Source organism: Moraxella sp. RCAD0137 (assembly GCF_002894025.1).
GTDB lineage: Bacteria > Pseudomonadota > Gammaproteobacteria > Pseudomonadales > Moraxellaceae > Moraxella > Moraxella porci.
Window position 1 is genome coordinate 1 of sequence record NZ_LTCC01000001.1, and the last position, 57,671, is coordinate 57,671.

The window sequence follows — 57,671 nt, forward strand, 5'->3', positions numbered from 1 at the left end:
TTTTAGAAGGAGTTGTAATTTTTCAAAAAAGATTGAAAACCATTTTAAAGCTTTCGACTTAACCTTTTTTTACATCAATAATGGCTTCATTTAATGTCAGCATACTTTTTGAAACACCACCAGTATTTTAAGAAGCAACAATACAAAAATGCACCCCATATCAATAGGGTGCATTTTTGTTGGCTTATATCTTAGGCTGAGGCCATCAAGCTTGCGTTACCACCAGCGGCGGTGGTGTTGTAGCTTTGGCTGACTTCGTGATATAGGCGTGTGACATCAAGACCATTGGTCGCATCGATCACACGGCGAATGCTGCCGTCAAGCTCCGCTAATCGCACTTGTTCGCTTGCTGGCATGGCAGACAGCGCAACCACGATATCATTGACATCAGCGGCAGGCTGCTCAGCCACCACCAAGATACCGTCAAGCGCATCAGCATGATCAGCCAGTGCATGGGCTGGATTGACATAAGCTTTGGTGCCATTGACCGCCAATGCTGCCAGTGCCGCCAAGGTTTGTGCTTTGTCGCCACCGTAGATGGTGACAGCTTTTGGTGCGTGCCAAGATAGGGTATTGGTTTCACCAGTTGGGCCTGCCAATTCGGTGCTGGCATGGTTCAATGATGAACGAATCGCATTGTCAGCAGCTGTCTCAACTAAAGATTGCTCTTCGCTGCTCAAAGAAAGCTTGGCAGCGACAGCGCGCACTTTGGCAAGATTTGATTCATGAATCAGTGCAGCTTGATCAACCGCAGGCGTATCCCATTGCTGAAGATTGCTTAGGCGCTGTAGATAGAATGGACCACCAGCTTTCGGGCCAGTACCACTCATCGCATGACCACCAAAAGGCTGTACGCCAACGACAGCACCCACGATGTTGCGGTTAATATAGACGTTACCAGCTTCGATGCGGTCGGTGATGTGTTCGATGGTGCTATCGATACGGCTGTGAATACCGTGTGTTAACGCGTAGCCTTTTTTGTTGATATTATCGATCAAATCATCCAACTCATGAGCGGCAAAACGCACCACATGCAGTACAGGGCCAAATACTTCTTTTTTCAGTTGTGACAGATCTTTTAGTTCAAACATGATCGGCGCAACAAAAGTAGAATTTGGGGCATCTGAACGAATCGCGACTTCATGATATGGTGCGATTTGTTTCAGGTTATTGATGTGATTGAGCAAGTTTTCTTGGGCTTCAGCATCGATGACAGGACCCACATCGGTAGAGAGTGCCGCAGGGTTATTGACCACCAACTCATCCATTGCGCCTTTGATCATCTCGACCATGTGATCGGCGATGTCTTCTTGAACACATAGGATGCGTAGGGCTGAACAGCGCTGACCTGCTGAGTCAAATGCTGAGGCCAGTACATCGGTACATACCTGCTCAGGTAGTGCGGTGCTGTCCACAATCATGGCATTCATACCGCCAGTCTCAGCGATCAATACTGGATTATCGGTGCGAGCAGCCAGTAGCTTGTTGATGCGCTTAGCGACATCGGTAGAACCTGTGAAGATCACGCCATCAATGCGCTCATCAGAGGTCAGTGCTGCACCCACATCGCCTGCACCTAGCACCAACTGAAGCACATCGGTTGGGACGCCAGATTCGTGCAGCCAAGATACCGCCAAATGCGCGATTAGGCTGGTTTGTTCGGCTGGTTTTGCGACCACGGTGTTGCCAGCCGCCAAAGCTGATACCACCTCACCAACAAAGATCGCCAGTGGGAAGTTCCAAGGGCTGATCGCAACCACAGTACCCACAGGATTTGATAGGTTTAGGCGCTCTGTTTCATCAGCATAATAACGGCAAAAATCGATGGCTTCACGGACTTCGGCGATGGCGTTCAGTAGCGTTTTACCAGCTTCACGAACAGCCACCATCATCAGTAGTGACATGCGTGCAGGCTCTTCCATCAAATCGGCAAAGCGGCGCAACATCGCAGCGCGCTGTGCAGGTGACACGGTACGCCATGCATGCTGAGCATTCAGCGATACACTGATCACATCGCGGATGCTGTTGGCATCGATGAACGATACTTGACCGACGACATCGCGATGATCTGCTGGGTTTAAGACAGCGTGGGCTGGCTGATGCGCGACAGTGCCAGCTGTCAAAGAGCTTACCTCAAAGGCGATATCACAAGCTGCCTGCATATTGTCTTGTAGTTTGGCAAGGACATGTTCGTTACTCAAATCCAAGCCAAATGAGTTATCACGCTCGCCATAAATGCGACGCGGTGGTGGCGTCAATGGGTTTGGCGAGATGCCGGTGGCATTGACGATATCAATCGGTGATTCGATCAGCTCATCAATGCTGACATCTTCATCGACGATGCGGTTGACGAATGATGAGTTGGCGCCATTTTCAAGTAGGCGACGCACCAGATATGCCAACAAAGTCTTGTGAGTACCGACAGGGGCATAGATGCGTACGCGACGGCCCAGATTCTTTTCGCCGACAACTTGATCGTATAGGGTTTCACCCATGCCATGCAGGCATTGGAATTCAAAATCTTTGTCTTTGCCCATCTCATAGATGGTGGCCAGACTTTGGGCGTTATGGGTGGCAAATTGTGGGAAGATCGCATCTTGAGCGGCCAGCAGTTTTTGAGCGCAGGCCAAATATGACACATCGGTATGTACTTTACGAGTATATACAGGGTAGCCATCCAAGCCGTCGACTTGCGCCCATTTGATTTCGCTGTCCCAATAAGCGCCTTTTACCAAGCGAATCATCAAGCGCTGATTATTGCGACGCGCCAAATCGATCAGAAAATCGATGACATATGGGCAGCGTTTTTGGTAGGCTTGAACCACAAAGCCGATGCCGTTAAAACCCTGAAGGTCTGGATCGCTGACCAGTTTTTCCATCAGATCCAATGACAGCTCAAGGCGGTTAGCTTCTTCAGCATCAATGTTTAGACCGATGTCATATTCTTTGGCCAAAACGAAAAGGGCTTTTAGTCGTGGCAGAAGCTCAGTCATCACACGCTCATGCTGCGCGCGGAAATAGCGTGGGTGAATGGCTGATAGTTTGACTGAAATGCCATTGCCATCATAAACACCGCGGCCTTTGGCATCTTTGCCGATGGCGTGAATGGCGGTGACATAATCTTGATAGTAGCGGTCGGCATCTTCGGCAGTCATCGCCGCTTCACCCAGCATGTCAAAGCTGAAACGATAGCCTAATTTTTCGCGCTCTTTACCATTTGACAGAGCCTCTTCGATGGTCTGGCCTGTGACGAATTGCTTGCCTAGGATTTTCATCGCGTGATTGACACCAGCGCGGATGAATGGCGCACCACCTTTTTGTAGGACGCGTGTCAGTGCCGAACCCAGACCACCTGTGGTTGGCTGAGTCAGTTTACCTGTCAGCACCAAGCCCCACGCTGCTGCATTGACGAACATCGATGGGCTATTACCCACATGGCTTTTCCAGTCGCCATCAGACAGCTTGTCTTGGATCAGTCGGTCGCGCGTGGCGGTATCTGGGATACGCAGTAGCGACTCAGCCAAACACATCAGTGCCACACCTTCTTCGCTTGATAGTGAAAATTCTTGCATCAATGCATCGACGCCAGAAGATTTGCTGCGATCGGCGCGCACTTGAGTGATCAGACGACGCGCCAAAGCGTTAATTTGCTCTTTTTGGGCGTTATCAAAGTTTAGTGTCGCTAACAGATTAGAAACGGCGGTTACTTCATCCAAACGATAAGCACCAGTGATGGCGTCACGAAGTGGGGTTTGGGGTTGGGTAAATTGAAACATGATACAACTCACTTAGGCTAAGAACAACATAAATACAACAAATAGCAATTATATATCAGAAGACATAAGAAACCAAGCTAAATTTTGGCTGTATTTTGGATGTTTTGATGATAATTTATGATAATAAAATCAGTTTAATTGCTAAATCATTGACGCTTTTATGAAATGGATATTTTATTAGACAAATCAAGCGATTTTATCCTGCTTTGATGCGTCATCAGTTAATTTTAATTAATATTCTACCAAACTAATTTTTATCTATTGTTAAGATCACTCCACCCAATCACAGATAAGATCACCTGCGCTCGGAATTATTGCCGTATTGTAACTTCATGTTATAATAATAGCTTGGCCAAGTGAAAATAAGGCAGGCAATCGATGAAAATCATGGGTGAGAATATCCCAACTTGGGTGCTGATCGGTGCGGTGGTGCTGGCTTTTTGTGCTGGGATATTAAACACTACGGCATTAATGGGCATCACGCACATTTCTGCCTCGCATGTGACGGGCAATGTCAGTTTATTTGTCGTCTCGATGATGGCAGGCGACTGGCTGAATTTTCAGCTGCTGTTGATTACAATCGGGTCGTTTTGGCTCGGTTCGGTATTGAGCGGGGCGATCATCGGCTCAAGTGAGCTGAACATTGGCCGCCATTATGGCTATGCGATGCTCTTGGAGGTGCTGCTGCTGTCGGCAAGCCTGTGGATGTATCTGGATGAACATCATTTTATTGGGCAGATGCTGATTGCCATGGCCTGTGGCCTACAAAACTCGATGGTTGCTACTTATCATGGCACGGTCATTCGCACCACGCATTTGACAGGCATTACCTCGGACTTGGGGTCAGCGGTGGGTAACTGGCTGGTCGGTCGTCGGGTGAATATCAAAAGAATCATTTTGCACAGTGGGCTGTGGTGGGCGTTTTTTATTGGGGGCATCGTTGCGGTGCTGCTATACATGCAAGTGGGGTATTTATCGATGCTATTACCGATCATGGTGATTTTGGTAGCAGCACTGTTTTATAATCAAATGGGTAAAATTTATCAACAAATTGAGCGTTTGACCCGCCTAAAGCTGCTACAAAAGCGTCGTAAACGCCGTGATGCACGCTGAGGCCAAGCACAAAAAACGATGGCATCGTATAGATACCATCGCATCAAGCTTGATCAGTGATTCCATTATTTAAATAAGTGGCTAAGATCGGGTTTGATTTTGCCGACAGTGACGATGATGAACTGATCGGGCGTGATGGTGTTTTTTAGGGCGAGATTGACGCTGTCCAAGGTCGCGCGATCCAGTCTTTGTGGCCGAGTTTGTAGATGATCCTTTGGAAAACCTGCTACCGTCAACGCGCTGATGGTGCGATGGATGCTGGCATTACTTGAAAAGGTTTGGCCAAAGCCGTTTTGATTGCCAAATCGCACCAAAGCCAGCTCATCTTCGCTGATGCCTTGATCGAGCGTAGCGCTGATTATTTGTAGCGTCTGGGTGATCGCCTCTGCTGCCAAATGGCCATCGGTCGAAAAACGAACCGCATAGCTGCCCGCTGCTTTTAGCTGCTCAAGATTGCCATAGATGCCGTAGGTATAACCTTTTTGTTCGCGAATCGTCTTCATCAGTCTGGCATTAAAATCCCCACCAGCCAAAACCTCATTACCCAAAGCAAAATCACTGCTGTGCTGACGACTGGCGGCATCGATCTTTTGGGCGCCTGTCAGATGGCCGATGATGATTTGGGTCTGGCTGCTGTCATGATCGATGTGAATATGGCGCGGCTGATGCTTTTTATGCATCGCTGTGCTGACTGGTTTTGTGCCTTGATTGGGCAAATCTTGTGTGAGACGGTGAGCAAGCTTCTTTGCCTCATCAAGACTCAAATTTCCTGTGAGGATAAGCGTGGCATTAGGCGCGCGCAGATACAAATCGGTAAAGCGCTTAAGGTCATCGGTGGTGATGCTTTTTAGGCTTGATTCATTACCGCTGATCGCATGGGCGTAGTGATGACCCTCATAAACGGCTTGAGTGAAGGCTTGGGCGGCAACATAAGCAGGATTTTGCTGCTGCTGGCGCAGGCTTAGGCTTAGTCGATCTTGATTGCGTTTTAAGATCGCTGCATCGAAGCGGGGATGGTTCACGGCCATTGCCATCAGATCTGAGGCTTGATTGATTATGGCGGCATCGGATAAGCTGCGCATCGAGAGGCTCAGGCCATCTTTGCTGGCATTGGCAGATAGTGCAATGCCAAGCGACTCACTGGCCTCGATAAAGGCATCTTCAGACAGTGATCCACTGCCTTGAGTGAGCATGGTAGCGACCATGTTGGCGGTGCCAGCAGGCAAACCATCGGTCGCAGCATCGGTCGCAAAATGCAAACTGACATCGATGATCGGCAGCTCGGTTAATGGCGTGAACGCCACTTGCACACCATGATCAGTCTCAAAATATTGGGTGGCTGGCACCTCAATGGTCAGCTGACCTAGCCGATCGATACTGTCGATGATGCTGTCGGCGGCAAGCACAGGCGTGGGCAGTGTGCTTGCGGCATGGGCTTGGACTGTCAACAAAGTGATGGCTGCAAATAGCGCAGATAGCATAAAACGCTTTGGGGTGTGGGCAGGTGTTGTCATAAGTTTCTTTATCAATAACATGGCTGGCTGTGGTGTCTTATGGTGCTGCTTTGGGCAGTACATACATGGTGGTCAGGTTATCTTGGGTCAAATAGGCTTTGCCTGTGGTTTGAATGTCGGATTTTTTGATGGCATCCAAGTCTTTTGGCAAGCGATCCAAGGTATCTAGCGGCAAGCCCAAACTGGCCAGCGACCCCAAAGTGATGGCTTGGTTATCGACGCTATCAGCAGCAAAAGTTAATGAAGATAATAAGCCTGTTCGGGCGCGCGCCAGTTCCTGATCGCTGATCTGACCTTCATAAATCTCTGACAGCACCGTCATGATGGCGGCTTCGGCATCAGCCAAGGTCACGCCGTCTCGGGGTGTGGCGCTGATCATAAATAAGCCATCGCCTTTTGAGAGCATATCATAGCTGATGCTGACGCTATTTAATAGCTGCATCTGTCGGATCAGTCGATGTTCAAAGCGTGCCGACAGTCCGCCATCGGCAATGTCTGCCAATAAGGATAAAGCATGCGCCTGTTTGGCATCGCCACTACCAAGCGTTGGTACATTAAAGCCCATGATCAGGCTAGGCACCTGAACTGATTGATGGCTGGTCAGCTGCTGATAGCCTCGGTGGGTCGCGTGAGTGGGGCGAGTGCGCTTGGGGAGGCTGGCGGGCTTTAGGTGGCCAAAGTACTTTTCAACCCAAATCATCGCCTCATCGGCATCAATGTCACCGACCATGACCAAAGTGGCATTATTGGGCGCATACCACTTATCATACCACGCCTGCAAATCATTCAAGCTTAAACCATCGATGTCTGCCATACTGCCGATCACAGGCCGACCCAAAGGCGAATCTGGCAATGCCGCCGCCAAAAATTCTTCATAGGCCTTAGCCATCGGATTGTCATCAGTACGCAGTCGGCGCTCTTCTTTGATGACTTCTTTTTCGGTGGCGACTTCCTCAGGCGTTAAGATGAGATTGGTCATGCGATTGGCTTCAATTTGTAAGGCCAAAGGATACTGATTGGCAGGCAGACTTTCATAATAGGCCGTGTATTCGCTGCTAGTAAAGGCATTAATATCCCCACCAAAATGACTAATCAATCGCTGATAATCATGACTGCTGATCCCTTTGGCGTCCTTGAACATCATGTGTTCCAAAAAATGCGACATACCGCCTTTGCCCACAGGCTCATCACTACTGCCGACATCATACCAGATCTGCGTCATCACGATCGGCGCGCGCGTATCGGGTTTGATGATGACTGTTAGCCCATTGTCCAAGGTATGAGTGATTAGATGCTGGCTTGGTTGATGGATTGGTTTGGTGGGGCGATCATCAACTGTTGGTGCGCTGTGATTTGGCACGCTGTGGCAGGCGCTGACAGAAATCGCGGCGATAAGGCTAAGCGCCAAGGGGCTTAATTTCATAACTTTCCTTTATTTATTTAATGAAGATGCTTGATGACAAGAGAGGTTATTGAGCATTGTTGGGTATTATAAAGAATTTTGTGAAAAAACACAGCCTACATTTATCAAAGTTGCATTAGTACTACAGTTGGCAAAACTTGGTTGATGTTGCTAACTTGCAAGGCATACTGCCAAGCGATGTGATTATTTGGTCATTAAAAATGTCATCAAGCTGTCATGTATTGGTCACTTTTTTGTCATGCGTCGTTGATACAATGCCCATCAAATCACACCAAGCCAGCTTTTGCTGAGCCAGCACAAGGAAAATAACCATGATGCATCCGCATGATTATATTGAAGATTCAAACCCAAGCCAAAACCCAGTTTTTAGCGACATTTTGGATAAGGCGGTCTCTCGTCGCACCGTGCTAAAAGGCGGGGCAGGCTTGACCGCAGCGGCGATGTTCGGCTCATTGCCACTACTTGGTAATACAGCATTTGCGAACGCTACCACCAATCTTGCTCGCCCAACCAGCCTAAAATTCAAAGCCGTACCGCATTATACGGGCAATGAGATGATGGTTGCTGAAGGCTATACCGCCAAGGCATTTTTGCACCTAGGTGAGCCGCTTGTCGATGGCATTGAGGCGTTTCGTGATGACCGTCAGCATTCAGGCGAGTCATTTATGTATCGCATGGGCGATAACCACGACGGGATGCACTTTTTTGGTATGACGGGTGGCAAATATGATGCCAATCAGTCCAATCGTGGTCTGCTCGCCATCAATCATGAATACACCAATGACAACCTACATCCGATGGGGATGTACACACAGGAGGATGCCAATGCCGCACCAATTTATCGCAAAAAACGCCTTGCTATGGATGTGCGTCGCGATGCTCACGCTCATGGCGTGTCTGTGGTGGAACTAGTCCGAAAGACTAATGGTCAATTTGAGTTGGTGAAAAATTCTCGCTTTAATAAACGCCACACCAGTAATTCAGCAGTGACTTTGGCAGGCGTAGCAAGTGGCAATGAACAGCTACAAACTAAGTATGACAAAAAGGGCAAAACCATTTGGGGTATTAACAACCAATGCGGTGCAGGGATGTCGCCTTGGGGGACTTTTTTGACCACCGAAGAGAATTTTTTGAATGTCTTTGCTCGTGGTGAAGACAAAGCCATCATTGGCAATCAAGCTGATATCGCACTGGCTCGCTATGGCCTAAAAGAAAACAGCACAGGCGGTGGCTATCTGTGGCATACCGCTGATGATAAAGAGGGCGTCGTGGCGGATGAATTTAGCCGCTGGGACATCAGTGCTCGTGGCAAATCAGCGCACGATGACTATCGCAATGCCTTTAATGCCTTTGGTTATATCGTTGAGATTGACCCATTCAACCCACAAGCTAAAGCTGTCAAACGCACAAGCTTAGGTCGTTTTGCTCACGAAAACTGCGCCTTTGCACCACCTGTCGCAGGCAAGCCTGTAGTATTTTATATGGGGGATGATGCCCGTGGTGAGTATATTTATAAATTCGTCTCAAAGGCACTGTGGTCGCCAAAAGATATCGGCAAAGGTCTAAAAGCAGGCGATAAATACATGAACGAAGGCACGCTGTATGTGGCAGTGTTCAATGCTGATGGCACAGGCGAGTGGAAGCGTTTGGCGATGGATACGGTCAAGCACAAGGACTATAATTTTAAAGACCAAGCCGACATCGTCATCCATGCCCGCCTAGCCGCTGATGCGCTCGGTGCAACCAAGATGGATCGCCCTGAATGGGTATCGGTCAGCCCGATCACAGGCGAGGTGTATGTCACCTTGACCAACAACTCAAAACGCAGCGTCGATGCCACCGATGCCGCCAACCCACGAAGCTATAATGACAAGGGCAATCAGCATGGGCATATCATCCGCTGGCATGAACAAAACGGCGATCACACCGCCACTCGCTTTAATTGGGATGTGTATCTGTTTGCCGCGCCAAATGACTTGACCGAGCAGAACTTGTCAAACTTAAGTGCTGACAATGATCTGTCATCACCAGATGGTCTGTACTTCGATCCACGCGGCGTACTGTGGATTCAGACCGATGATGGTGCTTATACCAAGACCACCAACTGTATGCTACTGGCAGCACTACCAAATCGTGTCGGCGATGGCAAAATCGTCAGCACCACCACAGGCAAAAATACCCCTGTCGGCATGATGGCAAGCGATGATACGCTCAAGCGATTCTTTGTTGGGCCAAAAGGCTGTGAAGTCACAGGCATCACCATGACGCCAGACTTAAAGACTTTGTTTATCAACATTCAGCATCCTGGTGAAGATCATCCTGATGTGGCATGGGGTGCGGTCGCAGGTGGCAAAATCCCACGCTCAGCAACCGTGATGATCACCAAAAATGATGGTGGTGTGATTTTGGGTGAGTCTTTATAAATCAATCATATCGACTAAAATTTACCAATCAAAGCTCTGATGTCATCAGAGCTTTTTTTGTTGGGTGAAATCTTTGTCAAACTGTGCTACAATCACGGCAATCTATTGAAATAGTTATCCTATTTATAATTTATCAAAAAAAGGCAACTTATGAGCGAAAACGAACAAGGCGGCTGGTTTGCCCGTATGAAAGCAGGACTTGCCAAGTCTAGCAAGAATCTGTCCGAAGGTTTGGTCAATGTCTTGGTGGGCGGCAAAGAGATTGATGATGAACTGCTTGAGGAAGTCGAAGATCAGCTTTTGGTGGCTGACATCGGCGTCAATGCCACCAATCGCATCATCAAAAATCTTACCGAGCAGACCGCCCGTGGTGATTTGATTTATTCGCATTCGCTGTATAAGGCACTCAAATCTGAACTACACGACATTTTGGCACCCAAAGTCAAGCCGCTTGAGATTGATACCGCCAAAAAGCCGTATGTGATTTTGATGGTGGGGGTTAATGGCGTGGGTAAAACCACAACCATCGGTAAGCTTGCCAAGCGTTTGCAAGGTGAGGGCAAATCAGTGATGCTCGCAGCTGGCGATACATTTCGTGCTGCTGCGACCGAACAGCTACAGATTTGGGGTGAACGGAACAATATCCCAGTGGTGGCACAGGGTCATGGTTCAGACAGTGCATCGGTGATTTTTGATGCGATGCAGTCGGCTCGTGCCAAAGGCATTGATGTACTCATCGCTGATACCGCAGGTCGCCTACAGAATAAGACGCATCTGATGGCAGAACTCGAAAAAGTCGTCCGCGTGATGAAAAAGGCCGACGAAACCGCACCGCATGAGACGATGATTGTACTGGATGCTGGTACAGGTCAAAACGCCATCAATCAAGTCCAGGTATTTAGCGAAGCCGTCAATCTGACAGGCATCAGCATTACCAAGCTTGACGGTACAGCCAAAGGTGGCGTGGTGTTTAATATTGCCCAAAATACCGACATTCCAATTCGTTTTATCGGTGTGGGCGAGGGCATCGATGACCTACAACCCTTTGAGCCAAAAGAATTTGTGGATGCACTTCTTGAAAAAGATGAATAACCGATAAGGCAAGTAGGCCTTGGTTTGCTTGTCTTTTTTTGGGTGAAATATCATGATTAGTATCACGCATTATACGCCACCATTTGACCTGCCCATCATCACGCTGATCGCCAAAGATGGCAAGCTTGTGGCGCTAGACTGGTTTATCCAAAAAAGTGAAAATCTGCTTGGCATGAGTGCTGATGACTTTGATTACCAAAAGATTGATGCACTTGATAAACAGACGACCAATGGGCAGGTGCTAATGCAAGCCATCCAAGAGCTCGATGAGTATTTTGAAGGCAAACGCACAAGCTTTGGCGTACCGCTGAATTTGAGTCATGGTACGCCATTTCAACAGCAAGTATGGCAAGCACTATTAAGCATTCCTTATGGGCAGACCATCAGTTATGCAACACTTGCCAAACAAATCGGCAAGCCGACTGCATTTCGCGCCTGCGCCAATGCCAATGGCAAAAATCCAATCAGTCTGATTATCCCTTGTCATCGTGTGATCGCTTCTGATGGTGGACTTGGTGGCTATACAGGCGGTATCGATATCAAAAAAACACTGCTCAATCATGAAGATAAGGTCTGTGATAATTTGCATCATACATGTGCTAACAGCGTGATGGCTGAAATTTTGTAGATTTTTATTTTTATGCCATCAAAATGTGCTATAATTAGCTGATTTTATTTTTATTATGGTTAAGGGGTTGCTATGTCTTATGCGTTACTTCGTCCACTGTTGTTCAGCATGGATCCTGAGCAAGCGCACGAAAAGACGCTCGAGATGCTTGAAGCTGCCAATAAGGCGCACTTGTTGGGCTTTATTTATGCCAAGCAAGCACTGCCCACCGAATGCATGGGCGTGTCATTGCCAAATCCTGTTGGTCTGGCAGCTGGTCTTGACAAAAATGGCGCCTATATCGATGCCTTAGCGGAGCTTGGTTTTGGCTTTTTGGAGATCGGTACCGTCACGCCCAGACCACAGGCAGGCAACGACAAACCGCGACTGTTTCGCATCAAAGAAGCGCACGGCATCATCAACCGTATGGGCTTTAATAACGACGGTGTCGATCAGATGATCGATAACATCGAGCGTGCCAAATATAAAGGCGTACTAGGCATTAATATCGGCAAAAATGCCATCACACCTGTCGAAAATGCGCTGGATGACTATATCTATTGTCTTGAGCGCGTTTATCCTTATGCCAGCTACATCACCATCAATATCTCAAGCCCCAATACCAAAAATCTGCGCGACCTACAAAGCGCTGATGCGCTGGCTGTGCTGCTCGATGGCATCAAAAACTGCCAAATCCGCTTGGCAAACGATTATGGCTTTTATGTGCCGCTGGCCTTAAAAATCGCCCCAGATTTGGATCTAAGCCAGATCGATGAGATCGCCCAAACCGTGCTGGACTTTGAGATTGATGGCTTGATCGCGACCAATACCACTTTATCACGCACAGGCGTCGAGGGCTTTCGACATGGCGATGAAGCTGGTGGATTGTCAGGTCGTCCAGTGAATCATCAAAGTACGCTGATTTTGTCGCAGTTTGCAGATCGTATCGCACATCAGGTGGATCTGATCGGTGTTGGCGGCATTGAGACGGGTGAATTGGCTGTCAAAAAGATCCATGCTGGCGCTAAGGCAGTGCAGCTATACTCTGGCTTGATCTATAAAGGCCCGTCCTTGGTGATGGACTGTGTTCAGGCATTGACTGGCGATCGTCACGGCTGATCATGAGTTGGGTTGATATCATCATCACGGCCGTGGTATTTATCGGCATCTGGCGCGGTTTTTCAGCTGGCTTGATCAAAAGTTTTGCCTCTTTGATTTCGTGGCTGTTGGCTTTGGTTGTGGCATCTAAGACTGCTGCTGACTGGGCGCCATTATTCGCACCTGTGGTCGATGGCGTGGTCTTACAGACAGCTTTGGCATTTATCGTCATCATGCTGTGTGTGGTGGTCGTGGTTGGCATGTTAGCAGGCTTGATCGCTCGCTCATTAAAAGCACTGAAGCTTGGTTTTGTTGATCGCATTGCTGGTGCTGTGCTGGGCGCGGCGACAGGTGTTTTAAAGGTGCTGATCGTATTGAGTGTCGCCACGCCATTATTGGCCTTAGCGCCACAAGCCCAATCCTCTGTGCTGATCCCAAGCCTGCTGCCTTATGCCCCAATGGCGAAAACTTTATTACAAAAGGCCTTTGATACAACTTGGAATCAGTTGGAAAATCCCTATCAATAACAAAAGCAGCGCCCATTGACAGCGGCGCTCTATTGTTTGTTTTTCACCAATAATTTGGAGTAACTATGTGTGGTGTAATTGGCGTCATGGCGCACGAACCAGTCAATCAAATCCTGTATGATGGCTTGACCATGTTGCAGCATCGCGGTCAAGATGCGGCAGGCATCGTCACCTTAAAAGACAATCGCCTGTACCTGCGCAAAGACAATGGCATGGTGCGAGATGTATTCTTAAACAAGCACATGGTGCGACTGGTGGGCAACTGCGGCATCGGTCATGTCCGCTATCCGACGGCAGGCACTTCAAGCACTGCTGAGGCTCAGCCTTTGTATGTCAACTCACCATACGGTGTGGCGTTGGCGCATAATGGCAACTTGACCAATGCCGAAAAATTAGCGCGTGAGCTATACGAAGAAGACCGCCGCCATCTCAATACCCAATCTGATTCTGAAGTATTGCTAAATATCTTTGCGCATGAACTTCAAAAATTCACCAAGACTTCACTTGAGCCACAAGACATCTTTGATGCGCTCAAAAAAGTCTATAAACGCTGCGAGGGTGCTTATGGCGTGGTGGCGATCATCACAGGTCATGGCATGGTGGCGTTTCGCGATCCTAATGGCATTCGTCCGCTGATTTATGGTCGCCGCTTGACCGAAAAAGGCGTCGAGTACATGGTGGCATCAGAGTCGGTGGCATTACAGGCCTTGGGCTTTGAGGTGGTGCGTGACATCGCGCCAGGTGAAGCGATTTATGTGGATCTCAATCATAACCTGCACACCGAGCAGTGCGTCGAGATCCAAGAAGGTCAATACACGCCATGCATTTTTGAGTATGTGTATTTTGCCCGTCCTGACTCGATCATTGATAACATCTCAGTGCATAAAGCGCGTATGCGTATGGGCGAAAAGCTGGCTGAGCAAATCCTGCGTGAGTGGGGCGAAGATCACGGCATCGATGTTGTGATTCCAATTCCTGACACTTCTCGTAACTCGGCACTCGAGCTGGCGCATCATTTGAATGTCAAATATCGTGAAGGCTTTAATAAAAACCGCTACATTGGCCGTACCTTTATTATGCCAGGTCAGCAGCAGCGCAAAAAAAGCGTCCGCCAAAAGCTGAACGCCGTTTCGCTTGAGTTTAAAAATAAAAATGTGCTGCTAGTTGATGACTCCATCGTGCGTGGTACGACCTGCCACGAGATCATCCAGATGGCGCGTGATGCCGGCGCCAAGAATGTCTTTTTTGCCTCTGCTGCGCCACCTGTGATGTACCCAAATGTCTATGGCATCGATATGCCTGTGCGCAGCGAGCTGATCTCATCAGGCCGCAGTGTCGAAGAGGTGCGTGAGATCATCGGTGCTGATCGCTTGATTTTCCAAGATTTGGATGATTTGATTGAAGCGGTCAATGACACCAAGCACAGTCGTGTACATGGCTTTGACTGCTCGGTATTTGACGGTAAATACATCGCAGGAAAGATCGATGAGGCCTATCTGACCGAGCTACAAAATAAACGCAATGATGCTGCCAAAGACAAAGGCATCAGCCTAGTTGATACCCCTGTTGATATGACGGGTGTATCAGCAGTATAAATCAACTTAAAATAAAAGCACCGATGCTAAGTGTCGGTGCTTTTTTGTGATGATGATCAAATCATTATTGTGATCACATCGTTCGCCTGTTGGATTAATCTTCAACCCAGACAAAGTGCGAGCGGCCTTGGCGATTTGAGTCAGTATTTGCAAATCGTGCTTGTCTGGCTTGAGTATGTCGAGGTGATTGAGCATTGCTGCGCTGCGCTTTGCCATCGCTGTGTTTTTGGCCGCGGGCATCTTGCTGCTTATGACCGTGTTTTTGGGCAGTTGAGTCACGGCGTTCGATGCCTTTTTGGCCACGAGATGCACCATCGTGACGCATGCCAGCTTTATTGGCTGTTTGGGCGTGAGCTGGCGAATTTGGCTGTGCTTGATTTACCACAGGTTGCACGCTTGGGACGGTCGCCATCGCTGAAAGTGAGCAGAATGAAAGTGCGGTAGCGGTAAGTAGCGTTTTAATTTTCATAATAATGCCTTATGTTGTTGGAATAATAAATTTTATTGGTATATCACAATCCATCGCTGATTTGTGATGGGCGTATTACACCAAAGATCTGTGTAGCAACTATTGCCAAATGCAACTTTTTGTGATGTGTTATACAGGTGTTTTATTATGATTCTTGCATGCTTGGCATCAAAACGCTGGATTTATTGCTGCTTTTGCATGATGAGAAAATCAGCTGCAAAACGCCCTGATGGCTGAAACATCAAAGAAAAATTGGCTGAAATTTGGTGGGTTTGGATTATTTTGATAAAAAAGCCGATAAAAGGCAGCAAATTGACAGAAATGTTATCGACTTTTTGGCCAATTCTTGCTAAAGTGCGTACAAATTTTTTTTAAATTGGATGGTAATGATGAAAAATATTGCTTCAACCCGTTCTGTACTGTCTGTATCGGTGCTGACCTTATTGTTGGCTGCTTGCGCGTCGCAGCCGAGCGTTGAGCGCACGCCGATCAAGGTGGTACAAGCCACGCCACAGCCATCTGTGCAGACCACAGTGACCACACGACCTGTCGTTGTGCAGCCATCTGCGCCTGTTAGCAGTCAGCCTGCGCAGACAGGCCAATATGCCAACTTTGGTGCTTGGAAAGCTGACTTTGTAGCGCGCGCTCAAGCACAGGGCGTCAATAGCTTTATTTTAAATAATTTGATGGCGGGTGCTGTGCTTAATCAGCGCGTGATCGACCTGGATCGCAGCCAAGCTGAATTTACCAAAATGCCGTGGGAATATGTCGAATCAGCTGCCTCATCGACGCGCATCAGTCAAGGCAAAACCAAGTTGAATGAAAATTTCTCAACACTCAGTGCTGCTGAGTCGATGTACGGCACGCCAAAAGAAATCACCACAGCCATCTGGGGCATGGAGTCATCGTATGGTGGCGGCATGGGCAGCATGGATTTGGTGAATGCCTTATCAAGTCTAGCTTATGATGGCCGTCGCCGCGACTTCGCTGAAAGCCAGCTGATCGCGATGGTGCGCATGATCGAGCGAGGCGATGTTACCGCGTCACAGCTGGAGGGTTCGTGGGCTGGCGGTATGGGTCATACGCAGTTTATCCCAGGCACATGGATGACTGAGGGCGTCGATGGTGATGGTGATGGCCGCAAAAATCCTTGGAACCGCAGCGATGCACTGACTTCTACCGCCAGTTATTTACATAATGCAGGCTGGGTGCGCGGCTTGGCACCATTTTATGAAGTGCGTCTGCCGACAGGCTTTGATTATGCACTATTAAATGCTGGCAAGCGCAGTTTGGATGCGTGGAAAAGTGCAGGCTTAAGCGCGGTAGGTGGTGAAAGCTTTGGCGGCGCTCATGAGGCCGAACTGTGGCTGCCTGCAGGTGCCAATGGCCCAGCACTGCTATTGACCAAAAACTTCGATGTCATCCGCGTGTATAATAACTCATCCAGCTATGCACTTGGCGTATCATTATTGGCCAAGCGTATCGCTGGCGGCAGTGGGCTGGTACAGTCATGGCCGCGTCATGAACAGCCGCTATCTCGCACACAGGTGCAGACCTTGCAGCGTAAGCTAACTGAGCAGGGCTATGACACAGGCGGCGTCGATGGCGTGGCAGGGGCGAATACTCGCAGAGCCTTCGCTCGTTGGCAGGCAGCCAATGGCCAGATTCCTGATGGCTTTATCAGTCAAAATACCGCCAGTCGCTTGATTTGGTAAATCTAGCTGTACACTAAAAGAGAATGCTTGGGCGTTCTCTTTTTTTATGAACGATGAATCCGCACCTTTAAAATCAATCATCACATCCCCATACATTGATCAACGATCAATAAAAAAGTATTAATAATCATGCGACAACCAACCACTCGAGCAGACATTCAGACCAACCAACTTGCCAAACAGCTCCAAGACGAAGCCCAATTAACAGGCGTCAATGCCTCAGGCACACAAATCAGCAGCCGTGCCTTTGATATGGTGACAGAATTTGAGCCATCTGGCGATCAGCCGACTGCCATTGCAAGTCTTGTCAAGGGCGTAAACTCTGGCATGACAGGGCAGCTGCTACTTGGGGTGACAGGCTCTGGCAAGACCTACACGATGGCAAAGGTTATTGCCGAGTGTGGGCGACCTGCGATTATTATGGCGCATAATAAGACCTTGGCAGCTCAGCTGTATGGCGAGTTTAAGGCGTTTTTTCCGCACAATGCCGTGGAGTATTTTGTCAGTTATTATGACTATTATCAGCCTGAAGCCTATGTGCCAGCTTCTGACACCTTTATCGAAAAAGACAGTGCCATCAATGATCATATTGATCAGATGCGACTGTCCGCCACACGAGCACTGCTTGAGCGGCGTGATGCGATTATCATTGCGTCGGTGTCTGCCATTTATGGTCTGGGCGACCCCGAAAGCTACCTAAAAATGCTACTGCACATCGTCGTGGGTGATCGCGTGGATCGTAATGCCATCATCAAGCGACTTGTTGAGCTGCAATACGAGCGTAATGAGCTGGATTTTGGGCGGGGTACTTATCGCATTCGTGGCGAGACTTTGGACATTTATCCTGCTGAAAGTGAATCTTTGGCGGTGCGTATTGCCATGTTTGATGATGAAGTGGAAAAAATCACTTGGTTTGATCCATTGACGGGCAAAAATATCAAGTCTGTGCCACGCATCACCATTTATCCAAAATCGCACTATGTCACGCCCAAGGATAAATTGATGGAAGCATCTGAGACCATCAAAGCTGAGCTTGCTGAGCGATTGGACTATTTTCGTGCCAATGACAAGCTGATAGAAGCACAGCGTATCAAAGAGCGTACGCAGTATGACCTTGAGATGATTCAGCAGCTGGGCTATTGCAACGGCATTGAGAACTATTCTCGCCATCTGTCAGGCCGACCCGCAGGCGAAGCACCGCCGACCTTGTTTGACTATATTCCGCCAGATGCACTACTGTTTATTGACGAAAGCCATGTGACTGTACCGCAGATTGGGGCGATGTACAAGGGCGATAGAAGCCGTAAAGAGACGCTTGTGCAGTATGGTTTTCGTCTGCCCAGTGCGATGGATAACCGTCCGATGAAGTTTGAGGAATGGGAGCGGATCATTCCATCCACCATCTATGTGTCTGCTACACCTGCCCAATATGAGCTTGAAAAATCTGAGCAAGTGGTGGAGCAGGTGGTGCGTCCGACAGGGCTTGTGGACCCTGTGCTGGAGATACGACCTGTATTGACGCAGGTGGATGATGTGCTTGGTGAGATTAACCTGCGTAAGGCAGTAGATGAGCGCGTGCTGATTACCGTACTGACCAAACGCATGGCAGAGGATTTGACCAGCTACCTAAAAGAATACGGCATCAAGGTCGCCTATCTGCATTCAGACATCGACACGGTGGAGCGGATGAAAATCATCCACGAGCTACGCACAGGTGTGCATGATGTACTGGTGGGGATTAACCTGCTTCGTGAGGGCTTGGATATGCCTGAGGTGAGCCTGGTGGCGATTTTTGATGCTGATAAGGAAGGTTTTTTGCGTTCGGAGCGTTCGCTGATTCAGACCATCGGGCGTGCTGCTCGCCATGTCAATGGCAAGGCGATACTCTATGCTGACAGCATTACCCCAAGTATGCACCGTGCGATGGAAGAGACCGAACGCCGCCGTGCCAAGCAAATCGCCTATAACACCGAGCATGGCATCACCCCAAAATCCGCCACGCGTCAAATCACCGATAAGATTGACACGGGTGAAGATGAAAATACCGAAGTGGTACGGATTATTTTGTCCGAAGCACTGCAAGGTGTTGATGAGAGTATTTTGCATTCACCTAAGCTGCTTGCCAAAGAAATCGCCCGCCTAGAAAAAAAAATGCAAGCACTCTCCCGAGAGCTAAAATTTGAAGAGGCAATGAAAGTGCGTGATACGATGCTTGCGCTTAAGGAATTGATGGTTAAATAGCAGATGCGGTTATTAAATTTTCCACTAAAAGCTGTAGTGATCTTTATTATATCAGCCATACTGCTAATTGGTATTTTACTTTTGCTGATTACTAGTAGACCTACTTACTATGAATGTAATGATGGTCGGTGTATAACTTTGGTGGATTATTATCAAGGTGGTGGTAATTGGGTGCGGATTTATGACGGAATTATTTTTAGCCGATTTTTGCTTGACAAAAGAGCGTACGCCCTTCATATTTTAGAGGATGGGGAGCTTTGTATAAATAAAAAATTGGTTGATGGTAAGATTGTGCTTTATTCAGATCAATTACCATATTCACAAACCAAACCATTGCAGAATGTCACTTTTGTCAAAAGAGCGGCAGAGGGTAGGCTGCATGATCAATGCCTTGGCAATGAGATAGACTTTAAAACATTATTTAACTTGCCACTAATTTTATAAACATGACCATCGAAACCCACCCATTTGCCCCATTTACTCCGCCAAATAGCCAAGTGCTGATTTTGGGGAGTTTTCCACCACCACAAACACGCTGGAAAATGCCATTTTATTACCCCAATTTTAATAATGACTTTTGGCGGATTATGGGTTTGGTGTTTTTTGATGATAAAGATCACTTTATCAATACCGCGGACAAAAGCTTTTATCAAGACAAGATTGAGCAGTTTTTAAATAATACAGGTATTGCCATCAGCGATACAGCGTATCAAGTCAAACGCCTACAAAACAACGCCTCGGATAAATTTCTAGAAGTCATCACGCCGATGGATATTGAGCGGATTTTGGATAAATTGCCTAATTGTACCAGCATCATCACCACAGGCGAAAAAGCCACGCAAATTTTGTGCGACACTTATGCTGCCGCAGCACCAAAAGTTGGGCAATCGGTGAATTTAAAAATCGGTCAAAAGTCCATCACCTTATATCGCTTACCGTCATCATCACGGGCTTATCCGTTAAGTTTGGATAAAAAGGCGGCGGCGTATCGGCAGGTTTTTGAATGCTTAAATCTGCGCCCGATTGATGAAATTTTTCGGTAATTTGTTGTGGATTTTGCTAAAATAAAGCAGAATTTTAGAGCGCAACCTGATGACAGTTTTAGCCAATCACGATATCGACACTCAAATCAAAAGCCAAGATAATTCCCAAATCGCCGCCTTAGAATGCACGCTTGAAGGCGCGTATCTCATTGAGGCATCGGCAGGCACGGGCAAGACTTGGACGCTTACAGGCATCATTTTGCGACTGTTGATCGAAAAAAGATATCCGCCTGAGCGTATCATCGCCACCACCTTTACGCGTGCGGCAGCAGCAGAAATGCAAGAGCGCATCAGTCAGCGGCTGCACAGTTTTTATGGATTGATGCGCTGGCTGCAGGCGATGCTGTCATCACGACCAACATGGTTTGATGCCGATGCGCCCATCGATGACATCTTGCGTGAGGCCAAAGCGGCTGGCCAAGATGCAGACGATCCCATCAATGTGCATCTGTTGAAATTTGTGCTGGATCAAGGCGTGGTGTTTTTGAACGAAACGGTCTATCGAACGGGCGTGCTTTTGACCTCGCTGGATAAGCTATTTGTCGGCACGCTCGACAGCTTGGCTCAAAAATGGCTCAAAGAATTTGCCGCCCAAATCGGCCATCAAACTGGCATGCAGATACACAACGATGCCACTGACACCATTCGTGCATTGGTGCATGATGGACTAAGATCACAAGAAGTTTCCCTAAAAAATCAACATCCTGAATTTTATCTTATATTTAAACATTCTCATCCCAATTTTTTTAGTAATGTCGATGAGATGACCAAGGTCGTTAATACGGCAATTAACTTTTTTACCGCGCCGATTGACTCTTTGCCTCAGGATGTAGGACTTGATGTGGTAAGTGCGATCCATGGGCGCATTGGACAGCTGCTTTTGGTAGATTTTACAGGCTTTGAGCCGTATTTTGATGCCAATTACCGCGCCGATATTAAAATCAACGGCAGAAATGCCTTCGCCAAACAACTGTCAGATTTGCCAGAGATTATGGCATTGATGGCGCAATATGGGCTGTCTTTTGTGATGCATTTGTCACCATCACAGAGTAAGTTCATCAAAGACATTCAAAAAACCGCTGATAATGATTGGCAGATTTTTAATAAAAATCCGCAGCAAGATCATGTAGATCATTTTAACAGTTTGCCATTGGATGCGCTGGTTGAGTTGGCTGATTTGGTTGATGCCATCAATCAGGCGATGGTTGATTATCAAGCTTGGGTTTGTCAAACGCTGATCAGTAGCATCAAATCTGACATTGCAGCGCGCTTAGAGAGTCAAGGTACGACTACTTTTGTGCTACAAATGGTGCGATTAAATCAGGCGCTCTGCCAACAGCCTGCATTGGCCAAGCACATCTTGCATCATTATCCTGTGGCACTGATCGATGAATCCCAAGATGTCAACGGCCTACAAGCGCAATTGATTCGCTTGGTGTATTTGGATGATCTGCTGGATTATCGCCAGCAGCTAAAGCGCTTTGAGCAAATTGGCGGCGATAAGCCAAAAGCCAAAAAAATGTTCTTATTGCTCGTGGGTGACCCTAAGCAGGCCATTTATCGCTTCCGCGGTGGCGATGTTTCAAATTATAATTACATCAAACATTATGGCCAAGATGCGAACATTGATGGCTCATTGATTAACAAATCCTTATCACTAACCACCAATCGGCGTTCGTCTGCAGCTTTGATCGATGCGCTCAATGACTGGTTTTCATCCAAGGATGAGCAAGGCTTGTGCCACGCTGATTTGGGCGATGGCATCTTTTATCAGCACATCGAGGCAGTCAAGGGCGATGGCGCCATCGTTTGGGCGCAGGATGATTATGCACAGTATTATGGTGATACGGCACTGACGCTGCTGCATTTTAACTACCTCCCAAAAGATCAGCTAAAAGTGCTGCAAGCGAAGCAGTTAGCAGGGCATATCAATGCCATTTTGCAAGGCGATCATCAGATCAATGGCCGCAAGATCATGCCCAGTGATATTGCAGTATTGGCCAGAAACTCACAGATGCTCACTTTGGTGCAGCAATCTTTGACCGAACTTGGCATTCCCTCCATCAACCCTCGACAGACCAATGTCTTTAGTACCGATGCCGCCGCTGATCTGTTGGCGCTGATCACCGCGGTGGTACATCCAAATCACAGCGAGCATCTGGGTCGATTATTGGTATCGGGCTTGGTGGGATTGACTTTGGATGAGGCAATCATCGCTTTGGGTATGGAAGATGACACAAATCAAGCCAACAGCGATTCTGCCGAAATTTATCAAAATTATAAGACTGATATTTTAACTTATCTAAAGAAAATTTATGATAAATGGCAAAAACAAGGTCTGTCCTCTGCATTGGCTTGGGCGATGAATCATGCCATTAATCAAAATCAGCAATCACTCTGGCTGATGGCTGCCCGCCAAGGTGAGCGATATTTGGCTGATTTGGAGCGACTGATTGAACTGGTGAGCGAGCAGTCGGATTTGCACGAATTAAGGCTGATTGAGTGGTTTTATCAGCAGTCGCAAAGCCCTGCTGATGAATATAATAAGCGGCCGCAGTTGGCTGATGATATCGGTATTAATCTATTAACCATCCACAAATCCAAAGGATTGGAATTTGCGATCGTCTATGTGTTGGGGCTTGATGATGCGCCAATTTATGACTCTGGATTGTTGATATTGCCCTACAGTGATCACAACTTTGAGCGCAGACTTAGCTTAAGCGCGGATCTTGAGCTGGGCGATGGGCATTTTTTGGCGCTCAATCGCCGTGAGATCGTCGATGAAAGTCGCCGCTTGGGCTATGTGGCACTCACCAGAGCCTCTGAACGGCTGTATGTCGTGGCTCGTGATTTGGATAGGCGCGTTGGCAAAGAGCTGCCCATTTATCAGTGGTTTGAGTCCACGGATGCAGCTGAGATCAGTCTACCCAATCGTTTGGTTGATCATGTCAGTTGGGTGGAGATGACAGATGCCAAATTATTAAATAAAATTTATAAAAAACAAATCACTGAATCTGTTCCGATCAGTTATGCCGACTGGGACGATCTGATACCTAAGACTCGCTTTGTCGGTGAATACAAAACCAGCTTTACCGCGATGATCACGCGGCTGGATAAGACTGCCATCGCCTCGGTGGATGAGGCTGATGTCGATCAGTTGGCGATACTTACCGATGCTAAAAGTAGCGATGATAGCGCGCAGCAGATCGATCAGCATATCAGCATGCCAAATATCGCAACAAACTTCATCAAAGGCAGCAGTGCTGGTGAATTTTTGCATAAAGTTTTGCAATTTGTGCCGACCGATAAGATGCAGGGCGCGCCAAAAGCACAGATCGATGCGATGATCAGCGCGGTGATCTTTGACCAAGGCAGAAGACTTGGCATACCTGAAAAATATCTACCGCCCAATATTCACTCGGCAACCATGAGCCGCCAGACAGCGCTAGAAAATGAGCATTCAGCCCTAGTGGACTGGGTGTATCAGATCATTAGCACTGAATTTGCAGGTTCAAATAAAAGTTTGATGACGCTTGGCTTCGATGCCCAAGTTCGTGAATTGGGTTTTACCTTGGGTTTGGGGGTGGATTTTGGTATTGATCAGATCAATGCTGCATTTGTCGCACACAGTGATAAAAGTTTGGTGCTGCTCGATGATTATCAACAAGTCAGCTATCGCTATCTGCGAGGTGAGATCGACTTGGTCTATGAGGCTGATGGCAAGTTTTTTGTGGTGGATTATAAATCCAATTATCTTGGTGATAAGCCCGATGACTATCATCAGCAGGCAATGAGTGCGGCGATGGATAAGGCTGGGTATTGGCTACAGGCGGCTTTATATCAAGTGGCGCTGCATCGTCTACTTAAGATTCGCTTAAATGACTATCAGGGAAATGAGATGCAGTACTTGGGCGGTGTGGAATATGTGTTTTTGCGCGGATTACAGGCGGATGATCTGACCACTGGGCATTTGTTTTGGCAGCCGTCTTTGGAGCTGATTTTGGCTTTGGATGCGATTTTATAGTTTAGGTAATATATCATGACATCAGACATCATTGCCCGTTATGTGACACATCGCATCAATGACAATGCCAAATGGTATGCCAATAAAGCGGTGTTGGCGACAGATTTTTCTTTGACTGTGGCTGAGGCTGAGTGCTATCATCTGCTGCAGTCCGCGCTTTTAACTGAGCTTGAAAGCGGCCATACCGTCCTAGTTATCGATGATCGCGCAGCTTTTGATGCGCTCTTTCCAGAGTCGGTGCTGTCTGCATGGCAGCAGTGCTGTGTTCGCGCAGCGATTGATACGCTGTCCTTGTTTGATCAGACTAATGGCATCACAGCACTCACTCAAAGCATCATGCAGCTGCATGCATTATCCAAGGCCAATGATCCAGCATCGCTCAAACGCTTGGTCGATGAGCGCTTGATGCTGCATCGCAAACAATGGATCGATCATGGCATATCAGCTCGGCAGATTGAGATGTTCACCGAACTGCTCATGACTTTGCTGCGCATGTGTCATTTGTTTTTTACCAAAATCGACAGTTTGGATGCGTTCATCGATTTGTTGCAAGGCAGTGTGTTTTTTGCCAATGTATCGCCGCTTAATGCTGCACACTCAAGCCATCACCAAGCACCGATTTGTTATGTCAATCAAGGCGGCGCGCTGCATCTGTGGACGAATCGCGCCTATCATGCTGAGGCAAATCTGTTGGCACACATCAGGCGCATCAGTCAGACTAAGGTTGCAAAACTTGGGATCCGTGCTTTACCTGATGGGCTAAACCCCAAGCAGGTGGCTGCCATTGATCTGATATCAAATCAAGCCTTTGCACTGATCACAGGTGGCCCAGGCACTGGCAAAACCTATACCGTCGCGCAGATTGTCATCGCCCTAAGCCAGCTTGATAATGCAGGCAGTGTACGCTTGGGGCTGGCAGCGCCGACGGGCAAAGCAGCTCAGCGTATGAGCGAGTCGCTGTTAGCAGCTCTGCCAAAAGACCTAAACATCCAGATGCCCGAGCCCAAGACCATCCATCGTCTGCTTGGCATCGGTAGCAGCGGCATGCCAAGACATCACGCACAAAATCCTCTGGCGTTTGATGTGCTGATCATCGACGAAGCGTCCATGCTAGGAACAGAGCTTGCCAGTCAATTATTTGCTGCGGTGGCCAGTGGTTGTCGAGTGATTTTATTGGGTGATGCGCATCAGTTGGCCGCGGTGGATGCTGGGGCGGTGTTGGCGGACTTGTGCCATATCCCCAAGATGCAGTCGCTTCGAGTGCATTTGACTGAATCGCGCAGATTCTCTGATCACTCTGGCGTCGGGCGATTGGCGAAGCTCATTAATACCAATGACGCCAAAATTGATTTTTCACAAGTCAAAACAATGATTGACACCGATTTGGCATTGGAATTTATCAACACCGACGATCAGCAGATCAGTGATCTGTATGAAGACTTGGCAGCCAGTTATCAAGCTTATTTTAATGCCACACAGACCCTGCGTTTTGCCTTTGAAAAGTATGATGAAATGCGCGCCAACCAAGCGGTACAAGACTTATTTGGCATACTTAATCGGTATCGTATCTTGTGCGCCTCACATTTGGGAGCGTTGGGCGATGAGGCGATCAATGCGTATCTGACCCAAGCGCATCAAAGGTTTCAAAAAATCCCACCCAGCAGATCGCCATGGTATCATGGTCGTGTGGTGATGATCACCAAAAATTTGTATGAACTTGGTTTGTTTAATGGGGATGTCGGCATCTGTTTGTGGGCGGCGTCGGGCTTGGTGGTGTATTTTGAGGGTAAGCAGCAGGCGATCGCGGTGGATATGTTGAGCGACATGGTGGTCAGCACAGCGTATGCCATCACAGTGCATAAATCTCAAGGTTCAGAATGGCAGGCGGTGGCGATGGTGTTTGACGATCATCACGCGCGCTTATTGTCAAAAGAACTCATTTATACAGCCGTGACGCGCGCCAAATCGCAAGTGCGACTTTATGGCAGCCAAACGGCACTGATGCAAGCCATCAACACGCCAACGATGCGACAAACAGGGCTTGCGCTGATTGCAAGCTTGCAAGATGCCCCCAAATGATGTCAAAATAGCACGCCTTTATCAACCATAAAAGCCATCAAGTCAGCGCTAATGTAATATCAGATCGACGGCCAAATTTATAATTTTATTATAAGTCTATAAATAATGATGATCACACAAAAACCCCTTGAAAATCAACATCCTTTGCTACAGCCCTTGTATATCAGGGGCTTAGAGATTAAGAATCGATTGTTCGTAGCGCCGATGGCAGGTGTGACGGATAACCCATTTAGAAGACTGTGCAAGTCTTTTGGCGCAGGCCATGCTGTAAGCGAGATGATTATCGCTGATACGGCACTGTATGCGCGAAAAAAATCGCTGTATCGTGCCAATTTTGACGGGGAGATTGCACCCATCTCAGCGCAAATCGCAGGAGCTGAACCAGATAAGCTTGCCGAGGCTGCCAGATTTCAAGTGGCCAATGGCGCTCAGATTGTCGATATCAACATGGGCTGTCCTGCCAAGAAAGTCTGCAAAAAACTGGCAGGATCTGCTTTACTGCAAGATGCTGATCTGGTCAAGCGCCTGCTTGAAACTGCCGTCGATGCCGTCGATGTGCCAGTGACGCTCAAAACTCGGCTCGGCTTTGCCAATGGTCAAGAAAACATCTTACAAATCGCCAAAATCGCTGAAGAGGCTGGTGTTGCTGCCATTGCCATTCATGGGCGCACCAGAGAAGATTTTTATACTGGTCAGGCGCGCTATGAGCTGATCAAAGAAGTTAAAAATAACTTAAAAATACCCGTGATCGTCAATGGCGATATCGACAGCCCAAACAAGGCATTGGATGTCTGGCGTCAAACGGGCGCTGATGCGGTGATGATCGGACGAGCAGCACAAGGGCGACCTTGGCTGTTTCGTGACATTGCGCATTTTGCCAATACAGGCGAGATGCTATCGCCGCCAAGTGTTGAACAACTGCGCCAGATTGTGCTTAGTCATCTTGAAGAGCTATACCGGTTTTATGGTGAATATTCAGGCTGCCGTATTGCCCGTAAGCACATCGCTTGGTACACGGGTGGACTGGCCAATTCCAATGCCTTTCGTGAGGCCATGTATGCTTGTGAGACCACCGCCGAGCAGTTTAAAGCGGTCGATTTGTTCTTAAAATCAACCGCTTGATCATCATTGCAATAGCTGTTTATAGCCATCAAATTGATAGCCATCAAATAAAGCTTACGACCTCATCAAATGCCAAGCGCGCCTTTGGCAGCTGCTGATTGGCATCGGTGTGGCTGGCATATCCGATGGCTACCAGCACAGAGCTTTTTAGCCCTTGATCCGCCAAACCCAGCTCAGCATCAAGTAGCGCCTGATCATAGCCACCGATCGGAGTAGCATTGATCCCTATCATCGCACACGCCATCAGCAGATGACCCAAGGCGATAAAGGTTTGATTTTCTGACCAAGCCAAGAGCTTTTCAGGACTGGTCTGCATTTGTGAGATGTAATATTGACATAAATCAAAGCGCGCCTGCATGATCGCATCACTGCCAAAACGGCCTGCATCTTTTTCAGCCTGTAGCACTTTTGATAAATGCGCATCATCCAGATCTGTACGCGTACATAAGATCAGTATGTGGGAGGTATTGTTAACTTTTGGTACATTATGCGCATCGCCATCAACCATCGATTTGGTGATGAGATTTTTGGTACTCATCTGATCGGTAACCAAAAATTTCCAAGGCTGAATATTGATCGATGAGGGTGCCAAACGCAGCGTATCAAGCAATGTGTTTAGCGTGGATTCATCGATGTTACGCGTGGCATCATAGGCCTTGCAGGTGCGGCGCGCTTGTGCTGCTGCCAGTGCGCTATTGGTCGAAGATGTCATAGGGTTTCCTCGGTGGTAGTTTTGGGTGTATTGGCGGTGGGTGTGATTTTGTCAATCACTGCGATGGCATGACCATCTTGAAAGCTGATTTTTACCCGTTGGCCAACGCCAAGCTGTCGGGCGCGATCGATGACCTTGGCTTGATGACTTGTGTCATGAATGATGGCAAAGCCTTTTTCCAGCGTGCGTCTGGGATGCTGCACCAAGATCAGACTTTGTAGATTACGGCAGTCTTGTCTGAGCTTTTGGGTGTGCTGAAAAACAGACTGATGGCGTTTAAAGTGCTGGCGGCTGTCTTTTTTGGCCTCACTCACGGCCGTCAGACTGCTTTGCTTGATGCGATTCACCATAGCGCTCAGCTGCTGGTTAAGTTGTTGTCTTTGATATTTGCTGCTGCTTTTGAGGTGTTTGATTTGGTATAAAGTGTCTTTTTTGGCCAAAACGATGGCATGCGTGCTGCTGCGTTGGATGCGTTCAAGCTGCCGCTGGTTATTTTGGCTGGCGGCAGACAGGCGAGAGCTGGCATTTTTGATCAGCTTTGCCATCAGATCTTTGGCTTGATGCGTGATGTTCGTTAAGTGTGATTCGATGCCGAGAATGACTTTTGAGGGCGTATCAAAACTGGTATGAGCAACCTCATCGAGGATCACTGAGTCTTTTTCATGGCCAACACCGACCCATACAGGCACAGGGCATTCAGCGACCAAAGCAGCCAACTCATAATTATTTAAATAAGCCAAATCGCCAACGGCACCACCACCACGAATGATAACCACCAGATCAGGCAACCCTCTGTGCGCACCTATAAAACTCTCCATCGCCAAAGTCAATGCGCGGCGTATCTCATCAGGCGCATGATTGCCTTGAAAAGTGGCATGATGATAATGAAAATGACAGGCGCCTGAGGCTGCCAAGCGATCAGCCTCAGCACGAAAATCGCCGAGGCCAGCGGCTTTTTCTGGGGCGATGACAATGACCTCACGAATATCAAATGGCATTGGTATTTTTTTATTTATACTTAATAATCCTTCATCACTCAGACGTTTTTTCATTGCGTGATAAGCTGCCGCCAACTCGCCTAATGTATAGTTGGGATCGATGTCACTGATATTCAGGCTAAAGCCATACTGCGCATGAAAACTGGCAGAGCATTTGACCAAGACACTGGCGCCAGCGCTTAGGCTCTGGCCTGTGGTGGCGGTGAATTTGGCAAGCACGGACTTGGCACGAAACCGCCACAGTGTCGCACGACAGCTGGCGGAAATTTGTTCTTCATCATCCATTTCGGCCAGTTCAAAGTAATAATGACCGCCTTTGGTATTCATCGCACGAATCTCAGCGCGTACCCATACTTCATGATCAAAAGTCTCATCAATCACAAGCTTAACTGCGGCAAGATAGTCTGACAGCGACAGATGCGTGCCAGCCAGCGAGGCGCTCGATAACTCAAAGGCGGATTGGTCTGCCTGTTCGATCTCATCTATGATTGCTTGATGTTTTTTTAGAATATTTTCATCACTTAGACTGTTTTGGGCGGCTGTAAAGGCGCGATCGACAATGTGTTTTGACAGGGCGTTTTTTGGCATGACAATATCTTTTGATGCGGATTAAAATTTGATTATAATGATAGCCAAGCTATTGTAACAAAGCTGGTTTTGGTTGGCAATTTATTAAGGATCACACAGATCATTAATTGCTCATGGCTGCCCATCCAATTCACTGATAAAAAAATCGCCCAAGAAACCTTGAGCGATTTGATTGACTTTAGCATATCAGCTGTCAGATTTGGTGTTTTTTGATGCAGCTTTGGCAGATTTTTGTACTTCGCGCAGTACTTTGGCAGAAGAGACCGCCAAATCTGTGCGCTCGTCCATCTCGTATAATGCACCAGCGCGGCCGACGATCAGAGGATCGATGTTACCGATCTGGCCTGAGTCTTTGTTTTCGTACGCTAGCTTATTTAGCACATAACGCATCGCATTCAAACGAGCGCGTTTTTTACAGTCTGACTTGATGACGATCCAAGGCGCTTCAGCGGTATCAGTATTAAAGAACATTGCTTCTTTGGCAAGGGTGTAGTCATCCCACTTGTTCAGTGAAGCTTTATCAACTGGTGACAATTTCCACTGTTTCAATGGGTCATTTTCTCGGCTCGCAAAACGCGCACGCTGTTCTTCACGGCTGACTGAGAACCAGAATTTCACCAAATGAATACCTGATTCAACCAAATGCTTTTCAAATTCAGGCACTTGGCGCATGAAGATGCGGTATTCTTCATCGGTACAAAAGCCCATCACGCGCTCAACCACGGCACGGTTGTACCATGAGCGGTCAAACAACACAATCTCGCCAGCGGTCGGCAGGTGCTGCACATAACGCTGAAAATACCACTGACCGCGTTCTTGATCGGTCGGTTTTTCAAGTGCGACGACGCGAGCACCGCGCGGGTTAAGATGCTCCATAAAGCGCTTGATGGTGCCGCCTTTACCTGCAGCATCACGACCTTCAAAGATGATCACAAGCTTTTGGCCAGTGGCTTTGATGTGGTGTTGAAGTTTTAGCAGTTCGATTTGTAATTTGTATTTTTGGGCTTCATAATTTTTGCGGCTTAAGCGGTATTTATAAGGATAGCCGCCTTCGCGCCAATTTTCTGACAGCTGCGTGTCTTTTGATTTGTCGGTACGCACTTGGCTGGCGATTTGGGCGGCAGGCAGATATTCTTGCAGCGCTTGACCAAATTCTGCCAACTCTTCTGGCGAGGCATGCACCAGTAGGTCTTCTAACTGGCTGACGGTCTCGGCCATCACTTTGGTTTTAGGGGTGCGTGTGGCGCGTGTTCTGGTTGAAGCAGTGGTTTTTTTGGCTGGTGCTGTTGTTTTTTTGGCTGCGGCAGTCGTTGTGCTGCTGGCAGTGGTTTTGGTTTTCGGGGTGGTGGTCATAAAAACTCCTTAATCAATGTAAAACAACAAAAACCTTACTGTCTGTATGGTATCATGTTAATGCTTTGTAATCAACTGTTAAGGTGATGGAAAAAGTGACCGATGCGTGCCGATCTCTTTTACAGTTTGATTTTAGTGATTAATGATGGGTCTGGCTGATGGCTCATGGCTTAAGATTGTTAACGATGACTTATTTTGGTATCACAAGCTGCATTCTATAATTAAAAAACCGCCGAACCACAAACAATGCCGACAGCGTACAAGATAATGCACTGCCAGCACAGATAAAGAACATGGTAATAATCTGATATCGCACCGCCTGAGTCGGATCAGCACCCGCTAGAATTTGACCTGTCATCATCCCTGGTAGGCTCACCACACCCACCACCATCATCGAATTAATCGTCGGCATCATACCGCTACTGATGGCTGTGGCGATGGCACTGTGGCACGCTTCAAAAGGCGTGGCTGATAGTGATAGCAGGGTGCGTATCTGTGCCTGCTCACTATGCAGATGATCGATCAGACGCCCTGTGGTCAGTGAGATGGCGGTGAGTGAATTACCCAATATCAAGCCTAAAATCGGAATGATATACTGAGGTGCATACCATGGCGACACCTGTAGTATCAGCACCATCGCCACGAGCGTCACCACGCCTGTTGCCACGCCCAAGGAGAGCAGAGTGTCTGTCAATAATCCACGGTAGGGGCGTTTGATGCGGTTCTTGGCTGAGATGGCGGCGATGAGCGTCATGATGGACAATATCGTCAAGACTTCATACCATGCTTCACGGGCAAATACCCACGCTAGGATTAGCCCAATCAGGCTGAGCTGTGCGATCGTGCGGATACTGGCGATGACCAAGGTTTTGGCAAGTCCAAGCTTAAGATAAACTGATATACCAATCGCTATCAGCACCAGTAGCGATGCGATGAACACATCGATCAAATTCAGTATCATATACGCTCCACGCTAACAGATGGCACGCATTCAAGCCGTCCTGCCATCATCTGCCAGCGGTGATTGCCCAATGTCGCCACTTCATCCGTGCGATGACTGATCCAAATATAAGCACGATGCTCATCAAGCCACTCATGCACAAGCGACATCAACACGCCTGCGCTCACTGTATCAAGTGCAGCTGTCGGCTCATCGAGCAGTAGCAGTGTAGGCTCAAGCTGTAGCGTACGCAAAAAATGCACGATTTGGCGTTCGCCACCCGATAGCTTGGTGATGTCCTGATGAATAAAATCCGCCGATTTGCCAAACCGAGCAAGCCATGCAATGTGCCGCTGTTCATCAAATTGCTTCGCCTTATGATGCCCAAAGCCAAGCGGCAGCATCAGATTATCCCGTACCGTGCCATCGACCATCACGGGCGTCTGCGTCAGTAGGGCGATTTGCTGTCGCAAGTGCGGTGGCGGTATGCTTGCTATATCCATCATTTGATTGGCATAAGCTAGGCAAATCTGCCCTTGTGTCAGTGGTATCTGCGATGCCAAAGCGGATAATAGTAGTGATTTTCCCGAGCCCGATGCACCCATCAAAACGATGCGATCACCGCCATAGATACTGCCTGAGACATCATCCAGTAGCGTGCGACCAGCTTCATCTATGATGGATATGTTATTAAAATTTAATAATTGGTGAGTTGACATATCAGTGCAGCGTATTTATACCGATGGCAAGCCAGTCAGCGTCTGCACAAACGATGCAGGCAAACGGTGTGGACGAATTGCCTTGCCATCATTACGCACGCACGCAAGCGTGATACTGCCTGTAGTGGCAGGCTTATCACTATCAGGTCGATAGATGCTTTGGGATAGGATTAGGCTTGCAGGCTTGATAATCAGACTATCTATAGTAACGCTCAGCTCATCATCGACCAATAGTGGGGCGATATATTTTAGTTCGACGGCACTGACCACAAAATGCACCGCACCGCCTTGACCATGTGTATTCGCCGTACTGTCGCCATCATCGGATAAATCAAAAAAGTAGCCATCATAACCTAAGGACGCCAACCAATCACGGCGACAATTTTCAAAAAAAGTGAGATGATTGGCATGATAGACGATCCCGCCTGCGTCGGTGTGATTGATATAGACCTTGTAGTTTTTTTGAAAAATAGCCATCATAAATTCCTTGATAATCTGCCAAGTCTTCGCATCGATTGGCTTACTATTGTACACCTTTTAATGGCTCGGTGGTAGTACCAAGCACGGTAAGATGATGAATGCCAAAGTCATCGCATCACAAAAAATTTTCGCCATTTATCCCAAAAAATTGTTACAATAGTCAGCAATTTTATGTTGTTAGGCGTTTTATGATGACCACATTTGTCAGTTTTAATATCAATGGACTTCGAGCCAGACCGCATCAGCTACAAGCCGTCAAAGAAAGCTTGAACGCAGATATCATCGGATTACAAGAAACCAAAGTGCATGATGAAGCGTTTCCACTCGAGATGGCAAGTGAGCTTGGCTATCATGTGGAATTTTTTGGGCAAAAGTCGCATTATGGTGTGGCACTGGTATCAAAGACGGCACCGATTTTTGTGCAAAAGGGCTTTCCATTTGGTGATGCTGAGGCGCAACGTCGTCTGATTCATGCACGCTATGACTTTGATGGTCGTGTGGTGGATGTGATTAATGGATATTTTCCCCAAGGCGAAAACCGTAGCCACGAGACCAAATTCCCCATGAAGCGTGCATTTTATGCAGATTTGAACCGCTATATCGGTGAACTGATGGCTGATGGGCGTGAGCTTGTCATCATGGGTGATATGAATATCTCGCCACTGGATATCGATGTCGGTATCGGTGAAGTCAATGCCAAACGCTGGCTTGCCAAGGGGACTTGTTCATTTTTACCCGAAGAGCGAGATTGGTATCAAGCCTTGATGGCGACGGGTCTAAGCGATACTTATCGCCTATTCCGTCCAGATGCTGCTGATGAATTTAGTTGGTTTGATTACCGCTCTCGTGGCTTTGAGGATACGCCTAAGCGTGGACTTCGTATTGACCATATATTATGCACCGATGGACTAAAAGCCGACTGTATCGATGCTGGCATCAGCTATGATATTCGCGGTATGGACAAGCCATCGGATCATGCACCGATTTGGGCGAAGTTTGATTTGTAATGGGTTTTGTCATGGTGGTTTGTCAATTGACTGATGGTTAAGTGGACTATCTCAATTGATCATAAATCAGCCAATTTTAGACGACAATCTTTAGATGACTATCAGCGATAATCAGTAAATATCGCAGTCGGTTTTGTAATTTAGCAACATGGAGTGATGTTATGGCAGTCGGTGATATTAGTATTCCGCAGACGATTTATCCAATTTTTGGTGTCAAAATCGGCACGACCAAGGCGCACGTGCGATACGCTGATCGCCGTGATTTGGTGGTGTTTGAGATTGCAAAAGGGGCAACCGTGGCAGCGGTCACCACTCAAAATCAATTCTGTGCCGCACCTGTGCAAGTACTTCGTAAGCACATTGCAAATACAGTGCCTACACATCTACTCATCAATACTGGCAATGCCAACGCCGCAACAGGTGCTGATGGTGTCGAACGCGCGCTTGCCACTTGTGATGCCTTGGCAAATAAAGCGGGTGTGAGCATCGAGCAAATCTTACCCTACTCAACTGGTGTCATCGGTGAGACTCTACCTAGCGACAAAATCATCGCAGGGCTGGATAATGCTTTGGCAGATTTGTCCGAAAATAACTGGCTGGATGCAGCACATGGTATCTGCACGACTGATACCATCCCGAAGATTGCTAGTGAGAAGGTGAGCATTGATGGCGTGGATTATCACATCACAGGCATCTCAAAGGGTGCAGGGATGATTCGCCCAAATATGGCGACGATGCTTGGCTTTGTGGCGACTGATGCCAAGATTGATCAAGCTGTGCTCCAGTCCATGCTCATCAAGCTGACCAATGCCTCATTCAACCGCATCACCATCGATGGCGATACATCAACCAATGACTGCTGTACGCTGATTGCCACAGGCGCAGCCGGTGAGATTGGCGAGAGCCATCCGCAGTTTGGTGAGTTTTATGCTGCACTTGAGCGTGTGTTTGTCCGCTTGGCGACGCTGATTGTGCGTGATGGCGAAGGGGCAACCAAGTTCATCACGGTCAAAGTCACTGGCGGTAAAGACACCAATGAGTGTGCCGATGTCGCTTATGCAGTGGCACATTCGCCATTGGTCAAGACGGCGTTTTTTGCCTCTGATCCAAACTGGGGTCGCATCCTAGCAGCGGTTGGCTATGCGGGCGTGACACTTGATCAAAGCCGTGTCAGTGTCGCACTCGATGAAGTATCCATCTGTGAGCGTGGTGGATTAGCAGATGGCTACACCGAAGCGCGTGGCAGTGACGTGATGAAGCGTCCTGAGATCACCGTACACATCGAGCTTGGGCGGGGCGATGCCACAGATACCGTTTATACCTGCGATTTGTCTTATGACTATGTGAAGATTAACGCCGATTATCGTTCATAAATCTCAGATGTCATTATCAGCCGATAACCATAAAATAGCTTATCCAGTCGATAAGCTATTTTATTTTAAAATTACTTCACCAATTTTGAAATGGTCTTAAAGGCAGGGTCATCCGCACCACGAAGCAGCTCAAATAAAATCGCTTCGGTGGTCGTAATCACCGCACCAGCACGACGCATACGGCGTAGGGCGATTTTTTTATCATAAGGATTGCGAGATCCGACCGCATCAGCGACGATTACAGGCTGCATTCCATTATCTAATAAATCCAATGCCGACTGCAGTACACAGACATGGGTTTCGATGCCGAATAATAGTGCGATACGGCGGTTTTGGCGGACGATATGCGCCCAAGATGGTGGATTGTCACAGACGCTAAAGCTGAGTTTCTCAAAGCTTTGCTTGTTCGTATCATCCAGCACATCCGTCAATTTGGCAATGGTTTCGCCCAGACCTTTTTTGTATTGTTCGTTTAGCATTACAGGCACGCCAAGCGCTTGCAGACCTTGGATAAGGATCGCCATTTTGTCCGTGATGGCTTCGTGATCATGGATATGCGGGGTGAGTTTTTCTTGAACATCAATCAGAATGGCTTGCGTATCATCACGCAAAATACGATAAGGGACACCAACAGTTTTGGTCGCCATCACAAACTCCTTTTTGGTTGTGGGTTTTGGTTATCATAGCAGTTTTTTGGATGCTTGCCAAATCTTTTGCATCAAAGCATTTTTGATAAAAATTTGCCAATTTAATGTCAATTTAATAATGATTGATGGCGGATAATCTGATACAATAGTCTATCTTTTGTTTTTGATTTTACACTTAATTTGGGATCATCATGACTGAGCAAACACAAGCCGAACACATTTCTGAAAACGACCTAATTGCCCAACGCCACGCCAAACTAGAAGCACTACAACAAAAGGCAGCAGAGCAGGGCAAAACTGCTTATCCAAACACCTTTAAGCGTGAAGATTATTGCCAAGACCTACAAAATCAATTTGATGGCGTGGACAAGGCAACCATCGAAGCAGGCGACAAAGTCTATGCCAAAGTCGCTGGCCGTGTGATGCTAAACCGTGGCTCATTCATCGTCATCCAAGATATGACCGGTCGCATTCAGTTGTATGTCGATCGCAAAGGCTTGCCAAGTGAGACGCTAGAAACCATCAAATCACTCGATTTGGGCGATATCGTGGCAGCATCGGGCTATATCGGCCGCTCTGGCAAGGGGGATTTGTACATCCACCTAGAAGACTTTGAACTATTGACCAAATCACTACGCCCATTACCTGACAAATTCCACGGCTTGACTGATACCGAAGTCAAATACCGTCAGCGTTATTTAGATTTGATTGTCAATGAAGAAACCAAACGCACCTTTGAGATCCGTGCAAAAGTCGTCGCAGGCATTCGTGAGTTTCTAACTAAAGAACGCTTTATGGAAGTCGAAACGCCGATGATGCATGTCATCCCAGGTGGTGCATCAGCGCGCCCATTTGAGACGCATCACAATGCACTGGATATGCCACTGTTTTTGCGTATCGCACCAGAATTATACCTAAAACGCTTGGTAGTCGGGGGCTTTGAGCGAGTCTTTGAAATCAACCGCAACTTCCGTAACGAAGGTGTTTCAACCCGCCACAATCCTGAATTTACCATGATTGAGTTTTATCAAGCGTATGCCGATTACAAAGATTTGATGGCATTGACCGAAAATATGCTTGAAAAACTTGCCATCGATATTCTAGGCACGACCGACGTACCGTATCAAGGCGAAGTATTCAGCTTCAAAGGGCCTTTTAAGAAAATCTCAATGTTCGATGCCATTCTTGAGCACAATCCTAGCTTTACGCCTGACAATGTCAATGACCGTGAGTTTTTGGCGAAATTTGTCAAAGAAGTGCTCAAAGAAGAAGTCAAGCCAGGCTTTGGTTTGGGCAAATTACAGACCATCGTCTTTGAAGAAACGGTCGAATCAAAGCTGCGTCAGCCGACATTCATCACCGAATACCCTGCTGAGACATCGCCACTGGCGCGCCGTAATGACCACAATCCGCACATCACGGATCGTTTTGAGTTCTTTATCGGTGGCCGTGAGCTTGCCAATGGCTTTAGTGAGCTTAATGACCCAATCGACCAAGCCGAACGCTTCCAAGCACAGGTCGCCGAAAAAGACGCTGGCGATGATGAAGCAATGCATTATGATGCTGACTTTATCGAAGCACTGGAGTATGGCTTGCCACCGACAGCGGGTGAAGGCATCGGTATTGACCGCTTGGTGATGCTATTTGCTGATGCACCAAGCATTCGTGATGTGATTTTGTTCCCGCATATGCGTCAAAAAGTCTGATTTGGCTCAATGTGCCATAACTAAAACAAATCAGGGCGTATTGGGCGGTTCATCAATATGCCCTTGGTGTTTATGGTTTGCAAGATTTTAAATAAATAAAGTGATCACAAATTCATGCATGATACTAAAGTCCACCAATATCTATTTCCCTTTGTGCGACAACAGAAAGTTGGCTTTATCAATCAGCTTGGGGAAGAGATTGTATCACCGAAATTTGATGGCGATTTTCATCATGGTCTTGGCACAGGCCGTGATGATTTATATGTCGTACAGCTTGATCAAAAATTTGGTGTGATCAATGCTTTGGATGAGTATGTCATTGAGCCGATATATGATATCAACTACAACTCATTTAATTTTTATGGTGGGTGTATCGCTCCGTGCTTTTTAGATGGTAAGGCAGGGTTTATTGATGATACAGGGCGTGTTGTTGTTGATTTTTGCTATGATTATGCGGATGTGTTTAGCGATGGCGTGGCTGTCGTTAGACAAGACGAGAAGTGTTTTATCATTAATGATCGCGCTGAGATTTTATCTTCAAGGTATTCATATATTGATACATCTTCAGAAGGGTTATTGGCATTTAAGGATAATGGCAAATGGGGCTATTTAAATACCAAGGGCCAAGTTGTCATACCTGCTGTACATGGCTTTGCGATAGATTTTAACGCTGGCTGGGCAAGAATTGGCTCTCATGACAGTGAATCGATTTATTTTATCAATCAACAAGGCGAAACGGTTCTGACGGTTAACAATCATTTTGTCTATCCTTTTATCAATGGCCATGCCGTTATTCGCACTACTGATTTTGGATTATATGGCTTGATAGACAAAACGGGTAAAATTTGCCTTGAAATGACCTATCAAGATGTAGATTTTTGCTGTGATGGCAAGCGATTGATAGTGGCAAAAAGCATCTCTGATGAGTGCTGCTGCGATACGGGCTGCTTTGGAGAATGTACTTTGCGATATGGCATCATAAGCCTTGATGGCCAAATAGTATTGCCTATACACTATGAAGTCATTATTGAGAATGCCAATGGATGGTTTTTGATCAAAGAGCAGGGCTGTTACGGTTGGCTTGATCAAGATTTTAGGCAAGTCATCGAATCAAAGTACCAAGAAGTGCATCATGGTTTTATTCAAGGTCTGGCTTTGGTAGAATTAGACAGTAAAACAGGGTATATTAATCAGCAAGCGCAGTGGGTTTATGATTATGATAATATATGACCGTGGTTGCGCCATGATTATGACATCGCATGAATTAGACCTATATACCCAGATGCATCATCAGATTTCATATAGCAATGATGTGCGTTTATTCATTTAAGGCATTGGCATGACCGAGCAATATCAAGTCCTAGCAAGAAAATACCGCCCCAAAGATTTTAGCGAACTATTGGGGCAGGCGCATGTGTCGCAGGCGCTTGCCAATGCCATCGATACAGGCAGGCTACATCACGCCTATCTGTTTACTGGCACGCGCGGTGTGGGCAAGACGACCATTGCTCGTATTCTCGCCAAATGCCTAAACTGCGAAACAGGCATCACAAGTACGCCGTGCGGTGTCTGTGATACTTGCCAATCAATCGATGCAGGGCGATTTTTGGACTTGATTGAGATTGATGCTGCCAGCCGCACCAAGGTCGAAGACACCAGAGATCTGCTCGAAAATGTGCCTTATGCACCTGTACAAGGTCGCTACAAAGTCTATCTGATTGACGAAGTGCATATGTTATCGACGCACTCGTTCAATGCACTCTTAAAGACGCTTGAAGAGCCGCCTGAGCATGTCAAATTTATCTTTGCCACCACCGATCCACAGAAACTGCCGATTACCATCATCTCACGCTGTCTGCAGTTTGTGCTGCGTCCGATGCCTCAAGCATTGCTTGCTGAGCATCTGGCCAAGGTGCTGTCGCAAGAATCTGTGGCGTATAGTGAATCCGCACTGTGGCAACTTGCCAGCGCTGCCAAAGGTTCGGTGCGTGATGCACTGTCACTGACCGATCAAGCGATTGCTTTTGGTGGCGGTGCAATCCAAGCCGACACGGTCAATGAAATGCTTGGGCTGGTTAATAGCACCGATGTGCTAGCTTTGATAGCGGCGATTTATCAAGATGATAAATCTGCGGTCAGTACGCAGATTGCTTTGATGCGTGAAAAGATGGTGGATGCTGCATCTGTGTTTGATGAGCTGATTGACCGTATTCATCAGATGGCATTATTACAAATTCTGCCACAGACACCGCTTGATATGAGTGAAGCTGAACAGACGGCACTGCTCGAGCTATCCAAACTGATCAGCGGTGATGTATTGCAGCTATACTATGAGATCCTAATCAAAAGCCGTGATGGCATTCGTCTGGCCAGTACGCCGATGCAGGCGCTTGAGATGGGGATTTTGCGACTGCTTGCGTTTCGTCCGTTGGCAGTCGATGAGGTGATCATGCCAGCCGCCAGTCAGCAGCCTAGCGATGATACCACCGTCATCACAATGACATCCAAGCACCACGAGTATGTGGCTGATCGATCTGATAACACTGCTCAGGATATGACTGCCCAAGCAGATCTTGGCGAAGTCAAACCTCAGAGCGATGAATCATCTGACATACCACACCATTCGCCCTTAAAGCCATCTGAGGCGATGCAGGCGACGGACACCATTGATGTGACAGATCACACTTTGATGAGATCAATGGATGATGCTGACAATGTCAGTGCAGAATCTTTATCCTATACTGACAATGATGCTCAGGATGTGGATTCATCGACTGATGAGCAGAGCTTGGATGAAGCCGATGTCAATACTGAGGCGGTCAATCTACACGAAGAGCTGGAACAAATCGAGGCTGAGCCATCTTTGTCTGTACTGGCGAGCGAGCATGTTGTCGCAGCCGAGGATATGGCGCAGACAGATTTTACCGAGGCCATCGATGAGGGGAATCACATCAGCGACGCCGATCTGGCCGCTGACACCAAGGCCACAGATGACGCGATCAAGGACAGCAGTGCCGCGCCAAATTCACAAGTTGGTACGCTGATGACCCAAGCGCAGATGATCGAGCGGCTAAAACCCACGCCTGTCGAACTCATCGGTACTTGGGATGCGAGCAAATGGGATTATTGGCTGCATCAGGCGCGTGTCGATGGCCACTTTTCGCCTGATGAGCTGGCACTGATGGCTGGTAGTATGATGCATGGCGAGATTAAGGGGCTAAGCCAGTTATACATCGCTGAACAAAACTCTCAAGTCAAATCCAGCTTTAATAGCCTACTGCAAAAATTCACAGAACATTATCCAGAGCTGAATGTTGCGCCTGAGGCCATCGTCAGTGATCAATTGGACTTGGTGCCACGCCAACTGTCCGAAGCGCGCCAACAGCAGCTGCGCATCGATGCCCAAAATCAGCTGATTAACAGCCCTGTATTCCAAAAATTATGGCATGAGGGCTATATCATCGATGATGGCACGCCTGTACTCACCAATGCTAAGCTGTCCATCGATTGATTAGCCAAACTTCTTGACAGTCACATCGCCTGTGGATGGTTTAGAATTATTGCCAACGCCTGAATAACATTAAGCAATTCTTACTGTATATCCAATCTGTTAAAATAATGCAAAAATAATTACAATGAGATACATTTTTTCTGTACAATTTCTTGCCAATAGATTAAATTTGCTTTATAGTTGTATTCCATAAATTTTGTGATAATCAGTTAAATCCTCTTTAATTGCATGGGATTGATGATTTTTAAAAATTGGCTTGAAAAAATTATCTAAACAGCTATAATTTGTTCATCTTGATTTCTAATAATCATTGATAAATGACTGAATGGTCACGATTTTTCTGAAATCGCTGTCTAATTTTTTATATAATGATCTGCTTTTTTTTATAAATGCAGATTATATTAATTAATGGATACAAATAAACTTAAATAATTCGAGGTGAATATGTTAGATAATTTACGAGGTATGGCGGTATTTGCAAGCGTAGTGCGCCACGGTTCTTTTAGCGGTGCTGCCAAAGAATTGGGCATTACCACCAGTGCTGTTAGCCAACAAATTCGCTCGCTAGAAACTGATTTGGGCGTCTCATTACTGCATCGCTCAACACGCAAATTAAGCCTAACTGAAGCAGGTGAAAGCCTATATAATGCCGCCACGCAGATGGTGAAAGCTGCTGAGCAAGGCCGTGACAGCGTCATCCAACTTAAAGATGAGCTATCAGGCAGCTTGCGCATCGCCACCATGCCAGAGCTGGCAAAAGCATATCTACTGCCTGCATTGGCAGATTGGTTGGTTGAGCATGATAATTTGTCATTAAACATCATCTCGCGCGATAATCTGGATATGATCGAAGATCGCGTGGATGTGGCGCTGTTATTGAGCGAAAACAGCCAAGGCATCGCTCTAAAATCAGTTGAGCAGTTTTTGGTGGCCTCACCTGAGTACCTAAAAACTCACGGTGATGTCGAAAATCCAAAAGCATTATCATCACAGACGGTGATTTTGTGCGGCGAAAAGCCAACCGAGAACATTGAATTCCGTGATAATAATGGCAAGCAGACCATCCGAATCAACTCGCGTCTGATCACCAATAATCACGCCATCGCCTTGAACTTGGCAGCCGAAGGTTATGGCATCACCAAGACCAATGAGGTCGATGCCAAAGCATTGCTAGAGTCTGGTAAATTGGTTAAAGTCTTGCCATCGCACAAGCTACCAAGCCTGACCTTGAGCGCTGTGACCATCTCAAAAGAACAGACGCCAGTCAAAGCGCAAAAGTGCATCGAAGTTTTAGAAGCCTACTTCAAAAAATAATCGATGATCTACCAAAAAAAGCTCTGCATATCGCAGGGCTTTTTTTGGTTATCGCCAAGTGCTGTGGATTTAGACGAATTGTGTTAACTTTTGGTAGTTTATCTTTGCAAGTATGCAAAATTTGTGTTAGATTATAAACCATTTTTAATAATAAAATCATTGCTTGGTATATCTCCATGAAACAGCGCACCCCACACCGACATGCCACCCATCGCACGCTCATCAAAGCTGGCTGCTTAACATTGGCAGCGCTGATCTTGCAAGCTTGCCAAAGCGGCAGCAGTGCTCAGTATCCTTTGGTCGAACCCACTAAGCCCTCTGCGATGCTGTTTTCGGATAATCCAAATACGCCATCATACACTGCAAAGACGGCTTTGGTCGCTGCGATGCAAGCGCATCTGACCAGCGAGCGCTATGTGCTGTCCACTTATCAGTATCGTGCGCTGCCACATGTCACAGCTGATAGCATCGATGCTGGTAGTGACAGCTTATGGAGTACCGCGATCAAAACTTCTGAATTTAAGTCAAATCGCGATAACGCCACCTATCAAAGCGATGCGTATCGCACCACAGAAAGCTATCTGGCAGAAGATGGTAGCTTGCCTTATTTGCGCTACGATGATGAGATCGCAGGCATCACACCAGATCATGCACTCTCTAGAGAAGTGGCGATGGATGAGCCGTATCAAGCTCATAAAGAAGCGATCGCCTCTGAATTTTTTACATTGCGCAGTTGTTTGTCTGCTGCATCTTTAAACCTTGATCAGATCATCAACGACAATCCCACCGCCACCGTCAATAGCACGAGTGTCAAAAGCGAACTAAATACCATGGATGGCTGTATCCAAAAAGCCAATCAAGCGTTGGCAGATCTGCAGAGCGACGCCCAAAGCTATCAAATCGGTGATATCACAAGCATTCGCCAGTGCGCGCAGACTTTTAGTAGTGATCTGCGCGGTGTGTTGGCAGCCAACCGCCAAAACAAAACCTTAAGCGGTGAGGCCTATGAGGTTTATGACATGGCTTGGCAAAAATATAAAAGCTGTAATGAGCCATTTGTCAAATACTATTTTTATTTTGAGCCTTATGAGCAGATTTTATTTAGCCATAACAAGACGCAGCTGGATACGCATCTGGCCATCATGCAATGCATCAACACCGAAAACCAAGCCTATCAGCGCCTATCCAATGATGGCAAAACACTTTCAAATGATCCACAAAGCCATCTAGAAGCGTATTATCAATCGGCATATTGTCAAGCCACAGCTGTCAATGAACATTATCCTTTGGAGTCAGACATCGAGTTACCGACCAATAAACGCGAGGCTGAGGATCTGATGATGCAGCTGACTTATGCGATGTATGAAGATGCTCAAGGCGATGGCAGCGCCAAGATGAGTGTCTTTAAAGACTGGTTTGATGCCTACAAACAAATGAAAAGCTCAGATCAGCCAGACCAAAGCCATGATGATCAGCATGCGCGCGATTCACTGCCTCTGCCTGAAGGTATGGGCGGTATTTATGCCAATATGTTGTCATCGATGCTTGATCATATCAAAAAAACCCCCGAGCAGCTGACCGCCAAAAATCTGTATCAATATGACAATACCGTCATCACCATCTTAAGCCATCATCAGCCATCTGTGCGCCAAATGAACAGCGTACTGGCGCTCGATTACCGATCCGCGACCGCTGAACAGTCGGTACAGCTGCCGATGCAAATGAATTTTTCACAGTCGCACATCACCCTTGATGCGGCGGCAGCCAAGCCTATCTTAGCTTTGGCAGCACCAAAATATCTGCCAACAGATGCGCTCAATAACGATCTGATCCGCTTTGGCTTACCCAAGTCACTACAAGGTCTGATCCCGATGTCAGTGGTGTATGATGCCATTACGCGTGCGCATGTGTCAGGCTTTCGTCATATGGATGCCGAGCGCTTCACCCCTGTGGCGGCCAATCAAGACGCCTATGCTCGCCAAATCGGTGCAGCCCAAGTCATCAAATTTAGCCCATCAACCCAAGATTCAGGAAAGATCGTTGGCATTATGCTAAAGTCCTTGGCGACTGACCTTAAGGCTTATGTTGATGCTCATCCTGAACTGTACGCTGACAGCGAAGAGGGTGATCAAAATAAGCCTGATGGCCATAAATCCACCGTCAAACACAGCGAGCGTATCAATCCTGCCAAGATCAAAGCTGCCATCGATGATTGGGTACTGATCAATCAAGGCCATCAAACCGATGATGTCGGCAGTGTTTTATCATTAATACAAGCCATTCAGCCCATCAATTCGGCCAATCATTTTTATTATTATCTTGATGGCCGTGGTAAATTGATCGGTATGCAGTTTGTCCAAAGCGCTGACCAGCAGATGCAAAATACCCGTACTGAGGTGGCAGCCCAAATCCGCTTTAGCGCCAAGCCGATTGCCCATGCGTACAGTGACAAGCTTCAGCAAAATTTCGATGCAGCCGATGCCATCGATGGTACCGCTTGGCTCGGCCAGATCCGTGAGGATATGAAATTAAAAACATTGGCGCAGGCGGCGCGCGAGGGCTATCAAGATGATCAATCCGATGACACGACCGACAGCAGCAGCCACTAATTTTCATTCAATGGATAAACCACACTTATGAAAACACACATTCGACCGCTTGTTTTTGCCATCTTTGCCGCTGCCATCACAGGGTGTGCGAGCATTGCACCACTTGATGCTGCTCCTGTCGATGCCAAGCAGGCTTTATCTGATGCCATGCATGCACAGCTGCGTCAGTCTTTTGGTTATCATACTCAAATTCATGTCTCAAACGCCATCCGTGAAGAAGCTTTGGCGCAAGCCAGCGAAGAACAGAAGTCGGCCAGCAGTGACATCATGACAGCATGTGAGGATGCGCATGACGCTGCCTATGTCAGCTTAACCAAAAAACTGATGGCAGAGCAGGGCGTTTTGGCCGACGCCATCGAAAAAACCGAAGATTTTGAAGCGCTAAAGCAGACCTACCAAAGCTGTGTCAATGAACGAAATGCCATCTTTGACACAGCTGAGAGTTTTGATGCAGAAGCGTTTTTTGAGCGCACCCAAGACATGACGGTCGATGCGCAGTTTGATCTTTTATATGAAGAGCTGCAAGCGCACGAAAATCAAGCCGATGCCGTGCGCGCGGCCAGTATTGCGACATATCAAGCAGCGCATGATGGCCAGCACACCGCCTTGGATGCCAAAAAAGCTGATCTGTTTTCTGCTTATCTCATCTCACCGACACAGCTTAGCATGATAGGCAATTATCAACCTTTGGCGGGCAAAATCTCGGTGCTACCTGCGGCGCATTATCAAGCCAAAAATTTAAATTTTTATGTCAATCAGCCGCTGTACATTGATCTACAACAAGGCATCATCTATCTATGGGCGGATAATTTTGCGATGGTGAATAGCGAAACCATCGATAAGTCCTTGGGGGATAAATGGCGTAATAAATGGCTGGCATTTCATCTTAATGATGGCAGTTTGCCAAAGAGCTTTAGCCGCGATTTGATCACTTTTATCATGGATGCCAAAAAGCAGAGTTTTGATAGCCTAAATGTCAGCGCTTTTGATTTGATCAATAGCGATCAGATGCTGGCGACGCCACATCTTATGACCAACTTATCTGAACAGGCCATCACCACCATCAAAGGTACAGGCAGCATCATCCGCGTGCAGCCACAGGCCGCGGACCGTGCTTATGCGCGTTATTTATTTGCTGATACCTTATATCACAGCATTGTCGGTCGTTATAGCGAGTTTTCTGAGCCAAGTTTTGGCAATATCGAGCGCAGCATCATCGAGGGTGAGTCTGTCATCGAGGTGGTGAATGCCGAGGATACTGATGCCAGCTTCGAAGCGGTCGCCGAGGAGGTCAAAATCGACAGCAAACTGTTTGTGCGTATGCTGTTAAATGCCCTAAATCAAGTCAGCCAAAGTTACCAAGCCGATGTACAAATGGGCGGTGAAGTGTCACAAGATGGCCAACAAGGATTTTGGCATTATGGCCTAAAATCAGGCGGCATCAGCTGGATCCATCAGCGTCAATATTTGGCCAATCCCACATTGCCCAAAGAACACCAAAAGCTGCGTCACGAACAGCCGATGATCATTGATACTTTTACCACCATCACGCGCGTTCATCCAGAGCCATTTGCGCGCTTGCCCGCCGCTCATCGCACACCGAACGCGGATAATTCCATCAATATCGGTGACTACGGTCAAGATCTGGTGAAGCGCATTCAGTCGGGTGATGACAAATACTCTAAGATTTTGCTGGCATTGTTTTCTGGAGAGGGTTCTGCACTTGATGTCGGTGATGAGTTTGAACTGCCTACTTTGCCTGATGAACTCGACCAACAGCCTGAGGACAATGATCATTCTGATGCCAACCCTTAAAGATGCCTATTTATAATTCAATAAGGATTGGCGCAGCCGTAGTAGATTTGTTGCTTGATCAGTACTTTTTGTTGACGGATGCCAACCTTTTATTATTGAAATGTTACAATTTATGAAAATCATTAGCAAAAGCAAAATTCCCCAATTTTTATGGTAAAATAAATCAGATCCAAAAGGGGGATGATACATCATGAAAGCATTTCAACGCACCAGCCAGCAGTTGGCGGTATTATTGGCAATGACGGCAGGTGCCGTTCACAGTGCTCAAGCATTCTCAATCGACAGCAGTCAGCAGCGCGTCACTCAGGTGCAGCCTGCGCAGTCTAGTACCTCGCATGCTGTCTATGTGCAACCAGCAGCACAGGTCAGCACCGTGACTAATGTCAGTGTGCAAGCAGCGCCGCAGAGCTATACTGCCACGCGTGTCAATGTCACGCCTGCGCCTGCTGCCACTATCCAGACGCAGACTACCACTTATGCCACGACCAGCGCTCCGACCGGCTACAGCGCCCAAAGCTATGCGTCGGCTTTTGATGAACTGGCAGTCACCACGCGTTCAGCCGCGGTATTGGTATATGACTTGCAAACTGGCAAACCGATTTATACCAAAAATGTCGATGTGCAGCGTTCGATCGCCTCAATCAGTAAAGTAATGACGGCGATGGTGATTTTGGATGCTGAGCTTGACATGCGAGAGGAGATTACTTTGATCGCCTCGGATTTGGTCGGTGCTAAGCAAGCTAGCACACGCCTAAAAGCAGGCGATCGTATGACGCGCTCAGAGTATTTATTGATGACCTTGATGCGCTCTGAGAATCCAGCTGCCAAAGCATTGGCGCGTACTTATCCAGGCGGCTATGATGCATTTATCGCTGCCATGAACCAAAAAGCGCGTGATATGGGCATGTATCAGACCAAATTCAGCGACTCATCTGGCCTTGATCCGCGCAATATGTCATCGGCCAATGATCTGCTTATCATGATGAAAGCTGTCAATTCTGATCCGCGTTATCACAGTATCCGCAACTTCTCTACCGCACCGACTTACGATTTTTATATCACCAATTACACCAGCGGCATTCGCACCTATAAAGGCAACAACACCAACCGTCTGGTGCGCGAAGGTGCGTATCCTATCGGTGTGCAAAAGACAGGCTACATCCGCGAGTCTGGCTACAGCGTAGTGATGGAAACCAATGTCAATAACCGTCCTGCCATCGTGGTATTGCTGGGCGCAACCAACAGCGAGAACCGCTGGAGCGATGCCGAGCGCATCCTAACTGAGCTGGCTTATCGCCGCTGATTTGGCGACCATGATATCCATACCCCAAAGTCCGATGATTTTGGGGTTTTTGTTTGGTTTTATTAAGATTGATCATTGCAGCCAAATATGAGATGCCAAGTTTTTAACAGCTTAGCAATGATAAAAAAATTCACGCCCAAACTTTGAGCGTGAATCATTAACGAACTTAAATCAGATTAATCTTTGCTGTTTTGCAGATCAGGGTCGGCAAATACCACTACTTCTTCTTCAAATTCTGGCTTCACTTTCACCACGAAGTCCTCTCGTGATAGGCCAAGCATCAGCGGAATCACACTGGCGATATACACTGATGAATAGGTACCTGCGATCAGACCGATGAACAGCGCAACCGAGAACCAGAATAAGCCATCACCACCCAAGAACATCATGGCAACGACCACCACAAATACAGTACCTACTGTCATGATGGTACGGCGCAGTGTCTCGGTCAATGACAGATCAATGACCTGACGCGGAGTTAGACCGCGCACACGGCGGAAGTTTTCGCGGATGCGGTCATAGACGACGATGGTATCGTTGATTGAATAACCGATCAATGCCAATACGGCAGCCAGAACCGTCAAATCAAACGGCCAGCCCATGATGGCAAAAATCCCCACCACCACGATCACATCATGAAACAGCGCCAGTACAGCACCCAATGCTAGCTTAAACTGAAAACGCGTGCCGACATAAATCAGCATCATACCAAGCGCCACAGACAGCGCCAGTAGTGAATTTAGATAAATCTCATTACCGACTTGGCTGCCGATGATGCTGATGCTATCGATGGTCGATGGGTTATTGGCAAAATCCAAAACCTGATCCAAAGATGCGCTTAGATTATCCGCCGACTGTTCTTGTGGGGGTAAGCGCAAAAGCAGCTCTTGGCGCGTACCCAGATATTGCACCACGGCATCTGGATAGCCATTCTCTGCCAATGCTTGCACTACTTGAGATTGTTCAACAGGCTGCTGATAGCTGACATTGGCCGAGACGCCACCTGTGAAGTCCAAACCAAAATTCAGCCCCTTGATGATCACTGCAACGATGCCTGCAATGATCAGCAGGGCAGACAAGATCATCATTGGCTTTTCGATTTTCAAAAACGGAATGATGCGCTGATTGGCGATCAGTTTGACACCGCCAGCTTTTTCGGCAGCTTCGTCGCTTGGTTCGGCGATCAGGGCTTGATCTGCCAGTGCGCTTTGGTTGGTCGCGGCATTGGCGCCTTTGCCATCACGACGCGGCGCACGACGACGGCGCGGTGGCTCAGCAGGTGTATTGGCACCAGTCGTTGGGTCGATTGGGTTGTTTTCGTTACTCATCTTTCACTCCTAACCGATGCTCAGTTTTGTTAAGTTTTTACGATTGCCATACCAAATTTGGATCATCGCACGAGTCACAATGATCGCTGTGAACAGCGATGAGACAATACCGATGGCAAGGGTAATGGCAAAGCCCTTAATCGGACCTGTACCAATGGCGAACAAAATAAAGGCGATGAGCAAAGTGGTAATGTTGGCATCAAAAATCGAGCTAAATGCGCGATCAAAACCTGCCACAATCGCAGATTTGGGTCTGGCGCCATTGGCCAGCTCTTCACGAATGCGCTCAAAGATCAGCACATTGGCATCGACCGCCATACCGATGGTCAAAACAATACCTGCAATACCCGGCAAGGTCAATGATGAGCCAAGAATTGACATGATGGCTACCATCATCATCAAGTTAAAGGCCAAAGCAATATTGGCAATCACCCCAAACGCGCGATAAAAAACAATCATCCATAAGAACACCAGCAGATAACCGATCTGGGTTGAGAACAAACCTTTATCGATATTATCCTGACCAAGTGATGGGCCGATGGTGCGCTCTTCGACGAAATACATCGGCGCCGCCAATGCCCCAGAGCGCAGCAGTAGTGCCAGCTCGCTTGCCTCGGCATCTGAGTCCAGACCTGTGATGACAAAGCTTGAGCCTAGGACAGCGTTAATGGTGGCGCGGTTGATGATGCGCGATTCGGTATAAGGTGTGCGCGTCTCAACCAACTCGCCAGTGGCTGGATCTTCGTTAAAGCTGATGCGCTGCTTGTTTTCGATAAACAGCACAGCCATTTGCTGACCCACTGTGGTGCGTGTGGCATTTTGCATCAGGCGGCCGCCTGCGGTGTCTAGCGTGATCGAGACCTGTGGACGGCCATTTTCATCCAGACCAGATTGGGCGCCTTGAACGCGTTCACCGGTGATGATGGCTTGGCGGTTTAGTAGCATCGGCTGGCCATCGAGTGTGCCAAATGGGAAGGCTTCGGTGCCAGCAGGTGGAATGCCGCCAGCATAAGTGGCGTCGGCTTCATTGACCAAGCGGAACTCAAGGTTTGCGGTACGACCCAAGACGCGCTTAGCTTCAGCGGTGTCTTGAACACCCGGCAGCTCAACGACGATGCGGTTGGTGCCTTGAGACTGTACCAGCGCTTCAGCCACGCCCAATTCATTGATACGATTGCGCAAAGTTGTCAAGTTTTGGCCGACGGCGTATTCATTGATCTCTTGCAATTTGGCATCGGTATAGGCCATCTCAAGTGCAGCGCCTTCGGTATCTGCAAAAGGACGCAGTGCAAAATCCATGCCCATTTGGCTTTGTAGCACATTTTGGGCTCGGCTTCTGTCATCGGTACTGGCAAAGGTCAGTACCATGCCATTGGCGGTGGTGCGTAAGCTTTGAACTGGGATTTGTTCACCGCGCAGCACGCGACGGGCGTCTTGTGCGGCGGTCGCCAAACGCTGCTCGAGCGCCTTGGCCATATCAACTTCCAATACGAAACGAACGCCCCCACGCAAATCCAGACCCAATTTCATTGGGTTGGCACCGAGGTTTCTAAGCCACTCTGGCGTAGTCTGCGCCAAATTCAGCGCCACAACATATTGTTCGCCCAAATCGCGGCGCAGAACTTCTTGCGCTTTTAATTGGTCTTCGGCATTGGATAAGCGCAGCAGGGCGCTGTTATTTTCAAAACTGCCGTCGTGATGATTTAGGCCAGCATTGGTCAGTAGGGTCTCAGCTTGAGTTAGCACATCGGCAGACAGCTCAGTGCCAGCAGAGGCACCTGTGATCTGCACAGCAGGCTCATCAGGATACAGATTGGGGAGCGCGTAGATGCCAGCAATGATGAGCACCACGGCAATTAATAGGTATTTCCAAGCAGGGTAGTGCATAGGTATTCTTATTCAATTAAGCTGCCATCTGATCAAAATCCAATGGCGGCACAAAAAATACACCCAAGTTTGATGATGGCTGCTGGATGCGCCATACAAACTTGGGCAAATCAATTTAGATGTTGTCAATGGTGCCAGCTGGCAGTACCATCAATACGCTGGCGCGCTGGATTTTAACATCAGTGGTGTTATTTAAAGTGATCACCGCATAGTCGCCTTCGACTTTCTTAACACGGCCGATCAAGCCACCGGCAAATACCACCTCATTGCCTGCGGTCAGACCATCAACCATCGCTTTGTGCTGCTTATTGCGCTTGGATTGTGGGCGGATGATCAAAAAATAAAAAATGGCAAAAAATGCGACGGGAATCAGTAGATTCATCAAAAAAGAAGGCTGGCCTGCAGCTGGCGCACCTGCGGTCGCATGCGCAGCGGTAATGAACAAATCTAACATACAATCTCCTATTTTGGGCATAGCCATCAATAAAGCAGTGCCTTTGATGACCAGTCCATTGATTTACAATAACAATTCACTTAGCCGATTTGGCTGAGTAAAAGACAAAATAACGCATATCATAGCATACTTTTTTGGTAGCTGGCACGGTTTTTGGCGGTTAATTGATGCTAAGGTGGTTTTTTAGGGGACGAATGCTCAATTTTGATGGCTGGATGCTTAATTGTTAAGCAATTTGTACAAAAACCTATAAAACAATGCTTGCAGTTGACGATAATTTCACTTAATATGGGTGCTAATTTTTGCAATTTAATCATCTTATGTCCCGACCGCGACCCCGAATATCAACTCGATTGTTTCGTACCTTTTTGGCCAAGTCATCCATTCGCACTTCTTTGATTCTCACCGCTGGCATCTCAGCGCTTCTGATCCCGCTTGCTGCTCAGGCGGCATTTGGGCTTGGCGGTGATAGTACCAATTTGATTTTGCTCATCTTTTTTATTTCGCTATCCTTGATCGTATCTTTTTTGTGTTCGATCTCTGAAGCGGCTTTATTGACGATGACGCCAAGCTATATTGACACTTTGTCAGAAGAAGATCCCAAAGGGGCGATGCTTTTAAAAAATGTCAAAGTCGATAACATCGAAAAATCAATCTCAGCCATCTTAACTTTAAATACTGTCGCGCACACGCTGGGTTCATTGGGTGCTGGCGCTCAGGCGGTGATCGTGTTTGGCAATGCTTGGTTTGGGGTATTTAGCGCGGTGATGACCTTGATCATCTTGATCGGCACTGAGATCATTCCTAAGACCATTGGCACCGCTTATTGGCGTCGCTTGGCCATTCCTGTGGCTTATTATGTGCGCGCCATTAACATTGCTTTGCTGCCCATTATTTGGGTCACTGAGAAGATCTCGCGTCTGCTCACACGCGGCAATCAAGAAAGCAGCTTTAACCGCCATGAGTTTTTGGCACTGGCCAATCAAGGCGAAAGCTCAGGGCAGATGACCGAGATGGAGACGCGCATCATCAAAAACTCTTTGGCGCTTGGGATGATCAATGTCGAGGACATCGTCACGCCGCGTTCAGTGGTTACTGCATTTGATGAGAATATGAGTGTCGGTGATGTGTTTGCCAGATATCCTAAGCTACCATTTTCTCGCTTCCCGATTTTTAATGAAGATTTGGACAATGCCACAGGTTTTGTTTTAAAATCTGATTTACTGATCGCCAAAGCCAACCAAGAGATCCACACGCCAATCAAGCAATTTCGCCGTGACATTCACTTTGTATTTGCCAAATTAAAGCTGTTTGATTTGCTTGATTTGATGCTAAAACAGCGCGTGCATATTGCATTGGCTGTCGGTGAGTTCGGTGAAGTCAAAGGATTGGTAAGTCTAGAAGATGTGCTTGAGACTTTGCTAGGACTTGAGATCGTCGATGAGTTCGATCGCGTCGATGATATGCAAGCATTGGCAAGACAGTTGATGGATCGTCGCATGCATCGCTTGGGCGCGACACTGGAAGAAGATACAGCTGTGGTGGATGAGCGCAAACCATAATATGCTGCCCGTGCGTATCCATGGCAACCTTAGTGGATACAGGCGCTGCTTATAATTGCAACATATTGTTACATTTAGCCATCATGGCTTAAGTTTAGCTTGCTATTGTAGGCATACTAAAGATTATATCTCTTCCGCCTATGATAATACATACACCATCGGCGTTAACCGTTAATTAATCAAGCAACTAATCAAGCAACATCGCTTAAATGATTGACAAGACCACAGTTTATAAGGGTCATCTATGAAACACCATACCCGCAACATGCTTAAAAAAACCGCGACCGCAAGCGTTCTTACTGCAGCGCTTGGCACTTTAGGCAAACTCACCGGTAAGCCGCTTGGTAAAGGCTTAAGCTTAGGTTTGTTTGTCGGTGCGCTCGGTGTCCAAACTCTGATCACAGCGCCTGCTTATGCCATCAGTGAGTCGGATATCACACGCTATGCCACCAACATGAGTCAGGCAGCCAATAGCCAAAATATCGCCCAAATCTCACGCTTGATCGCTGATGACGCCATTATCTCGCTTTCAAGAAATGGCAAAACGACCAGCCTTGATAAAGAAGGCTACTTGCAGCTGTTACAAAAAAGCTGGGCCAAAGCTAGCAACTATCGTTATCGCATCGATGTGACCAACATCGTCGTGGCTGGCAACCAAGCACGCGCGCAAGTCATCACCACAGAGACATGGACCCAAGATGGTAAGCCGGTCACCATCAAAACCGCCTCGCGCGCCACACTGTCTCAAGTCGGTAATAACGCTGTGCTACTTCGCTCAGTGGCTCAAGTGACTGTCGATTAAATAAATCATTTGCTTTGTTACTGCACACTTACCGCCAGTTATCTGTATGACAATAACAAAACTGGCGGTAATTTTTTGGGTCGAATTTTACCCAAACGGTTGATAAATAGCGCAAAATAAGGCATTATTAGCAGTTTATGCCACGCTAATTAGGCTGACACCTTGAAATTTTTGTGATTACTTGATTCTTAGATTCATCACAGCCATACCATAAAAGGATATGACAATGACCAAATCCACCATCGCCTCCACCAATTTGACCGCCAATCGAATGTTAAAGCCGTTGAGTCTTGCCATATCTTCTGTGATTCTTGTTGCTTGTAGCAGTACAGGTACCAGCACCAAACCAAGCAGTCAGCCGACGCGTACAGCGCCGCAGCCTGTGACTGTTCAGCAAGGCGGCACGGGAATTGGCGTGCTCAATGCCGAGATGCTAGACACCTTAGAAAATTTGCTACAAGCCACCGACATGAGCATGGTGGAGGGCGATGAATTGGCCATTCAGCGTTATGGCAACTTATGGGATCGCATCCGCCGCGGCTATCGAATGAATGACATCACCAATGCCCGCATCGAAGCACAAAAATCTTGGTTTTATACCCGTCAAAGTTATCTGGATCGCTTAACTGCTCGCGCGTCTCGCTATCTGCATCATACGGTGGCTGAAGCTGAGCGCCGCGGCATCCCATCGGAGCTTGCGCTGCTGCCGATCATCGAAAGCTCATACGATCCATCTGCCACCAGTAATGCTGCTGCTGCAGGTCTGTGGCAGTTCATTCCAAGCACGGGTCGCATCTATGGCCTAAACCAAAGCGCCAGCTATGATGGTCGCCGTGATGTCATTGAATCCACGCGCGCTGCTTATGATTTTTTGACCAGCCTGTATAACCAATTTGGTTCGTGGGAGCTGGCATTGGCTGCATATAATGCAGGGCCTGGGCGTGTATCGCGTGCCATTCGTGCCAATCAAGAGCAAGGCTTGCCGACCGATTATTGGTCATTAAAATTGCCGACAGAGACGATGAATTATGTGCCAAGATTTTTGGCGGTTGCACAGATTGTCAAGGCGCCAAACAGCTATGGCATCCATTTGCCTGCCATCGCCAACCACAACCATTTTCGTACTGTGCCGGTCAATTATGGTGTCAATCTATCTGAGGTGGCGTCGATTACAGGCGTGGCAGTCGATGAGCTGCGTTTGCTAAATCCAGCTTTATTAAATCAAACTGTCGATGAGATCGGGCCTAACCGTATTGTGATTCCAGACAGTCTGCCAAGCCAAATGGATGCTCAGCTATCCGCGCTTAAAGGCTATGGCTTTGGTGGTGATTACATCGCCACAGCGCCTGCGCAGAGCATCAGTTATGTGGTGCCAAAATCTGGCGCAGCCGCCAATAACAGCTCGCAGCAAGAGCTGATCGCCACCAACACGCTACCGACAACCATCGCACAAGTCACACCAGCAGGTACCATCGTTCAAGAACCGCCGCTATCAGCTGCCGAAAAAGATTTGATCGTCCAACAGATTCGTTCAAGCACGCCTGAGCCTGTCCAAGCCATCAACCCAAACGATGGTAATATTCAGCTCAATGCGGTTCAGACCAGTCAGTCAGTGTTAGATGCGCGCGGTGAGACCAAGACATTAAGCTTTGCTGGCGCACCTGCCAGAAATCCAGCGCCTGCAACCACTGCCCAGCCGACGGTGGTACAAACTTTGCCTGAACCTGCGCCAGTGGTTACTGAGCCCGTCTCGCCTGTATCGGCGCCTGCCACGCCAACCACAGCGCCTGAACCAGTTCAAGCACAAACGCCGCGTCCGCAGCCGCGTCCGCAGCCGCAGCCAACCCCCAAACCCACACCAAAACCTGAAAGCTACACCGTCCGCGCTGGCGATAGCCTAACTTCTGTGGCAGCAGCCAATGGTCTTAGCGTTGGTCAATTAGCAAGCTATAATAACCTTGCCAATGATGCACATATCCGTGTTGGTCAAAGACTGTGGCTGGTTGCTGGCAAAGTCACTCCTCAACCTGCCAGACAAACTCAGCCAAGCACACCTGCTCGCCAAAGCAGCTCAAGCAGTACAGCCACACATAAAGTACAAGCAGGTGAGAGCCTAACTGCCATCGCTCGCAAATACAATGTCACTTTACAAGCCCTAGCAGCTGAAAATGATCTGTCAGTCACCGATGGCGTCTTCATCGGCCAAACCCTAAAACTGCCTAATGGCGCACAAGCGGTGACGACCAGTGCCAGCGCGCCTACTCAGAGCAATCCACGCAGTAGCTCTCAAAGCAGTGCTAATTTGGGTGCGACCGAGAATTATACGGTCAAATCAGGGGAGAGCTTGACTCAACTGGCAAATCGCTTTGGGGTAAGTATCGCTGATTTGGCTGCTGCAAATAACTTGGCCAGCAATGCCAATCTGCGCATCGGACAAGTCATCAAAGTACCAAAGCTCACCACCACCTACACCGTCAAATCAGGCGATGGACTAATCTCATTGGCGCGTCGATTTGGCATCAGCACGGATGAGCTTGCCAAGATGAACAATCTAGAACCAAATGCCAATCTGCGCATCGGCCAAGTCCTCACCGTGCCGAATAAATAATAGCAAAATAAAAACCCCATCTAAGCATGGGGTTTTTATTGTATAGGTGCAAATCAGTGGTGCATTCAAGCCAAATGACCAAGTATGCAGCGTC

At 47.6% G+C, this 57,671-nt stretch carries 40 protein-coding genes and 1 pseudogene; 27 read left to right on the plus strand and 14 right to left on the minus strand.

Features of this window, described 5'->3' with window-relative positions; genetic code table 11:
- A pseudogene (locus tag AZ602_RS00005) lies at positions 1 to 94 on the plus strand (IS1 family transposase); the annotation flags it as partial.
- Positions 95 to 191: 97 nt separating this feature from the next.
- On the opposite strand, the gene putA reads toward AZ602_RS00005, so the two are convergent.
- Positions 192 to 3,776 (minus strand): bifunctional proline dehydrogenase/L-glutamate gamma-semialdehyde dehydrogenase PutA, encoded by a 3,585-nt coding sequence (gene putA, locus AZ602_RS00010; protein ID WP_103033147.1) that lies wholly within the window; start codon positions 3,774 to 3,776, stop codon positions 192 to 194.
- 378 nt (positions 3,777 to 4,154) lie between these two features.
- On the opposite strand from putA, the gene AZ602_RS00015 reads away from it, so the two are divergent.
- A complete protein-coding gene (locus tag AZ602_RS00015) occupies positions 4,155 to 4,889 on the plus strand; it encodes a YoaK family protein (protein ID WP_078317156.1) in 735 nt (244 codons plus the stop codon).
- A 65-nt stretch (positions 4,890 to 4,954) separates the two neighbouring features.
- Here AZ602_RS00015 and AZ602_RS00020 read toward each other — a convergent pair whose 3' ends face one another.
- On the minus strand, positions 4,955 to 6,403 hold the full coding sequence (locus AZ602_RS00020) for a pitrilysin family protein (RefSeq protein ID WP_103033148.1): 1,449 nt from the start codon (positions 6,401 to 6,403) through the stop codon (positions 4,955 to 4,957).
- A gap of 37 nt (positions 6,404 to 6,440) precedes the next feature.
- Positions 6,441 to 7,826: a pitrilysin family protein gene (locus AZ602_RS00025; protein WP_103033149.1), complete on the minus strand. Its 1,386-nt coding sequence runs from the start codon at positions 7,824 to 7,826 to the stop codon at positions 6,441 to 6,443.
- A gap of 311 nt (positions 7,827 to 8,137) precedes the next feature.
- On the opposite strand from AZ602_RS00025, the gene AZ602_RS00030 reads away from it, so the two are divergent.
- The 6 genes from AZ602_RS00030 to purF all read left to right on the plus strand — a co-directional run bounded on the left by AZ602_RS00030 (position 8,138) and on the right by purF (position 15,168).
- Entirely contained in the window at positions 8,138 to 10,249 is a 2,112-nt protein-coding gene (locus tag AZ602_RS00030; protein ID WP_103033150.1) for a PhoX family phosphatase, read from the plus strand.
- Between the two features lie 150 nt (positions 10,250 to 10,399).
- Positions 10,400 to 11,341, plus strand: coding sequence for a signal recognition particle-docking protein FtsY (gene ftsY, locus AZ602_RS00035; protein ID WP_078317153.1), 942 nt, complete (start codon positions 10,400 to 10,402; stop codon positions 11,339 to 11,341).
- A 52-nt stretch (positions 11,342 to 11,393) separates the two neighbouring features.
- A complete protein-coding gene (locus AZ602_RS00040; protein WP_103033151.1) occupies positions 11,394 to 11,969 on the plus strand; it encodes a methylated-DNA--[protein]-cysteine S-methyltransferase in 576 nt (191 codons plus the stop codon).
- Positions 11,970 to 12,041: 72 nt separating this feature from the next.
- The gene (locus AZ602_RS00045; RefSeq protein WP_078317151.1) at positions 12,042 to 13,067 is read left to right on the plus strand and encodes a quinone-dependent dihydroorotate dehydrogenase; all 1,026 of its coding nucleotides are present in this window, start codon (positions 12,042 to 12,044) and stop codon (positions 13,065 to 13,067) included.
- 2 nt (positions 13,068 to 13,069) lie between these two features.
- A complete protein-coding gene (locus AZ602_RS00050) occupies positions 13,070 to 13,573 on the plus strand; it encodes a CvpA family protein (RefSeq protein WP_103033152.1) in 504 nt (167 codons plus the stop codon).
- Between the two features lie 65 nt (positions 13,574 to 13,638).
- Entirely contained in the window at positions 13,639 to 15,168 is a 1,530-nt protein-coding gene (gene purF, locus AZ602_RS00055) for an amidophosphoribosyltransferase (protein ID WP_078317149.1), read from the plus strand.
- A 94-nt stretch (positions 15,169 to 15,262) separates the two neighbouring features.
- On the opposite strand, the gene AZ602_RS00060 is transcribed toward purF, so the two are convergent.
- Positions 15,263 to 15,637: a hypothetical protein gene (locus tag AZ602_RS00060; RefSeq protein ID WP_103033153.1), complete on the minus strand. Its 375-nt coding sequence runs from the start codon at positions 15,635 to 15,637 to the stop codon at positions 15,263 to 15,265.
- Positions 15,638 to 16,026: 389 nt separating this feature from the next.
- On the opposite strand from AZ602_RS00060, the gene AZ602_RS00065 reads away from it, so the two are divergent.
- From AZ602_RS00065 to dusB, 7 genes are all read left to right on the plus strand, one after another.
- Complete coding sequence (locus AZ602_RS00065; protein WP_103033154.1) at positions 16,027 to 17,352, plus strand: lytic murein transglycosylase; 1,326 nt, start codon at positions 16,027 to 16,029, stop codon at positions 17,350 to 17,352.
- Between the two features lie 129 nt (positions 17,353 to 17,481).
- Entirely contained in the window at positions 17,482 to 19,593 is a 2,112-nt protein-coding gene (uvrB, locus tag AZ602_RS00070) for an excinuclease ABC subunit UvrB (RefSeq protein ID WP_103033155.1), read from the plus strand.
- A 3-nt stretch (positions 19,594 to 19,596) separates the two neighbouring features.
- A complete protein-coding gene (locus AZ602_RS00075; RefSeq protein WP_103033156.1) occupies positions 19,597 to 20,037 on the plus strand; it encodes a hypothetical protein in 441 nt (146 codons plus the stop codon).
- A 2-nt stretch (positions 20,038 to 20,039) separates the two neighbouring features.
- Positions 20,040 to 20,636 (plus strand): uracil-DNA glycosylase family protein, encoded by a 597-nt coding sequence (locus AZ602_RS00080; RefSeq protein ID WP_103033157.1) that lies wholly within the window; start codon positions 20,040 to 20,042, stop codon positions 20,634 to 20,636.
- A gap of 49 nt (positions 20,637 to 20,685) precedes the next feature.
- Positions 20,686 to 24,660 (plus strand): exodeoxyribonuclease V subunit beta, encoded by a 3,975-nt coding sequence (locus AZ602_RS00085; protein ID WP_103033158.1) that lies wholly within the window; start codon positions 20,686 to 20,688, stop codon positions 24,658 to 24,660.
- Between the two features lie 15 nt (positions 24,661 to 24,675).
- On the plus strand, positions 24,676 to 26,739 hold the full coding sequence (recD, locus tag AZ602_RS00090; RefSeq protein WP_103033159.1) for an exodeoxyribonuclease V subunit alpha: 2,064 nt from the start codon (positions 24,676 to 24,678) through the stop codon (positions 26,737 to 26,739).
- A 108-nt stretch (positions 26,740 to 26,847) separates the two neighbouring features.
- Positions 26,848 to 27,861 (plus strand): tRNA dihydrouridine synthase DusB, encoded by a 1,014-nt coding sequence (gene dusB / locus AZ602_RS00095; protein WP_199174067.1) that lies wholly within the window; start codon positions 26,848 to 26,850, stop codon positions 27,859 to 27,861.
- Between the two features lie 43 nt (positions 27,862 to 27,904).
- Here dusB and AZ602_RS00100 read toward each other — a convergent pair whose 3' ends face one another.
- The 6 genes from AZ602_RS00100 to AZ602_RS00125 form a co-directional block, all read right to left on the minus strand.
- Positions 27,905 to 28,573: a nitroreductase family protein gene (locus AZ602_RS00100; protein WP_103033161.1), complete on the minus strand. Its 669-nt coding sequence runs from the start codon at positions 28,571 to 28,573 to the stop codon at positions 27,905 to 27,907.
- Positions 28,570 to 30,159: an exodeoxyribonuclease VII large subunit gene (gene xseA, locus AZ602_RS00105; protein ID WP_103033162.1), complete on the minus strand. Its 1,590-nt coding sequence runs from the start codon at positions 30,157 to 30,159 to the stop codon at positions 28,570 to 28,572. The genes AZ602_RS00100 and xseA overlap by 4 nt, the downstream gene beginning before the upstream one ends.
- 186 nt (positions 30,160 to 30,345) lie before the next feature.
- The gene (ppk2, locus tag AZ602_RS00110) at positions 30,346 to 31,512 is read right to left on the minus strand and encodes a polyphosphate kinase 2 (protein WP_103033163.1); all 1,167 of its coding nucleotides are present in this window, start codon (positions 31,510 to 31,512) and stop codon (positions 30,346 to 30,348) included.
- Positions 31,513 to 31,702: 190 nt separating this feature from the next.
- The gene (fetB, locus tag AZ602_RS00115) at positions 31,703 to 32,473 is read right to left on the minus strand and encodes an iron export ABC transporter permease subunit FetB (protein WP_103033164.1); all 771 of its coding nucleotides are present in this window, start codon (positions 32,471 to 32,473) and stop codon (positions 31,703 to 31,705) included.
- Positions 32,470 to 33,171, minus strand: coding sequence for an ATP-binding cassette domain-containing protein (locus tag AZ602_RS00120; RefSeq protein WP_103033165.1), 702 nt, complete (start codon positions 33,169 to 33,171; stop codon positions 32,470 to 32,472). Before AZ602_RS00120 ends, fetB begins: the two co-directional genes overlap by 4 nt.
- 15 nt (positions 33,172 to 33,186) lie before the next feature.
- Positions 33,187 to 33,648 carry a thioesterase family protein gene (locus AZ602_RS00125; protein ID WP_103033166.1) on the minus strand — a complete coding sequence of 154 codons (462 nt, stop codon included), beginning with the start codon at positions 33,646 to 33,648 and terminating at the stop codon, positions 33,187 to 33,189.
- 194 nt (positions 33,649 to 33,842) lie between these two features.
- Between AZ602_RS00125 and xthA the strand changes: the two genes are divergently transcribed.
- Entirely contained in the window at positions 33,843 to 34,658 is an 816-nt protein-coding gene (xthA, locus tag AZ602_RS00130) for an exodeoxyribonuclease III (RefSeq protein WP_103033516.1), read from the plus strand.
- Positions 34,659 to 34,819: 161 nt separating this feature from the next.
- Positions 34,820 to 36,031 carry a bifunctional glutamate N-acetyltransferase/amino-acid acetyltransferase ArgJ gene (argJ, locus tag AZ602_RS00135; protein WP_103033167.1) on the plus strand — a complete coding sequence of 404 codons (1,212 nt, stop codon included), beginning with the start codon at positions 34,820 to 34,822 and terminating at the stop codon, positions 36,029 to 36,031.
- Positions 36,032 to 36,102: 71 nt separating this feature from the next.
- On the opposite strand, the gene AZ602_RS00140 is transcribed toward argJ, so the two are convergent.
- Entirely contained in the window at positions 36,103 to 36,678 is a 576-nt protein-coding gene (locus AZ602_RS00140) for an isochorismatase family protein (RefSeq protein ID WP_103033168.1), read from the minus strand.
- A gap of 191 nt (positions 36,679 to 36,869) precedes the next feature.
- Between AZ602_RS00140 and lysS the strand changes: the two genes are divergently transcribed.
- The 7 genes from lysS (at position 36,870) to AZ602_RS00175 (ending at position 48,936) form a co-directional block, all read left to right on the plus strand.
- Positions 36,870 to 38,384: a lysine--tRNA ligase gene (lysS, locus tag AZ602_RS00145; RefSeq protein ID WP_103033169.1), complete on the plus strand. Its 1,515-nt coding sequence runs from the start codon at positions 36,870 to 36,872 to the stop codon at positions 38,382 to 38,384.
- Between the two features lie 114 nt (positions 38,385 to 38,498).
- The gene (locus AZ602_RS00150; RefSeq protein WP_103033170.1) at positions 38,499 to 39,614 is read left to right on the plus strand and encodes a WG repeat-containing protein; all 1,116 of its coding nucleotides are present in this window, start codon (positions 38,499 to 38,501) and stop codon (positions 39,612 to 39,614) included.
- Between the two features lie 109 nt (positions 39,615 to 39,723).
- Positions 39,724 to 41,895 (plus strand): DNA polymerase III subunit gamma/tau, encoded by a 2,172-nt coding sequence (dnaX, locus tag AZ602_RS00155; RefSeq protein WP_103033171.1) that lies wholly within the window; start codon positions 39,724 to 39,726, stop codon positions 41,893 to 41,895.
- A 444-nt stretch (positions 41,896 to 42,339) separates the two neighbouring features.
- Positions 42,340 to 43,209, plus strand: a complete 870-nt coding sequence (locus AZ602_RS00160; protein ID WP_078317131.1) for a LysR family transcriptional regulator — start codon at positions 42,340 to 42,342, stop codon at positions 43,207 to 43,209.
- 176 nt (positions 43,210 to 43,385) lie between these two features.
- A complete protein-coding gene (locus AZ602_RS00165) occupies positions 43,386 to 45,818 on the plus strand; it encodes a hypothetical protein (protein WP_103033172.1) in 2,433 nt (810 codons plus the stop codon).
- A 27-nt stretch (positions 45,819 to 45,845) separates the two neighbouring features.
- Complete coding sequence (locus tag AZ602_RS00170; RefSeq protein WP_103033173.1) at positions 45,846 to 47,633, plus strand: hypothetical protein; 1,788 nt, start codon at positions 45,846 to 45,848, stop codon at positions 47,631 to 47,633.
- 190 nt (positions 47,634 to 47,823) lie between these two features.
- A complete protein-coding gene (locus AZ602_RS00175; RefSeq protein ID WP_103033174.1) occupies positions 47,824 to 48,936 on the plus strand; it encodes a D-alanyl-D-alanine carboxypeptidase family protein in 1,113 nt (370 codons plus the stop codon).
- Positions 48,937 to 49,112: 176 nt separating this feature from the next.
- Here the strand turns inward: AZ602_RS00175 and secF are convergent, their stop codons facing one another.
- The 3 genes from secF to yajC form a co-directional block, all read right to left on the minus strand.
- On the minus strand, positions 49,113 to 50,264 hold the full coding sequence (secF, locus tag AZ602_RS00180; protein ID WP_078317127.1) for a protein translocase subunit SecF: 1,152 nt from the start codon (positions 50,262 to 50,264) through the stop codon (positions 49,113 to 49,115).
- A gap of 9 nt (positions 50,265 to 50,273) precedes the next feature.
- On the minus strand, positions 50,274 to 52,151 hold the full coding sequence (secD, locus tag AZ602_RS00185; RefSeq protein ID WP_078317126.1) for a protein translocase subunit SecD: 1,878 nt from the start codon (positions 52,149 to 52,151) through the stop codon (positions 50,274 to 50,276).
- Positions 52,152 to 52,266: 115 nt separating this feature from the next.
- Positions 52,267 to 52,605 (minus strand): preprotein translocase subunit YajC, encoded by a 339-nt coding sequence (gene yajC / locus AZ602_RS00190; RefSeq protein ID WP_078317125.1) that lies wholly within the window; start codon positions 52,603 to 52,605, stop codon positions 52,267 to 52,269.
- 353 nt (positions 52,606 to 52,958) lie between these two features.
- Here yajC and AZ602_RS00195 point away from each other — a divergent pair, with 353 nt between their 5' ends.
- The 3 genes from AZ602_RS00195 (at position 52,959) to AZ602_RS00205 (ending at position 57,577) form a co-directional block, all read left to right on the plus strand.
- A complete protein-coding gene (locus AZ602_RS00195) occupies positions 52,959 to 54,167 on the plus strand; it encodes a CNNM domain-containing protein (protein WP_227525118.1) in 1,209 nt (402 codons plus the stop codon).
- A gap of 244 nt (positions 54,168 to 54,411) precedes the next feature.
- Entirely contained in the window at positions 54,412 to 54,969 is a 558-nt protein-coding gene (locus AZ602_RS00200) for a nuclear transport factor 2 family protein (protein ID WP_103033176.1), read from the plus strand.
- Positions 54,970 to 55,195: 226 nt separating this feature from the next.
- Positions 55,196 to 57,577 (plus strand): LysM peptidoglycan-binding domain-containing protein, encoded by a 2,382-nt coding sequence (locus AZ602_RS00205; RefSeq protein ID WP_103033177.1) that lies wholly within the window; start codon positions 55,196 to 55,198, stop codon positions 57,575 to 57,577.
- Positions 57,578 to 57,671: the final 94 nt, after the last annotated feature.

Bases quoted from the DNA above. Each gene is read 5' to 3' on its own strand.
- yajC (WP_078317125.1), bottom strand. From the start codon at position 52,605: ATGTTAGATTTGTTCATTACCGCTGCGCATGCGACCGCAGGTGCGCCA.
- fetB (WP_103033164.1), bottom strand. From the start codon at position 32,473: ATGATACTGAATTTGATCGATGTGTTCATCGCATCGCTACTGGTGCTG.
- xseA (WP_103033162.1), bottom strand. From the start codon at position 30,159: ATGCCAAAAAACGCCCTGTCAAAACACATTGTCGATCGCGCCTTTACA.
- dnaX (WP_103033171.1), top strand. From the start codon at position 39,724: ATGACCGAGCAATATCAAGTCCTAGCAAGAAAATACCGCCCCAAAGAT.
- AZ602_RS00120 (WP_103033165.1), bottom strand. From the start codon at position 33,171: ATGTCAACTCACCAATTATTAAATTTTAATAACATATCCATCATAGAT.
- dusB (WP_199174067.1), top strand. From the start codon at position 26,848: ATGATCACACAAAAACCCCTTGAAAATCAACATCCTTTGCTACAGCCC.
- AZ602_RS00050 (WP_103033152.1), top strand. From the start codon at position 13,070: ATGAGTTGGGTTGATATCATCATCACGGCCGTGGTATTTATCGGCATC.
- purF (WP_078317149.1), top strand. From the start codon at position 13,639: ATGTGTGGTGTAATTGGCGTCATGGCGCACGAACCAGTCAATCAAATC.
- AZ602_RS00045 (WP_078317151.1), top strand. From the start codon at position 12,042: ATGTCTTATGCGTTACTTCGTCCACTGTTGTTCAGCATGGATCCTGAG.
- AZ602_RS00030 (WP_103033150.1), top strand. From the start codon at position 8,138: ATGATGCATCCGCATGATTATATTGAAGATTCAAACCCAAGCCAAAAC.
- AZ602_RS00150 (WP_103033170.1), top strand. From the start codon at position 38,499: ATGCATGATACTAAAGTCCACCAATATCTATTTCCCTTTGTGCGACAA.
- AZ602_RS00205 (WP_103033177.1), top strand. From the start codon at position 55,196: ATGACCAAATCCACCATCGCCTCCACCAATTTGACCGCCAATCGAATG.
- AZ602_RS00060 (WP_103033153.1), bottom strand. From the start codon at position 15,637: ATGAAAATTAAAACGCTACTTACCGCTACCGCACTTTCATTCTGCTCA.
- ftsY (WP_078317153.1), top strand. From the start codon at position 10,400: ATGAGCGAAAACGAACAAGGCGGCTGGTTTGCCCGTATGAAAGCAGGA.
- recD (WP_103033159.1), top strand. From the start codon at position 24,676: ATGACATCAGACATCATTGCCCGTTATGTGACACATCGCATCAATGAC.
- AZ602_RS00160 (WP_078317131.1), top strand. From the start codon at position 42,340: ATGTTAGATAATTTACGAGGTATGGCGGTATTTGCAAGCGTAGTGCGC.
- lysS (WP_103033169.1), top strand. From the start codon at position 36,870: ATGACTGAGCAAACACAAGCCGAACACATTTCTGAAAACGACCTAATT.
- secD (WP_078317126.1), bottom strand. From the start codon at position 52,151: ATGCACTACCCTGCTTGGAAATACCTATTAATTGCCGTGGTGCTCATC.
- AZ602_RS00140 (WP_103033168.1), bottom strand. From the start codon at position 36,678: ATGGCGACCAAAACTGTTGGTGTCCCTTATCGTATTTTGCGTGATGAT.
- AZ602_RS00020 (WP_103033148.1), bottom strand. From the start codon at position 6,403: ATGACAACACCTGCCCACACCCCAAAGCGTTTTATGCTATCTGCGCTA.
- uvrB (WP_103033155.1), top strand. From the start codon at position 17,482: ATGCGACAACCAACCACTCGAGCAGACATTCAGACCAACCAACTTGCC.
- AZ602_RS00015 (WP_078317156.1), top strand. From the start codon at position 4,155: ATGAAAATCATGGGTGAGAATATCCCAACTTGGGTGCTGATCGGTGCG.
- AZ602_RS00100 (WP_103033161.1), bottom strand. From the start codon at position 28,573: ATGACATCTTCGACCAATAGCGCACTGGCAGCAGCACAAGCGCGCCGC.
- AZ602_RS00170 (WP_103033173.1), top strand. From the start codon at position 45,846: ATGAAAACACACATTCGACCGCTTGTTTTTGCCATCTTTGCCGCTGCC.
- argJ (WP_103033167.1), top strand. From the start codon at position 34,820: ATGGCAGTCGGTGATATTAGTATTCCGCAGACGATTTATCCAATTTTT.
- AZ602_RS00085 (WP_103033158.1), top strand. From the start codon at position 20,686: ATGACAGTTTTAGCCAATCACGATATCGACACTCAAATCAAAAGCCAA.
- ppk2 (WP_103033163.1), bottom strand. From the start codon at position 31,512: ATGACCACCACCCCGAAAACCAAAACCACTGCCAGCAGCACAACGACT.
- AZ602_RS00040 (WP_103033151.1), top strand. From the start codon at position 11,394: ATGATTAGTATCACGCATTATACGCCACCATTTGACCTGCCCATCATC.
- secF (WP_078317127.1), bottom strand. From the start codon at position 50,264: ATGAGTAACGAAAACAACCCAATCGACCCAACGACTGGTGCCAATACA.
- AZ602_RS00175 (WP_103033174.1), top strand. From the start codon at position 47,824: ATGAAAGCATTTCAACGCACCAGCCAGCAGTTGGCGGTATTATTGGCA.
- AZ602_RS00200 (WP_103033176.1), top strand. From the start codon at position 54,412: ATGAAACACCATACCCGCAACATGCTTAAAAAAACCGCGACCGCAAGC.
- AZ602_RS00125 (WP_103033166.1), bottom strand. From the start codon at position 33,648: ATGGCTATTTTTCAAAAAAACTACAAGGTCTATATCAATCACACCGAC.
- xthA (WP_103033516.1), top strand. From the start codon at position 33,843: ATGACCACATTTGTCAGTTTTAATATCAATGGACTTCGAGCCAGACCG.
- AZ602_RS00025 (WP_103033149.1), bottom strand. From the start codon at position 7,826: ATGAAATTAAGCCCCTTGGCGCTTAGCCTTATCGCCGCGATTTCTGTC.
- putA (WP_103033147.1), bottom strand. From the start codon at position 3,776: ATGTTTCAATTTACCCAACCCCAAACCCCACTTCGTGACGCCATCACT.
- AZ602_RS00165 (WP_103033172.1), top strand. From the start codon at position 43,386: ATGAAACAGCGCACCCCACACCGACATGCCACCCATCGCACGCTCATC.
- AZ602_RS00075 (WP_103033156.1), top strand. From the start codon at position 19,597: ATGCGGTTATTAAATTTTCCACTAAAAGCTGTAGTGATCTTTATTATA.
- AZ602_RS00080 (WP_103033157.1), top strand. From the start codon at position 20,040: ATGACCATCGAAACCCACCCATTTGCCCCATTTACTCCGCCAAATAGC.
- AZ602_RS00065 (WP_103033154.1), top strand. From the start codon at position 16,027: ATGAAAAATATTGCTTCAACCCGTTCTGTACTGTCTGTATCGGTGCTG.